Source organism: Trinickia sp. Z7 (assembly GCF_056498045.1).
On the sequence record NZ_JAUEQW010000013.1, the window covers coordinates 1 to 57,671 of the forward strand.

General features: G+C 63.5%; 43 protein-coding genes and 3 pseudogenes (1 of these 46 running past the window's edge). 15 read left to right on the forward strand and 31 right to left on the reverse strand.

Translation table 11 applies throughout. The annotated features are described in order from the left end of the window. Positions 1-1,058: 1,058 nt before the first annotated feature. The 4 genes from QQS38_RS19915 to QQS38_RS19930 form a co-directional block, all read right to left on the reverse strand. Positions 1,059-1,400, reverse strand: a complete 342-nt coding sequence (locus QQS38_RS19915; protein WP_479647076.1) for a helix-turn-helix domain-containing protein — start codon at positions 1,398-1,400, stop codon at positions 1,059-1,061. Next, complete coding sequence (locus QQS38_RS19920; protein WP_479647077.1) at positions 1,397-1,759, reverse strand: type II toxin-antitoxin system RelE/ParE family toxin; 363 nt, start codon at positions 1,757-1,759, stop codon at positions 1,397-1,399. Before QQS38_RS19920 ends, QQS38_RS19915 begins: the two co-directional genes overlap by 4 nt. 70 nt (positions 1,760-1,829) lie before the next feature. Next, the gene (gene xerC, locus QQS38_RS19925; RefSeq protein ID WP_479647078.1) at positions 1,830-2,888 is read right to left on the reverse strand and encodes a site-specific tyrosine recombinase XerC; all 1,059 of its coding nucleotides are present in this window, start codon (positions 2,886-2,888) and stop codon (positions 1,830-1,832) included. 9 nt (positions 2,889-2,897) lie between these two features. Next, a complete protein-coding gene (locus tag QQS38_RS19930) occupies positions 2,898-3,590 on the reverse strand; it encodes a hypothetical protein (protein WP_479647079.1) in 693 nt (230 codons plus the stop codon). A gap of 42 nt (positions 3,591-3,632) precedes the next feature. Here QQS38_RS19930 and QQS38_RS19935 point away from each other — a divergent pair, with 42 nt between their 5' ends. Next, positions 3,633-3,809 carry a SymE family type I addiction module toxin gene (locus QQS38_RS19935; RefSeq protein WP_479647080.1) on the forward strand — a complete coding sequence of 59 codons (177 nt, stop codon included), beginning with the start codon at positions 3,633-3,635 and terminating at the stop codon, positions 3,807-3,809. Between the two features lie 603 nt (positions 3,810-4,412). On the opposite strand, the gene QQS38_RS19940 is transcribed toward QQS38_RS19935, so the two are convergent. The 7 genes and pseudogenes from QQS38_RS19940 to QQS38_RS19970 all read right to left on the reverse strand — a co-directional run bounded on the left by QQS38_RS19940 (position 4,413) and on the right by QQS38_RS19970 (position 15,008). After that, on the reverse strand, positions 4,413-7,610 hold the full coding sequence (locus QQS38_RS19940) for a hemagglutinin repeat-containing protein (RefSeq protein WP_479647081.1): 3,198 nt from the start codon (positions 7,608-7,610) through the stop codon (positions 4,413-4,415). Further along, positions 7,564-11,745 (reverse strand): two-partner secretion domain-containing protein, encoded by a 4,182-nt coding sequence (locus QQS38_RS19945; RefSeq protein WP_479647202.1) that lies wholly within the window; start codon positions 11,743-11,745, stop codon positions 7,564-7,566. The genes QQS38_RS19940 and QQS38_RS19945 overlap by 47 nt, the downstream gene beginning before the upstream one ends. A 69-nt stretch (positions 11,746-11,814) precedes the next feature. After that, a pseudogene (locus QQS38_RS19950) lies at positions 11,815-11,895 on the reverse strand (ESPR-type extended signal peptide-containing protein); the annotation flags it as partial. Further along, positions 11,892-12,899 (reverse strand): annotated as a pseudogene (locus QQS38_RS19955) (ShlB/FhaC/HecB family hemolysin secretion/activation protein). The pseudogenes QQS38_RS19950 and QQS38_RS19955, both read right to left, overlap by 4 nt. A gap of 1,027 nt (positions 12,900-13,926) precedes the next feature. Further along, complete coding sequence (locus QQS38_RS19960) at positions 13,927-14,214, reverse strand: DUF1330 domain-containing protein (protein WP_479647082.1); 288 nt, start codon at positions 14,212-14,214, stop codon at positions 13,927-13,929. Between the two features lie 78 nt (positions 14,215-14,292). Continuing rightward, positions 14,293-14,430: pseudogene (locus QQS38_RS19965) on the reverse strand (DUF1330 domain-containing protein); the annotation flags it as partial. A gap of 104 nt (positions 14,431-14,534) precedes the next feature. Next, positions 14,535-15,008 carry a VOC family protein gene (locus QQS38_RS19970; protein ID WP_479647083.1) on the reverse strand — a complete coding sequence of 158 codons (474 nt, stop codon included), beginning with the start codon at positions 15,006-15,008 and terminating at the stop codon, positions 14,535-14,537. A 444-nt stretch (positions 15,009-15,452) separates the two neighbouring features. On the opposite strand from QQS38_RS19970, the gene QQS38_RS19975 reads away from it, so the two are divergent. After that, positions 15,453-16,778: an MFS transporter gene (locus tag QQS38_RS19975; RefSeq protein ID WP_479647203.1), complete on the forward strand. Its 1,326-nt coding sequence runs from the start codon at positions 15,453-15,455 to the stop codon at positions 16,776-16,778. Positions 16,779-16,877: 99 nt separating this feature from the next. After that, positions 16,878-17,126, forward strand: coding sequence for a hypothetical protein (locus QQS38_RS19980; RefSeq protein WP_325339853.1), 249 nt, complete (start codon positions 16,878-16,880; stop codon positions 17,124-17,126). A gap of 28 nt (positions 17,127-17,154) precedes the next feature. Here QQS38_RS19980 and pcaD read toward each other — a convergent pair whose 3' ends face one another. Beyond that, positions 17,155-17,946 (reverse strand): 3-oxoadipate enol-lactonase, encoded by a 792-nt coding sequence (gene pcaD / locus QQS38_RS19985; protein WP_479647084.1) that lies wholly within the window; start codon positions 17,944-17,946, stop codon positions 17,155-17,157. A 157-nt stretch (positions 17,947-18,103) separates the two neighbouring features. Here pcaD and folE point away from each other — a divergent pair, with 157 nt between their 5' ends. Continuing rightward, a complete protein-coding gene (gene folE / locus QQS38_RS19990) occupies positions 18,104-18,787 on the forward strand; it encodes a GTP cyclohydrolase I FolE (RefSeq protein WP_479647085.1) in 684 nt (227 codons plus the stop codon). Between the two features lie 7 nt (positions 18,788-18,794). Here the strand turns inward: folE and QQS38_RS19995 are convergent, their stop codons facing one another. The 6 genes from QQS38_RS19995 to QQS38_RS20020 all read right to left on the reverse strand — a co-directional run bounded on the left by QQS38_RS19995 (position 18,795) and on the right by QQS38_RS20020 (position 23,265). After that, positions 18,795-18,986 carry a hypothetical protein gene (locus QQS38_RS19995; RefSeq protein WP_479647086.1) on the reverse strand — a complete coding sequence of 64 codons (192 nt, stop codon included), beginning with the start codon at positions 18,984-18,986 and terminating at the stop codon, positions 18,795-18,797. A 25-nt stretch (positions 18,987-19,011) separates the two neighbouring features. Further along, on the reverse strand, positions 19,012-19,746 hold the full coding sequence (locus QQS38_RS20000) for a phosphatase PAP2 family protein (protein WP_479647087.1): 735 nt from the start codon (positions 19,744-19,746) through the stop codon (positions 19,012-19,014). A 339-nt stretch (positions 19,747-20,085) separates the two neighbouring features. Beyond that, positions 20,086-21,009 (reverse strand): DMT family transporter, encoded by a 924-nt coding sequence (locus QQS38_RS20005; protein WP_479647088.1) that lies wholly within the window; start codon positions 21,007-21,009, stop codon positions 20,086-20,088. A gap of 106 nt (positions 21,010-21,115) precedes the next feature. Next, entirely contained in the window at positions 21,116-21,964 is an 849-nt protein-coding gene (locus tag QQS38_RS20010) for an AraC family transcriptional regulator (RefSeq protein ID WP_479647089.1), read from the reverse strand. After that, positions 21,961-22,905, reverse strand: coding sequence for a serine O-acetyltransferase EpsC (gene epsC, locus QQS38_RS20015; protein ID WP_479647090.1), 945 nt, complete (start codon positions 22,903-22,905; stop codon positions 21,961-21,963). The genes QQS38_RS20010 and epsC overlap by 4 nt, the downstream gene beginning before the upstream one ends. Before the next feature lie 123 nt (positions 22,906-23,028). Then, complete coding sequence (locus QQS38_RS20020) at positions 23,029-23,265, reverse strand: hypothetical protein (RefSeq protein ID WP_479647091.1); 237 nt, start codon at positions 23,263-23,265, stop codon at positions 23,029-23,031. A gap of 396 nt (positions 23,266-23,661) precedes the next feature. On the opposite strand from QQS38_RS20020, the gene QQS38_RS20025 reads away from it, so the two are divergent. Both QQS38_RS20025 and QQS38_RS20030 read left to right on the forward strand, forming a co-directional pair. Beyond that, entirely contained in the window at positions 23,662-24,129 is a 468-nt protein-coding gene (locus QQS38_RS20025; protein WP_479647092.1) for a hypothetical protein, read from the forward strand. A 117-nt stretch (positions 24,130-24,246) separates the two neighbouring features. Then, positions 24,247-24,849 carry a short chain dehydrogenase gene (locus tag QQS38_RS20030; protein WP_479647093.1) on the forward strand — a complete coding sequence of 201 codons (603 nt, stop codon included), beginning with the start codon at positions 24,247-24,249 and terminating at the stop codon, positions 24,847-24,849. A 110-nt stretch (positions 24,850-24,959) separates the two neighbouring features. Here QQS38_RS20030 and QQS38_RS20035 read toward each other — a convergent pair whose 3' ends face one another. Both QQS38_RS20035 and QQS38_RS20040 read right to left on the reverse strand, forming a co-directional pair. Beyond that, positions 24,960-26,540: an aldehyde dehydrogenase (NADP(+)) gene (locus QQS38_RS20035; RefSeq protein ID WP_479647094.1), complete on the reverse strand. Its 1,581-nt coding sequence runs from the start codon at positions 26,538-26,540 to the stop codon at positions 24,960-24,962. Between the two features lie 451 nt (positions 26,541-26,991). Further along, the gene (locus tag QQS38_RS20040; protein ID WP_479647095.1) at positions 26,992-28,287 is read right to left on the reverse strand and encodes an Nramp family divalent metal transporter; all 1,296 of its coding nucleotides are present in this window, start codon (positions 28,285-28,287) and stop codon (positions 26,992-26,994) included. A gap of 538 nt (positions 28,288-28,825) precedes the next feature. On the opposite strand from QQS38_RS20040, the gene QQS38_RS20045 reads away from it, so the two are divergent. Both QQS38_RS20045 and bluB read left to right on the forward strand, forming a co-directional pair. Next, positions 28,826-30,124: a cobyrinate a,c-diamide synthase gene (locus QQS38_RS20045; protein ID WP_479647096.1), complete on the forward strand. Its 1,299-nt coding sequence runs from the start codon at positions 28,826-28,828 to the stop codon at positions 30,122-30,124. Next, positions 30,108-30,782, forward strand: coding sequence for a 5,6-dimethylbenzimidazole synthase (gene bluB / locus QQS38_RS20050; RefSeq protein WP_479647097.1), 675 nt, complete (start codon positions 30,108-30,110; stop codon positions 30,780-30,782). The genes QQS38_RS20045 and bluB overlap by 17 nt, the downstream gene beginning before the upstream one ends. Before the next feature lie 13 nt (positions 30,783-30,795). Here the strand turns inward: bluB and QQS38_RS20055 are convergent, their stop codons facing one another. The 3 genes from QQS38_RS20055 to QQS38_RS20065 all read right to left on the reverse strand — a co-directional run bounded on the left by QQS38_RS20055 (position 30,796) and on the right by QQS38_RS20065 (position 37,498). After that, on the reverse strand, positions 30,796-31,041 hold the full coding sequence (locus tag QQS38_RS20055) for an H-NS family nucleoid-associated regulatory protein (RefSeq protein WP_479647098.1): 246 nt from the start codon (positions 31,039-31,041) through the stop codon (positions 30,796-30,798). 881 nt (positions 31,042-31,922) lie between these two features. Next, positions 31,923-36,389 carry a response regulator gene (locus QQS38_RS20060; protein ID WP_479647099.1) on the reverse strand — a complete coding sequence of 1,489 codons (4,467 nt, stop codon included), beginning with the start codon at positions 36,387-36,389 and terminating at the stop codon, positions 31,923-31,925. 536 nt (positions 36,390-36,925) lie between these two features. Beyond that, entirely contained in the window at positions 36,926-37,498 is a 573-nt protein-coding gene (locus QQS38_RS20065; RefSeq protein ID WP_479647100.1) for a flavodoxin family protein, read from the reverse strand. A gap of 632 nt (positions 37,499-38,130) precedes the next feature. On the opposite strand from QQS38_RS20065, the gene QQS38_RS20070 reads away from it, so the two are divergent. Further along, positions 38,131-38,655, forward strand: coding sequence for a peptidase associated/transthyretin-like domain-containing protein (locus QQS38_RS20070; protein WP_479647101.1), 525 nt, complete (start codon positions 38,131-38,133; stop codon positions 38,653-38,655). A gap of 15 nt (positions 38,656-38,670) precedes the next feature. On the opposite strand, the gene ppsA is transcribed toward QQS38_RS20070, so the two are convergent. Then, positions 38,671-41,109 carry a phosphoenolpyruvate synthase gene (gene ppsA / locus QQS38_RS20075; RefSeq protein ID WP_479647102.1) on the reverse strand — a complete coding sequence of 813 codons (2,439 nt, stop codon included), beginning with the start codon at positions 41,107-41,109 and terminating at the stop codon, positions 38,671-38,673. 421 nt (positions 41,110-41,530) lie between these two features. On the opposite strand from ppsA, the gene QQS38_RS20080 reads away from it, so the two are divergent. Next, entirely contained in the window at positions 41,531-42,187 is a 657-nt protein-coding gene (locus tag QQS38_RS20080) for a nitroreductase family protein (RefSeq protein WP_479647103.1), read from the forward strand. Next, positions 42,184-45,066, forward strand: a complete 2,883-nt coding sequence (locus QQS38_RS20085; protein ID WP_479647104.1) for an AMP-binding protein — start codon at positions 42,184-42,186, stop codon at positions 45,064-45,066. The genes QQS38_RS20080 and QQS38_RS20085 overlap by 4 nt, the downstream gene beginning before the upstream one ends. A 70-nt stretch (positions 45,067-45,136) precedes the next feature. Here the strand turns inward: QQS38_RS20085 and QQS38_RS20090 are convergent, their stop codons facing one another. After that, the gene (locus QQS38_RS20090; protein ID WP_479647105.1) at positions 45,137-45,631 is read right to left on the reverse strand and encodes a BCAM0308 family protein; all 495 of its coding nucleotides are present in this window, start codon (positions 45,629-45,631) and stop codon (positions 45,137-45,139) included. Between the two features lie 329 nt (positions 45,632-45,960). On the opposite strand from QQS38_RS20090, the gene QQS38_RS20095 reads away from it, so the two are divergent. From QQS38_RS20095 to QQS38_RS20105, 3 genes are read left to right on the forward strand one after another with little or no spacing between them, the layout of a single operon-like run. Beyond that, entirely contained in the window at positions 45,961-46,761 is an 801-nt protein-coding gene (locus tag QQS38_RS20095; protein WP_479647106.1) for a polysaccharide deacetylase family protein, read from the forward strand. Continuing rightward, entirely contained in the window at positions 46,758-48,017 is a 1,260-nt protein-coding gene (locus QQS38_RS20100) for a putative glycoside hydrolase (RefSeq protein WP_479647107.1), read from the forward strand. Before QQS38_RS20095 ends, QQS38_RS20100 begins: the two co-directional genes overlap by 4 nt. Next, positions 47,972-50,347, forward strand: coding sequence for a serine hydrolase (locus tag QQS38_RS20105; protein ID WP_479647108.1), 2,376 nt, complete (start codon positions 47,972-47,974; stop codon positions 50,345-50,347). Before QQS38_RS20100 ends, QQS38_RS20105 begins: the two co-directional genes overlap by 46 nt. A gap of 36 nt (positions 50,348-50,383) precedes the next feature. Here QQS38_RS20105 and QQS38_RS20110 read toward each other — a convergent pair whose 3' ends face one another. From QQS38_RS20110 to QQS38_RS20130, 5 genes are all read right to left on the reverse strand, one after another. Further along, positions 50,384-51,331 carry a 1-phosphofructokinase family hexose kinase gene (locus QQS38_RS20110; RefSeq protein WP_479647109.1) on the reverse strand — a complete coding sequence of 316 codons (948 nt, stop codon included), beginning with the start codon at positions 51,329-51,331 and terminating at the stop codon, positions 50,384-50,386. Between the two features lie 30 nt (positions 51,332-51,361). Beyond that, positions 51,362-53,281: an ATP-dependent zinc metalloprotease FtsH gene (gene ftsH / locus QQS38_RS20115; RefSeq protein ID WP_479647110.1), complete on the reverse strand. Its 1,920-nt coding sequence runs from the start codon at positions 53,279-53,281 to the stop codon at positions 51,362-51,364. A gap of 52 nt (positions 53,282-53,333) precedes the next feature. Then, complete coding sequence (locus QQS38_RS20120) at positions 53,334-53,984, reverse strand: BON domain-containing protein (protein ID WP_479647111.1); 651 nt, start codon at positions 53,982-53,984, stop codon at positions 53,334-53,336. Positions 53,985-54,139: 155 nt separating this feature from the next. Beyond that, positions 54,140-54,790 (reverse strand): BON domain-containing protein, encoded by a 651-nt coding sequence (locus QQS38_RS20125; RefSeq protein ID WP_479647112.1) that lies wholly within the window; start codon positions 54,788-54,790, stop codon positions 54,140-54,142. Positions 54,791-55,007: 217 nt separating this feature from the next. After that, positions 55,008-55,652, reverse strand: coding sequence for a dienelactone hydrolase family protein (locus QQS38_RS20130; RefSeq protein ID WP_479647113.1), 645 nt, complete (start codon positions 55,650-55,652; stop codon positions 55,008-55,010). Positions 55,653-55,973: 321 nt separating this feature from the next. On the opposite strand from QQS38_RS20130, the gene QQS38_RS20135 reads away from it, so the two are divergent. Continuing rightward, positions 55,974-57,101, forward strand: a complete 1,128-nt coding sequence (locus QQS38_RS20135) for an aminotransferase class V-fold PLP-dependent enzyme (RefSeq protein WP_479647114.1) — start codon at positions 55,974-55,976, stop codon at positions 57,099-57,101. A 178-nt stretch (positions 57,102-57,279) separates the two neighbouring features. Here QQS38_RS20135 and QQS38_RS20140 read toward each other — a convergent pair whose 3' ends face one another. Continuing rightward, positions 57,280-57,671 carry the 3' portion of a hypothetical protein gene (locus QQS38_RS20140; RefSeq protein WP_479647115.1) on the reverse strand. 148 nt of this gene lie beyond the right edge of the window, so 392 of the gene's 540 nt are visible here — the last part of the coding sequence; its start codon lies beyond the right edge, outside the window; its stop codon occupies positions 57,280-57,282.

Here is a 57,671-nt window from a genome sequence, read left to right on the forward strand (position 1 = left end):
CGCTACACCCGCCGCGTCCCCAGGCAACTTCTGCGTTTCCTGCATGAATATCCTCCCGTCGTCGCAATGGGAGAATCGTCAGCGATCAGCGACGTTCATTCAATAACGGGGATTCTCGGGCGGATACAGTGTGATTTCCATCTCGCAGCTCCTGTTCGCCCGGCGCGACACTCGCGCTGTTGGCCCCTCCCAACCAACGCCGCGCGCAGGCGCGTCAAGGGCGGGCGCAGCCCGGCGCAGCGAACCCTTGACGCGTCGAGCACGGCGTTACACTCGGCAGGCCAGCAGCGTGAGTCCCCACCCACCTGCGCAGAACGTTCGGCATCAACCCCGTCAAGGCCGCGCGCCAGCGCGCCCGTAGGGCTTGGCCTTGACTGCGATCGGTTATCCACGCTCGGACACTGCGGTGCAAGACGACTCGGCGGCTTGCATCGCATGCCGAACCGCGCTTTTTCGTGGGGGTGCTTTTCCGCCAAGGCGGCTAGGTAGGGAGCCCCTTGGGGGCGTACGGTGGATGGGCGGGGCGCATTTCATTTCTCGGCCGCAACGCGGCCCCTAGCTTCGTTCTTGCGCGCCAGCGCCATACTTCGATTTACTTCGTATTCCTAATTATGGCCGCACAGCGGCCCCTGACATCGCCCCTTGCGCAGCACATACATCAGGGCCGGGGGCGCAAGACATAACGCTGCGTTATCCACGGCCGGGCACCGGCTGTCAACGCCTGTCAACGCCTGTCAACGCCTGTCAACGCCAGATTCAAATGTCCGCGTTATGTTCAATCGGCTGACGGATGACGGCGGCCCGCCCCTGGCGGGACGGCGGCAGCCGGCAGCCGATTTACCCCCGGCCCTTCGTGACCCTCGGCCCAGCGGGCCGCACGAACCCTCTTCGTCACACCCTCGGGCCGCATGGCCCGCTTGAACCCTTCGTGTCCAATCCTGGCCCACCGGCCAGGATTTCCGGGCCGCTCCGGACCGGCACTTCTTCCTTCGTTGCAGTCTCAGGCCGCATGGCCTGCACTTACTAAATGCGTGCCTATTGCCTCGGGCACGCTCGTATTAGGCCACCACCACATGCGTATGCCCAAGCGTGCGCCGTTTGGCTTTCTTCACCACGATGTCCACGTCACGCCCCAGCCGGTTCAGGCATTCGATCATCTTGGCTTGACTGATGCCTCGGAACTTGCCGCGCAGCATTTCCGAGAGCTTCGGTTGCGGCATCCCTAGCAATTCGGCCGCCCGCTGCTGCGTCAGATGCCGACTCTTAATGATTTCGCCGATCTCATGTGCGAGTCCCGCTTTGACAAGCATCTCGTCGGCCCCTGGATAGCCTAGGTCCGCATACGGATTGTCGCTGCCTTGCTCAATGACGACGCCCTCGATGGTCGCTATCCTGCTCATGTCCGTGACTCCCTTTCCAATGCATCCACCGCTTTCAAACGCCGCTCGATCAACTCCATATCCGGCTTCGGCGTCGCAATACCGCTCGTCGACTTCTTTTGGAAGCAATGCACCACATACACCGCTTGCGCATACCGCACCGTGTACACCGCACGATACGTATCGCCCTGGTGGTCTTCCACCACTTCCAGCACGCCTGCTCCGCCAAAGCCCTTCAACGGCTTGGCTTGACTGTGCTTGCCGCCCACTTGAGCCAAGTGCAGCGCGTAGCCGAAGGTGTCTTGCACATCTTCAGGCATGGCACTCAAGTCCTTCTTCGCTGAGCCTACCCAGCGTAGTGGTTTGATCTTCATCAGCATCGTCGAATTATACCTAAATATAGATAATTCACAGCAGTTGCAGCGCTCCACAGCAAGTCCCTTCGAGGCTTCACACGTCCTTCCGCTCATAGACCCGCTTGAGCAACCGATTCGGCCGCGCCTGCTCGATCCGCTCGGCTTCCTCCCTTCGCTCCAGTCGCGCCGGGTGCGTCGCCGTGTGGATCTCCTTCAATGCCCGGATCGCCACTTGCGTATAGACCTGCGTGCTCGTGAGCTGCGCGTGCCCCAGCATCACCTGCACAAACCTCACGTCGGCGCCGTTTTCCAGCATCAACGTCGCCATCGTGTGCCGGAACAAGTGGCACGAGCCGCGCTTGTTCACCCCCGAGCGCTTGATGTAGTCCGACACCAACAGCCCCAAGCTGCGCGTGCCGAGCGAGTCGCCTGTCAACGCCAAGAACAGCGTGCCGTCGTCGTTGCCCAGCGCAATCTGCGGCCGCACCTCATCGAGGTACTTCCTGATCCACGCCAGCGCCCGATCGCCGATCGGAATCAGCCGATCTCGCTTGCCCTTGCCCTCGCGCACCATCACCGCCCCGCGCTCGTGGTCGACGTCGTGTACATGCAGGTTCACGAGTTCGGCTCGTCGTATCCCCGTGCTGTAGAACGTCTCCAAGATCGCGCGATCACGGATGCCTAAGCTGCTCGTCACGTCCGGTACGTTCAGAATCCGCTCGGCCTCGTCGGCACTGAGCACGTGTTTCGGCAGGCGCTTCTCCACCCGCGGCATATCCAGGTCGGCGGCCGGGTTCGACAGGATGCGGTGGTTACGCACCAGCCAGCGGAACCACACCCTCACCGGCACGAGCCGCATATGTTGGCTGCGCCCCGACAGCGCTTCGCCGTTTTGCTTGCGATATAGGAACAAGTAACGCTGATAGCGCTCCAGCACCGGGCGCGTCACTTCTTGCGGACGCGTCACGCCTCGCTCGTCGCACCATGTGATGAACGATCGCAGATGCGTCTCGCGGTGCTCGACGGTTCCTTCGCTGTAGTTGCGCACTCGCATCCACTCCAGAAACGGCCGCATCTGGTGATACAAGCTGTACGGATCGTCCGCCGGGCCGATCACCGGCAACGGGGCGCGCGGCGTTGAGCGCTTTCTCATTTCGCACTCCTAAACAACGCGGGCTAAAGAAGGGGCGCTTGGCTTTTGCGTGCTATAGGCTCTGGCATCCGCCCCAACCCCTTTACGCTCTTCGCCTTGCTCCACTTGGCTTTGCGGCCCGTTTTCCCGGTCCAACTTGGCCCCAACTTCGGGGCAACTTTGCGCCAACTTGCTCTCGGCAAGGTCCAACTTGCGTCCGTCGTTGTCCAACTCGCTCGCGTCAATGAGCCCAGCAAGCCTGGGCTCGCTCTCGGCCGCACCGTCGTACATCAACTCGTAACGCAGCAAGTGCCCGCGGCTGCCGCCGTGAACCACCAAGTATTCGAGCTCGGCCAACCGCATGCAATGCACCTTCAGTTGGTTGTCGCTCCAACTCGTGTAGTCGCGCACGTCACGGCGCGTGAAGCGCACCTCGCTTCGTCTAACATGCTCGCGCTCGCTGATTTCGGTCACCATCGCGTGAATCAGTTTCAGCAAGCGGCGCGTCTGTGGCGGCAACTCATCGAGCGTGCGCCCCAGCACTTCATGTGCGATCCGGTTCGCCAGAGCGATATCGCTTTTCGTGACCTCAATGTACGTGAGCGTTTCGCGCCGGTGCGTGACCGTCTGGTGCTGCCGCTGGTACTGGTGCAGCAGCGCAATCGAGCGGATCAGCGTCAGGTATTTCATGTGGTCCCGGCGCGTACGCGTCTTGTCGTCCATGAACGTCAGCTCGTTCGCGTACGGGTTCGCGACAGCATCAGCGTGACGCTGCGCGATTCGCCCGAGCACGAGATACCAGCCTTGCAACCGCCGTTCATGCCCTGGATGCAGGTCGCCGACCTCTGGCTCCACCGCGCCGGATTTGCTCCGGGCCAACGCATGCGCATCGCCTTCGACTATCGCAACGCCCGTCTCACGATTTCACCTGACTTCGAATAGACCGTTGGCCTCTCGGCATCGACGCGCAACGTGAGGACTTGTCCGCATCACGCTTAAATAACTTCACAAGCAACGAGCCCGGGCGAAGCCGGGCTCGTTGCTTAGAAGAAGAACTTCTTTATTGCGAGACTCGTCAGTATCCCGAAGACGACGGCAACGGAAACCCAGTAGGCAATTTTCTGCCCTCGGCTCATCTTTTCCCATTGCTCAGGAGTTGGACCTCCGCCTACAGCCATAGTCATACCTCACTTCATCAGTCGCGTGACTTGCACCCCGTGCCCCCAGAGCGCCACGCCAACCGTGCCATACCCGTCGACTATTCGTCATCCTCCCAGTTGTGGCGCCGGCGAAGGCTCGGATCCACACCAAACATCGTGCAAAGGTGAATGTAAGCACCAAAGCAGACGAACGGAATCCCCAACAGGAACAATGCAATACCTAGCCCGTGGAATCCGATTGCAAATACCACTGCACCAGCAATCGCCAATGGATATGCCCATGTGGCGATCTTTATACCCCTAAATCGAGCACTCAATCTGAATTGAGCGACATAAAAAAATATAGAGAAGACAACGACTACAATCGAGAAGAGAGGCCAAAACATCATTGCCCCCCCTTCACCAGGCAACCCATAGCTTGTTTACACTGTTGCGCTCCAGCGGCCCCACCGATACCCACCCCGAGTACGCCTTTTCCAGCAGCCAAGTTTCCATCGCCATCTCGCGTTACGTTTGTGTCTGCAAATATCCCATCACCGCCAGCGATGAAGGCGCCCTTACTACCCGTTACGCCGGTAGAAGCAGCGCCCTGACCCACAGTGACGGCAACGCCCGTGGAAGCCGTAAAGCCGAGGCCCATTGTCGCGCACCCTTGTGCGTAAGCGCAGAAATTCGGATGCGCACCCAACGACACGGCAAGTCCTACCTCACCTGTCCCACCCAAGTCAAAGACGTGAAGGCCAGCGTTGCCACCTAACTGAATCGTGAACGAGCCAGACGGACCGACCTTGTAAGTAAGTGCGCTTTGCTCCGGTGTCGGCGAACCGTTGGGGTTCGCCCCGTCAAATGGATTAGCCCTCTCCGCTGGCGTTGCGTAGAACAAGGAGTGGGGTGCATTTGCCGAAATAAATGCTGTTGCGACCGGATCCCCACCCGGCACGTTGGCAGCGCTACTGTCTACGATCCGTAATCCGCTCCCCAACAAAAGTTCAAGAGCCTGATCCGGCGTGATCGATTGCCCAGTCTTGTCTGCATAGAACTTTGCGAACGCGGCCGCGTTGTCCTTCGCCCACTGCCGCTCATCCGGATGCAACTGCCGATTGTAAAGATCAGCATTCGACGCGGCAAACGCACCCGACGCCCCACCAATCACCACCCCCGCCGCGCCGGCCAGCACATTCGACAACACATTTCCCAGCGCCCCCGATCCGGTCTCGTCCCCGATAGCCTCCGCAATACTGTTCAACTTCGGCGCGAGCGCCGACGAGACTGCGGCACCCGCCGCGCCGCCCACTACGTTACCGCCTCCCAACCCCGCAAGCAACGCGCCGCCTACCGAGTGCAGCAGCACGCGGTTCGCTCCCCCTTCGGCCCACGAGTTCGCCTCCGCCTGATACTGGGCTGCCGCCGATGTATCGCCCGCTGCCTTCGCCTCATCCGCTTTGGACTGCGCCTCCCTTTGCTTTGCGCTGGCATAGTCGCCGACCGCTCGGGCAATCGTCTGCCCCGCCGCCTGTGCCGCCTGCATCGTATCAGCCTGCTGCGACAGGATGTTCTGCACATCCGGCGTTTTCGAGACTATGCCATTGGTATTGGTCGCATCACGGCTCAGGCCAGCGATATCCTGCGTCTGATTCGCGCCGTTTGTCACGTTGATCGCGTCCGCGCTGACCGCACTGCGCGTCGTCGAACTTTCGTCGCCGTTCGCATGCTGAGACAGCATCGGCGTAACGCCCCCCGGCTTACTTCCAGACGCGGGACCCACAGCATTCTGACTCAGTCCCACCGAAGCGCCAGCGCTAAAGCCATTACTCGATGCACTGTAATGCGATTGATTCTGGATATCGCTATACGTCAGCGTCCCGGTCGTCAGGCTGTTCTTCGACGCATCCGCCGTGCTGGCAATCACCGCACCCTTCAGATCGGTGTTGCCCTTGACGTTGATGTCGAAGCCCCCAGACCCAGCCTGAATACCCGCCTGCTCGCTTACGCCCGCGTAGTTCGCATCGGCGTGACCGTTCTGCGCACTGAAGCTCGCGCTCGCACCGCCCATCGTGCTAACGCTGAACCCGCCGCCCGCGCTCGACTGATGCGACGCACTCACCGTTTTATCCTGAACGCTCGCAATATTCAGGTTGCCACCGATGTCGGCTACGACCTGATTGGCGTTGACATTCGCGCCGACGATATTGGTGTCGCCCCCGCTGACGACCGTCACCGAGTTGCTCCCGTTGATATGCGTGTTGTTCTGCATCGCGGCGTCTGAGTTACCGTCGCCGTGCGCGTTCTGCATCGATGCCGAAATTCCCCACCCGTTCGTCCCGAACGACACCCCCACGCTTGCGCTCGACGACGAATTCGAACTGCGCGTCGAATCCGTGTCCGTCGTATTGAGCAGATTCACCTGATTCTTGGCGATCAGCGCGACATCGCTCGCATTCACGTCTGAGCCGGCGATCGTCACGTTTCCGCTGCCCGGCGTGCCGTTCCCCGTTGCCACGAACGTGGCCGCCCCACCCGCTTGGACCGACGAGCCGCGCTGCGTCGTCTGATCCTCCGACGACTGCCTCGAACTATGGCTCGAACCCACGCTAACCTGAATCGCGATACTAGGCGCCGAACCCGTCCCACCGGCCACCGCCGAAGCCACCGCCGCCACATTGCCCGCCGCGGCAATTGCGTGAAGCGCTGCAGCCCGCTCATTTCCATGTGCGGAATTGCGTGCCGCCTGCGCCTCGCTGATCGCGTTGTTGATCGCATCCCCCACCGTGCCCGACAGACCGAGCGTCACACCGCTCTTGCTCGTTTGCTGCGTTTGCGCCCGATGCGACGTGTCCGTTGCCGAATCGATGATGATGTTCGCAGCCGTCCCCGTTAGGTTCTCCGCTGCAATCAGGTCGCTGCCCGTCACGTGCAGGTTATTGCCCGCCCGGACACTCAAGTTGCCATTGAGCGAGCCGATCGTACTCGCGTTATTCGTCACGCTCGACTCGTGGTCTGTCTCAGCGAGCTTGCTGCTGCCCACCGAGACGGCGATTCCACCACCCGCCATCAGCCCAGAGTGACGCTCCTCGTAGCTGCCCGACGACTGCATTGTGTCCTGCGATGTCGTGATATTCACGTCGTGCGCCGCACTGAGCGACACGTCGTTCGTCCCGACGAGGGTGCTGCCTTTGACGTTGATGTCCTTACCGCTGGCGATCGACACGCCGTCCGCGGAGATCGTACTGCCCTCCGATAGGGTGGTCGTTGTATTACGCGCGCTCGCCACACTCGTCCCACTCAACACCCCGCTATGACTGTGCGTCTCATGCGAATTCAGCTCGTGCGTTTCCGTCACGGCGCCGATCTCGATATTGCCCGCAGCCGCCAGCGTCGCATTGCCCTTGTCGAGACTGATTTCGCTGCCCTTAACCGCGATATCCTTCCCCGCCACGATCGCAAGGCTATCCCCGCCCTGCAGAGTCGTCGCCGTTAGCTCGTCGTCGGACTTGTGCAGCGCCTCTGCATAGCTGCCGTGATGATCGCTACCGGAGCTAGTGCTGTCGACCGTCGACGTAGCCTTGGCTGCCTGCAGCGTCACGTTGCCCCCGGGCTACGACGGTCCCTCCGCCCCCAAGGCTGATGTTGGCCCCGCTCGCCGTGAGATCGTTGCCGACGGCAATCGCCGATACCCCGCCAACCTTCACGCTACTCCCCGTTACACCCATGATGCTGGTATCGGACACGCCGTTTGCGCGATCGACGACCTTCTTCTCCCCCGTCGTCTGCGTGCCGAGCGTCCAATCCCCACCAACGTTCATCGCCAGCCCACCACCCACGTTCAGGCTCCCAGCGTTCTGCACGAAGTTCCCGCCCGTCACGATCGCCGCATTGCCCTCCACGCTGATGCTCGCCAACGGCCCGAGAGTCGCGTTGATTCGCGTCGCCCCGTTATCGTTAACCTGATTCGTCGTCTTCACCGCCGTTCTGAGAACAAGGTCGCCCCCTGTCTGCAGCGCCAGGCTCCTCGCCTTCACCGTCGCCGACGTCAAGTTCACGTCGCCCGCCGTCACGAGCGTCATCTGTCCGCCCGCCTGCAGCGCGCCGAAAGAGCTGTCGATGCTCTGCCCGCTGATCGAGAAATCGTTCGCCGCCTTGATCGTGCCGCTGTTCGTCACCGACTGCGCGTTTTGCAGATCGATATTCGTCGCCGCTATGACCGGGCCATTGCCCATGTTCTCCTGGCTCGCCTTGGCTAGATACACCACCGGCTCCAATACCGACTGGCCGTCCACGATCTGGGTCTGCATGATCACGACGTTGCTCGTCAGGTGCGCCACCTGCTCTGGCGACAGCCCCGTGCCCGGTGCAAGATCGAGCGACTTGGCCAGTTCGGCGCCCGATGTCATCAGCGACTTGAACTCATCCTGTGTGCTCGCATAGTTCGTGAGCACCGACTTCCCCGTCATCGACATGAGTTGGTCCTGCACGAGCTTCTGCTCGTAGAACCCATCGCCCAGGCGCAGTTGAACCTTGCCCGGGTCCATACCCATTTGCTGGAAGTAGTAGTCGCTCGACAGCCACTGCTGCTGATTCGCGAAGGCTGGATTCGTTTCGATCAAATAGGTCGCGCCTGGAGCCGTATCGCGCTTGAACAAGCCGCCTTGCGGCACCGTAATGTTGTTCAGCACCGTCACCGCCGTCGCGCTCGCGATGGTGGGATTGCTGAAGTTCGCAAGGCCGCTGTTCGCCAAATGCCCGCCCCGAATCGATGCCGTCGACGCCGGCAGCCCGCCCGTCGACGCGATCACGCCGCTCGCCGCGCTCGCACCGACCGCTCTGACGCCCACGCTCATCGTGTCCGAACCGAGCTGTGTCAGCGATCCATGCTCGTTCGTCAGGTTCGTCGCGCTCAAGCTGAGCTGATTGGCGATGATCCGCCCATTGCCGTTGTCGAGCTGCGGGACCGTGAACGACAACGTGTTCCCGCTGACGGTACCGCCTGCGTTCTCGAACGATGCCGCCGTGGTCGTCGCGGACTGCGCACTGAGCATGCCCCCACTGTTATCGAAGGCGCCCGCGACGGCCGTGTTGAGCGTGCGCCCCGCCGTGATGCTGCCGCTGTTCGTCAGCGTGGCAGCCTGCACCGCGCCGTTGCCGGTGGCGGCAATCGTGCCGCTCGCGTTGGTCAACATGCCTCCGCTCGATACGGCCAGATCGGCATTCGATGCCAGTTGGCCATGCGTGTTGTTCAGCGCACCGAATACCGTTGCGGTCAATCCGGCCTGACCATCAATGGTGCCGCCGGTGTTCTCGATGCTCGCCGCGGATAGTTGTGTCGACCCATTGCTGACGATCGATCCGCCGACGTTCGTGACCGTACCGGTGCCACCGCTCGCATCGAGCGTCAGCGTGCCCATGCCGGCATGCGTGATCGTCCCGCCGTTATTGTCGAGCGAGGCCGGCGCGAGCGACAAATCGGTGCTGTTCGTCTGAATGACGCCGCCGCTCGAATTGTCGAGCGCTCCGGTCACGCCCATGCCCATTGCACCCGAGCCAAGCTGCGAGACGGATCCGTGTTCGTTCGTCAGATTCGTAGCGCTCAAGCTCAACTGGTTCGCGCTGATCGTCCCGCTGGTATTGTCGAGTTGCGGCACCGTCAGCGATACGCTATTGCCGCTGATGGTCCCGTTGCCGTTCTTGAGCGAAGCCGCGTCAACGGCGACCGTCGCGCCGCTCAGCGTTCCGCCGCTGTTGTCGAGCGCCCCTTGCGTCGCGACGCCCAGCTTCTGCGCAGCCGTGAAGAGCCCGCTGTTCGTCACCGACGCCGCTTGAATCGTCGAATTGCCGTTGCCGCCGATCACGCCGCCCGTCTGGCCTTGCGCGGTCGTTCCCGATGCGTTCGTGATCTGGCCGCTGGCCGTGAGCGAGAGGCCATCGCCGTTCTCCGACACGATGCGTCCAGCCGCATTCAGCACATTGGCGGCCGACACGCGCACCGCGCCGCTGGCCTCTAGCCGGCCCGCCGTATTGTCGATGTTGCCCGCCGACGTCACATCGAGCGCACGCGCCGACGTAATCGACCCAGCCCCGTTAGCGAGGCTCGTCGCTGCGACGGTCGCCAGACCATTCGTGGCGATACTGCCGTGGCTGTTGTCGAGTGCCCCGGTTCGGACATTCAATGCACGCAGGCCCGCCTGGGTGATCTGCCCGCTCGCATTGGTTAGACTGGCCGATTGAATCGTGGCGTTTTGCGCATTCGTAGTGAGCGTACCGCCCGAATTGTCGAAATTGCCCGACGCGACGAGCGTCGCATCGCCTGTGCCCGTTTGCAACAGTTTTCCGGTCCGGTTCGACAGGCTCCCCGCCGTCACGCTCAACTGGCCAGCGCCGATTTGCCCCCGATCGTTCGAGAACGCGCCCACTGCGCTGGCGCTCAGACTTCCGCCGGCTTGCAGCGTCGCCCCGGCATGCACGATGTCGCCGGTATCGCCCCCGACGCCGGTTGCCGTCAACGCCGCATTGCCTTTGACCGAGGTTTGAGCGCCGGTCAGATTCAGGCTGCTGCCAGAGACCGCTAGATTGCCCCCGGTCATCTGCTGCCCCGTCGCGCTCACGGCGCCTGAACTCGTTATCGTGAGACTGCCCGTCCCCGTGACGCTTCCGCCCGAATCGATGCCCGCGCCAAGCGCACCGCTCGAACTGACACCCGCCCCGGTCACACTCGTGTCACCGAGCGCGGCGAGCGTACCCGTATTGTCGACATGGGTCAGACTGCTCACGGTCATGTTTTGCGACGCATAGACTGAACCGCTGTTCGAGACATCGCTCGCGCCGGAAATCGTCACGTTGCCGCTCGCGCTCGTCGTGCCCGACAACGTCACCTTCCCTTGACTGCTCAATTGGAGATCGCCCGACTGCGACGCGATCGTGCCAGCGCTATTGACGCCCACCCCCGCCTCGGTGCCGACGAGTCGGATTTTTCCGGCGTACATTCCGCCCAACTGCGCCACATCGATAGCAACGCTCGGGCTGTTGCCATCCGCGCCGAGCGGTTGAGCGCTCAGATCGTTGTGATTCACGTCGTTGTTGCCCGCCACCACGTTCAGCGACTGACCGGCCCACACCTTGCCATTGATCGCCACGCTGCGTGCGATCAGATCGACCTGATCGACGTTGCTTGCGTTAAGCCCGCCCGAACCGATCAGGATTTGGCCGCCCGTCACGTGAAACGAATCGAGGCTGCCCGCGCCGCCGAACACCGGCGTGCCCGTCGTCAAAATCCCGCGGCTCGTATTGATGAAGCCGCAACCATCACAGACGATGCCCGACGGATTGGCGATCACCACCTCGGCCCGAGCGCCTGCCACCTCGGTGTATCCGAGTAGCTGGCTGGGGCTACCGCCGATCACCTGGTTCAGGATGACGCGCGCGTTGCCTGAACCGAGATTCGGGTTGCCACCGACGTAGCCACCCTGTTGCGTGAGCACGTTGCCTTGCGAATTGTTGAGGATGAGGCCTTGCGTGCCGACGTTGTACTGCGTGTACATATTGTTCGACACGCCGGCACCGTTCGGAGTCGCGATTTGCACCACCGGCACGCCGTTGCCCGCCACCCCTACGAGCGGTTTGCTGCCCGACGACGAGGGCGCTGCAACGACCTGCGCGGCAACGAGTATGGGCTGCATGCCGAGCGCACACAGCGCCGCGAAAGCGACATGGCGTATCGACAACATGTCGACGAATCCTACGCGGGCACGCGAAAGCGGTGCACGGCGCAACGTCCCTGCGGACCGCTTCCGGCCGTTCCCCATTGCCGTTTCCTGCACGACTGTCCACAGGCCACGGACTGCACTGAAAATGACGCGATAGATATTCTTGTTCATAGCAGGAAACTCACGCTGAAGCCCGCAACCGGCCAATGGTTGGGGAAACCGGCGGGCTGGTACAACGGGCCGCCCACGAAGACGTCGTAACTGACATGCTTGAATGCGCCGCCACGGACACCGATCACGGCGCCGACGAGACGGCGGCCGAGCAGGTTATGGGCTTCGGGGCCGAACACCTCGCCGCCGTCGAGCCCGAGATAGAACGCCTGCCCGAAGCGCTGCAGCGGGACCTCGAGATCGTTGCGCACGTACACCCCTTTTTCGGCAGCCAGCATTGTGTTGCCGTCGAACCCGCGAACCGTGTAGCGGCTGCCGATCGAAACGTACTCAGTGGGGTAAAGCACGTTGGGCGTGTTCTGCGCATGCACCGTACTCGTGTAGCGCAAGGGGAAACCGGCGATCGCGAACGGCACGCTCAACGTCGCATCGAGCGTTTCCATGTGGTAGTAGTACGTCGGCGTGCCGCTCGCCACACCCGGCAGATCGGGCTGTGCACCGAACCATGGCACCCCCCAGCGATAAGCGAGCGTGCCGTCGAACTGCGCGGCTCCGAGGTAATGCTTGTGCTCCCAGCCGATCTCCGCGTAGCTGTTATCGCGGTGTTGGACGTCGATTTCCGTGCCGTCGATGAACGCTTCGCTGAAGCGCTTGCCGACACGGAACTCGAGCATGTTCTTCTGCACCTGATTGCGGTAGAACTGGTACTCTGTCTTGACGTCGAAGGTCTTCGACTTGCCGCTCGATACCAGCGTCGAAAACGCGCCTGCAATCTCCTGGTGATAGTCGTACTGGCTCGCCGTAGCCGTGAGCGTCCAGTTTCCTCACGGAATCGAGTAATAAGCGCTGCTGCCATGCGTGCCGTATTTGCTCGCGTGGCCGTTGATGTCGTGGTTGTAACTAATGTTCAGGAGATCCGACAGGCCGAGCGGATTGTCGATCGTGAGGCTCGCACGGCAGCGCCGCACAATCCGCTCAGCAATTGCAGACCTGCGAATAGGCACACATAGGCGCGAACCACCCTGTGCCCACAGGCCCCCGTGTTTGCCGCCCCGCGCCGCGCAGGACGGTCCTGATCGATATGCATCGTGTCCAACTTGGATTCTTATCGCCCGCGCAACCCGCTTCGAGTGCGCGCCAATACCTTGCCGCCATGCGCCAACATGTCGCTGCGACCGTTCGTTCGCTTCGCGTTACGTGTTCTCGTTTTGCCCCGGGCGAGTGATCACCGGTCTCGAGCGACGGCCCGCACCGGTCAACCGAGTGGGCCAACGATGCAAACGCGTGTTAGTGGAATAGCGACTCGTAGAGGCCATGGGAGTGCGGAAGCACCCCGGGCTCGAACCGAACAGAACAAGAGCCGTCTGGGACGAATGAGATCCGGCGCGCAGCAGTGGCGCAGGCCCATATTCGACGGCCTCGACCGTGAACCCCGCACGGTATATTTGCAGTTGCATGGTCTATTTCGCCAGCGCTTATGCGCCGCCTCGACGGCAGCCTTGCGCTCGGCACTCTCAATGTTTTTGTCGATTTCGCGGCCATACATTGGAACGATGGCGCACGACCTTCGGAACAGCGAGCGCATCGTATCAAACTTTTTACGAATTGTTACATTCTTCGAATCAGGGACGACTCACCCCCGCCGGAGTCGGCGGGGATGGATGCGTCGATATGCCGTATTCGGTGAAAGGAAGCGTGTCGAACGAGAGACTTGCCCCCAAGAACCGCCAGCATTGGCGCAGCAGGCCGTCGCTTGATTAAAGAAATGAATGGACGGCTTTCTATCGTCTATTGAATTATTACTATTTGCTTTCTTAACTCAGAGACCAATACCGTCAAGCGGTGTTGTAAACGACCACCAGCCTTTCTGTCCCTATTACGCACATGTTTGCGTTGTTCCGCCGGCGGCTCGCCTCGTCCTCTGACATGCCTGCAGGTTTCCCCGCCCCGCGGATGCAGATAACCCGCCCCTACGGGACAGGCAACGGACAACAACCTCCGCCCCCCCAAATGCCGAGCGCACAAGCAGCGCTAAGCGCCTTCGACGATGATCGCCTTGCTCGTTGCCGTACGCTCGCGAATCGCTTTAGCCGGCGCGTATTCCGCCGATTCGTACCAAGCTAGCGCTTGCTCGCGGCTATCGAACTGCAGCACGACCACGCGCTTGGGGTCCCAATCGCCTTCGAGCGCCTGCGCCTCTCCCCCGCGCACGATGTAACGGCCGCCGAACTGCGCGACCGTGGGGGTCGCGAGCTTTCGATACTCGCCGTACTGCTCAGGGTCGTGCACTTCGATGTCGAAAATCATGTACGCGGCCATGCTTCCTCCCAAACCAGCAGGTTTCACGATGCGGCCGGTCGTGGCCGCAAGACGGGCGCCCGCCCGTCTGCCGTAACGCTACGCGATCAATGCGTCCCGCGCCACACTGCGCGTCGTTCCGGCTCCCAAGCGAAGCTGCCTGGCCGCGCGATACTCGTAGAATGCACGCCAGCAATGCGCTACCCGGGCGCCTTCGAACTCGATGACGACGGTGCGCGGCGGCCGCCATTACCGCGCGCACCGCCGGCTGCGCATCTGCTCGCGGCGCGTCCGCAGCGATGCGCCCGAGGCACCCGTACCTCCGTAGTGCGCGTGCGCCCTCAGGCGTGAGGCGCCGGCATCTCGGCCATGGCCTTCTGCATTTGCTCCATGGTCGGCTCGCTCTTGCGCGTCGCGATGTGCCAGCAGTGGCCGTAAGGGTCTTCGAGAAGGCCCCAGCGGTCGCCCCAGAACATGTCGGCGAGCGGCATGATGACCGTCGCGCCCGCGGACACCGCGCGATCGAACGCCTTGTCGGCATCCTCGACATAGACGTAGAGACTGACCGGCGTGCCTTTGAGCGTCTTCGGGCCGGACGAACCGCATTCCGGACTTTCGTCGGTCAACATCAGCACCGAGTCGCCGATCTTGATCTGCGCGTGCGCGAGCTTGCCGGAGGGCCCCGGCATGCGGAACAGTTCGATCGCGCCGAACGCCTTGGCATAGAACTCGATCGCCTGCGCAGCGTTGTCGCATACGAGTTGCGGCGTAATCGTGTGCATGCCTTCGGGAATGGGTTTGACGGATGAGGTCATGGTTTGCACTCCGTTGTCAGAGGTTTGTAAACGAATAACGAATGGACTAGGCGGGCCTCGTAGGGGGCTTGGCGCAAGTACGCCGCCCCTTGTGTTCGCATTGCGGAAGGCTCCATCGATACGACGAGCGAAGAACGACCAATTCGACATCGGCCGCGGATTTTTTTCACTTCCATGCGAGCCGGACGACGCGCCTCCGTGAAAGTCCTAATTCGGAGCCCTTGTTAAGTAGTTGACGACATGAGACAGTCGTGCGGCCGGGTATTCCCCACCCGATTGCCGCATCGATGCTCACGCCTTCGGGCCAGTACGCGCAGCAAGGTCTTCGAAGGCTTTCGACGGCAAAACATAAAAGAATCGAAAGAGGCGCAGATGACCAATCAGCAATCCCTAGCAATCGCAGCGCGTTTCGACCGGCTACCGCCATCACGCACCGTCTGGACCATGGTGATGCTCATTTCGCTTGGCGGCGTGTTCGAGTTCTATGACCTGTTCTTCACCGGCTACGTCGCGCCGGGCATGGTGCAATCGGGGCTGTTCAAGCCCGAATCGCTCGGCTTTTTCGCGGCGCTCGCTCCGATCTCCGTTGCGGGCTTCGGCACGTTCGTGTTTTCCACCTTCGCCGGCTTGTGGCTCGGCACGCTCGTTTTCGGCTTCGTCGCGGATCGCTTCGGGCGGCGCTTCGTCTTCACGTGGTCGCTGATTTGGTACGTCGTGTGCACGGCCATCATGGCCTTTCAGCATTCGGGCCAAGCCATCAACATCTGGCGGCTCATCGCAGGCATCGGGATCGGAGTCGAACTCGTGACCATCGATTCGTACATCTCCGAACTCATCCCCAGCGCCGAGCGCGGCCGCGCCTACGCGATCAATCAGTTCATCACCTTTTGCGTCGTGCCGCTCGTCGCGTTCCTCGCGTTCATTCTCAAGGATACGCATCCGTTCGGGCTCGACTATTGGCGCGTCGTCATCTTGATCGGCACGCTCGGCGCCGGGTTCGTCTGGATCATTCGCCGCAATGTCCCCGAAAGCCCGCGCTGGCTCGCGCGGCACGGCCGCATGGACGAAGCCGAGCGCATCGTCTCCGACATCGAGCAACGCGTCGAAGCCGAGAAAGGCGTGAAGCTGCCGCCACCCCAGCCCGTGGGCAATGAAACGGACGGCAGCGGCACTTTCAGCGAAATCTTCGGCCCGCTCTACCGCAAGCGCACGGTCTTGCTCTCGATCTTCAACATGGCGCAGGCCATCGGCTTTTACGGCTTCGCCGCCTGGGTGCCGACCTTGCTGATCAGCCGCGGCGTCCATGTGACGACGAGCCTGCAGTACGCCTTCATCATCGCCATCGCGAACCCGTTCGGACCGCTGCTCGGCACGTTGTTCGCCGATAAGATCGAGCGCAAGACGCAAATCTGCTGCGGCTTGCTGATCATGGGCATCGTGATCGCGCTGTTCTCCCAAGCGTCCGCGCCGGGTCTGCTGATCGTGCTCGGCGTGCTCTTCACACTCGCCTCGAACGTCATGTCCTATGCCTACCATGGCTACCAAGCCGAGCTGTTTCCGACGCGCGTGCGCGCCCGCGCGGTCGGCTTCGTCTATTCGTGGAGCCGCCTGGCCGTCGCCTTCGCGGGCCTCGCGATCGGTGTGCTGCTGCACAAGTACGGCGTGCCGGGCGTAGCCGTCTTCATCGGCGCGTCGATGGTCGTCGGCATCTGCATGATCTTGCTCGGGCCGTCCACGAAGGGCCGCTCGCTCGAATCGATCAGCCACTGATCGCGGCGGCGTGGCGCACCGGACACGCGCCGCGTGCGCCAGGCGCGAGACTGGCGTACCCTGCTTTCATTGACGCTGACGCTGCTACGGGAGGCTCGAATGACGGCATCGGTTCGCACAGGCGCGCACATCGAAGGCATTCACTGGGTCGCAGAGTATCTCGAAGCCACGCACGAAATCCGCGTGCTGCGCGAAGGGTTCGAGGTCGGCATGTACGATGCCCCGCCGAGCCTATTCGGCGAAGAAGCCGATGCCGGTTCGAAGAGCGTCGCCGATCATCGCGCGCTCGAAGCCGCGCTGCGCGCTTATCTGTTGCGCTTCGTCGCGGAGCACGACGCCGAAGAATAGGCACACGGCGTTGCAGCCGGCGCGTGCATCAAGATGGGCCGGTCAAGAACTCGAGCACCGTCCTAGTGAAATCGTCGGCTCGCTCGATGTTCGACAAATGCTGCGCGTCGAACTCGACGAATCGCGCGCCCGCAATGCCTTCGGCCAGCATTCGGGTGTGCTCGGGCGCGACGGACGGATCGCCGCGCCCGGTCAGAACGAGCGTAGGCGCCCGTATCGCTCCCACTTCGGCACGCAGGTCCGCGGCGCCGATCGCCTCGCAATTGCTCGCGTACCCTTCTGCGTCCATATGGGCGAATGCATCGCGAATCGCAGCCAAGACGAGCGGCTCGCGCGCCGCGAACTCGCTCGTGAACCAGCGCGCGAGCGTGGCGTCGGCGAGCGAGCGCACGCCTTGCTCGCGAGCTTGGCGCGCACGCCCGTGCCAAACGTCGGGTGTGCCGAGCCGGGCCGCCGTGTGGGCCAGTACCACGCGCTCCAACCGCTCGCCGTGCCGCGCAGCGAGCGCTACGCCGATGAGCCCGCCCATCGACAGCCCGCAAAAGTGCGCACGCTCGATCGCGAGGGCATCGAGCAAGCCGAGCACATCCAGGGTCAATTGCTCGATCGTATAGGGGCCGGGCGGAGCGTCGGAGCACCCCAGGCCGCGCGTGTCGAAACGCAAGACGCGGAATCGGGACGCGAAGGCCGCAATCTGCGGCGACCACATCGTCAGATCGGCCCCCAACGCGTTGGCAAGCACGAGCCACGGGGCATCGCTGCGCTCGGCGCCATCGAGGCGGTAATGAAGGCGAAGGCCATCGACGTAAGCGAAAGACATAGCGAAATTCCTCGACGTTCGGTAGCGCGGCAAAGATGCTTCGTATTGTGCTACGGGGCGGCGTTGCGTGCAGCGGCCGCTACGCAATACGCCTGAATCGTGGAACAATGGCCCCATTTCGAAGCCGCGCGCAGGCGAAGCAAACTAGGAGCGAACGATGAAGGAAGGATCCCGGGCCAAGAAACCGGAAAAAGCCGAGCAAGCCCGCAAGCGCGGCAAGCCGGCAGGCGCATCGAGCGCCGCGCCGGCACGCCCGAGCCGCAGCGAAGCGGAAGATGCGGTGCGCGTACTGCTGCGCTGGGCCGGCGACGATCCCGCGCGCGAGGGTCTGCTCGATACGCCGGCACGCGTCGTGCGCGCCTACGAGGAATTTTTCGAGGGGTACTCGCACGATCCGAAAGAGATTCTCGCGCGCACCTTCTCCGAAGTCGACGGCTACGACGAAATGGTCGTGCTCAAGGACATTCGCTTCGAGAGCTACTGCGAGCATCACATGGTGCCGATCATCGGGCGCGCTCATGTGGCCTACTTGCCCGATCGTCGTGTGGTCGGCATCTCCAAGCTAGCGCGGCTCGTCGATGCGTTTGCGAAGCGGCTGCAGATTCAAGAAAAAATGACCGTGCAGATTGCCGACACACTGAACGAGATATTGCAGCCCAAGGGCGTCGGCGTGATCCTAGAAGCCGCGCATCAATGCATCACGACGCGCGGCGTCCATAAGCCCGGGGTACAGATGGTCACCTCGCGCATGCTCGGTTCGTTCCGCGACGATGCTTCGACGCGGCGCGAATTCTTGGCCATCGTCGGCAATTCCGGCGCGTTCAACGTTCCCAATACTTGATCGACGCTCAGAACCGGTAGTCGAATCTCGCATAAGCGGACTGCGCCGACGCATGCCCCACGTTCAAGAGCGCGTCCACGCCAACGGCCACCGCAATGGCCTTCGTCGGGTGGAAGCCGACGCTTGCCCCCGTCGTCAGCAAAGCGCGCGGCAAGTCGGCGCCCGGCGCCGAGAAGGTCGTCCCATCCCGCGACGTCACTGCCAAAGCGGGGGGACGAGTCGCGCTACTGCGCGTATTGGCCGATGTGGGTCAAACCAAATGCCAATAATCGCAATTCGTCGAATTGCGTGGCCAATTCGAAACTGAGTAGGAATGCCGCGCCAAAAAAGAGCCCCGGATAGCGCTCGGCGAATGCTAAAACCGGCTTGCTCACGAACGCGCGAACCCGCGGCAAGTTGGCGAGACAGGCGATGCCCGCACCGAGCGCCAAGCCCACCAGCAAATCCGTCGGATAGTGCAGGCCGAGATAGAGGCGGGGCAAGCAGATCAGGACGATCACATGCAGCAGCGCGTAGATGCCGGCAGGCCGCGACGCGAACAAAATGGCGGTCGCCACTGCGCCCCACAACATGGCATGGTCGCTCGGAAAGGAACTCCAGGTTCGCGGCAGCAGCACCTTCGCGTTTGGCGGCGGATATAGCGCGTGCAACTGCGGCTCGAAGATCGGCCTCAAGCGAAACGGCAATTCATGCGCGAGCAAGCGGCCGATCGCCAGCGCAATGAGGCCGCCGACGATCGCGGCAATCACGAGTTCGCGCGCATGGCGCCGCGCGGCTTCGCCCTGGGCACCGATCTGGCGCTCCGGGCGGAACCATATCCACCAAAGCAACGTGACGAGCGGCAGGCCCCGAGTCAAATCGAATTCCGCAAGCGTTACGGCGGCGCGCACGAATAAGGGCGAGTGAATATCGACACGGCTCATGGCATGAATGAGCCATTCATCGAAAGAAATCATCATTGCGTTGTGCCCATTCCGTTGGGTTCTTGAAAATCCATACCGGATCAGCAGAGAACGCTACCATGCGTATTTTTTTACCCCCATCGAAGTTACATTTTTCAACACACGATTACTGCGCGGAAAATTTGTTCGACGCATGCGTTCGGGCCGGAAAAAAATGACCGGCTAAGCTGACGAAAGGCCAGCGCGCTTTGTTTTCACGCACATAATTCACGCATTGGGTATTAGTTAGGATATCGAACCAACATCGCGAGCTGCCCGATCTTCGCGATCTACCCGATTTTCCTTTACCTGCACGCAAGCATTGAGTACGCGCTGGCGCGCAAGTCCGCGACGCGGCTAGGCACGCGCGAGTCGGCCGCTCCGATATCGCCCCTCCAACGCGATCAGCGCCACGCCGGCCAATACGCAGGCGAGGGCCCACCAATGCGCAAGACTCATATGCTCGTGCAGAAAGACGGCGGCAAACACCGCCGCGGAAATTGGCACGAAGGCGGTCAAGGCGCTCGCTTGCGCGCCTGCAATGCGAGAGGCGCCGGCAAACCAAAGGAAGAACCCGACGACCGTAGGCACGAGCGCGTAGTAAACCACCCCGAGCATCGCGGTAGGGTCGAAGGTGGCAGTCCATGGCCGTTCCAGCAGCGCGGGGAGGAGCGAAAGCAAGAGGCCGATGCCGGTCATCAGCGTCGACATCTGCAACGGAGAAACGGGTGTCCGCAGGCGCTTGTTCAAGAGGATGAATACCGCTTCACACAATACGGCGCCCAATACGCAGAGATTTCCGACCCATAAGGCAGGCGCCTGCCCGCGGCCGCTCAGCGGCGGCGCATCGGCAGCGCCGACCGTGCAAACCAGCACGCCGGCCGTCGCCAGAGCGATCGCCGCTATCGTCATCGCGCCCGGGCGCTCGCGCAGCGCAACGACGGCGAAGAGCGCCGCCACCGCAGGCAAGGTCCCCGCGATCAGGCCGGCATCCGTCGCGGTCGCGAGCCTCACGCCGCTGAGAAGCAGCACCGTGTAGCCCACGCTGCCCGAGCCCGATTGCAAAATCAACAACGACGCTTCGCGCCAGCCGACGCGCGGCCAACGTTCGCCTGTCAACGCCATCGCGAATAGGAATACGGGCAGCGCGATGCCGAAGCGCAGCGCCGTTGCCGTGAACGGCGGCAGCCCATGGACGATGAGCTTGCTCGCCACCACCGTGCTGCCCACGCCGACCATCGCCAGCGCGCAATAAAGATAGCCTGTGAAGCGCCGCCCCATCTGCATTGCATCGCCCCTTTCGTCAAAAGATGAGGCGAGATTAGGCGCAGGGCGCTACCGGGTCTTGAACGAAATTGCAGGGCGGGCTGCCAAGGGCAACCCGGCATCAACGGACGGCGCTTGCGTACTGCGCCGGCGTCACCCCTAGCGTGCGAGCGAAGGCGCGCGTCATATGGCTTTGATCGGCGAATCCGGCGCCGACGGCCGCATCGGCGAGCGATGCTCCTCGTTCGATCAGATGTCGTGCGAGCGCAATTCGACGTTGGATCAAATACGCGTGGGGCGGCAGGCCCGTATCGCGCGCGAAGCCGCGCAGAAGTTGAAAGCGGCTCAAGCCCGCTTCGTCGGCAAGCGTAGCCAATGTAACGGGGGCGCACGGATCGTCGTCGATGCGCGCCTTCGCCCGCCTTATCGACGCACTCGCGGCCGCGACCGATTCCGCTTCCGGCATGCGCTGCCGCACGCTCGCATGAGTGCGTACGAATCTCGCCATCAATACGAACAGCGACGTTTCGCGCCCAAGCGCTTCGTCGTGCATGCTCATCGCGCCGGTCCCGATCTTCGCCGCAGCGGCGAAAGCCTGCTCGAAACAAGCGGCAAAAGCGTCGTCGCGCAATACGGGGCGCTCGAATTCGACCGAGGTCGGTGTGGCCGAGCCGAGGTCGCGCGCCACCTCATACACCTGCGCCGGATCGAAATAAAGCATGCGCCAGGCACGGCCGCGCTCGTCGAACGGGCGGCCGTCGTGCACTTCTCCAGGGTTTGCGGTGATCACGTCGCCCGCGCGCGCTTCGACCGGCCCACGACCGCTTGCGGAGCGCTGCGCACCGCGCCATACGCGTCCCACGCCGAACATGTCATGCGAATGGCGGCCGAACGATTGCGCCGTATCGGCGGTCGTCGCCTGCACGCCTGCTACGACGCAACGATGCATGACGACGCGCCCGCGCTTCATCGCCGCACGCGTCCTCGCGCATCGGCCTCGCTCCCGCGATCGCCCTCGCGTATGCTGCCCTGCGATACGCTCGCGCCCGGCGCCACGCTATGCGTCAACCAGACGTTGCCGCCGATGACAGCGCCGCGCCCGATCGTCACTCGGCCTAGAATCGTCGCCCCGGCGTAAATGACCACGTCGTCCTCGACGATCGGATGCCGCGCGTGCCCCTTCACGAGTGCGCCGTCGGCATCGGCCGGAAAACTCTTCGCGCCGAGCGTGACGGCCTGGTAGAGGCGCACGCGCTCGCCGATGACGGCGGTCTCGCCAATGACGACGCCGGTGCCGTGATCGATGAAGAAACTGGGACCGATTTGCGCGCCCGGGTGGATGTCGATCCCTGTTGCGGAATGCGCGATCTCGTTGATGAAGCGCGCAAGCAGCGGCACGCCGAGCCGATGCAGCGCATGCGCGAGCCGGTGGTGCATGATCGCGAGCACGCCGGGGTAGCACAGCAAAATTTCCGTGATGTGCTGGGCCGCCGGGTCGCCCGCGTGCGCCGCCCGGATGTCGCTCACGAGCATGGCGCGAATGCCTGGCAACTGCGCCGCGAAAGAGCGCGTGATCTCGAAGGCCAACGTTTCGAGCTCGGGCGCGGGCGTATCGGCGTGCTCGGGCAAAAACCGCAGTGCGCGTTTCACTTGTTCCCAAAGCAGCCGCAACGTGCTTTCGAGCGTATGTCCGACGTAATAGTCGACGCTTTCATCGGTCAGATCCGGCGCGCCGTAGTGAGTGGGAAACATGACCGCGCGCAGGCACTCGACGACGCCCACGATCGCGTGGCGCGAGGGCAGCTCGCGAATACCCTGCGGATGGCGTGTGCGATGCAGCGCTTCGCGCGAAGCGCGCAAATCGGCAACGATCTGATCAAGGCCCCAATGGTGCGAAAGCGGATTCGACATAGTGATAAAAACGGCGGCGTGGCCGCATCGAACGATGCGGATATCCGGAAAGATTACCGCGTTTTGCGCATGCTCGGGCAAAGCGCTGGTTTCAGGGCGCACATACCGCCCGCGATTCGCCCGCTAGACCGTGAGGCTGCTTGCGTCGATCCAACGCACGGCCCAGTCGCGGGCATGGGCAATCGCGGCGGCTTCGTCCTCGAAGCGCAGCTCGTTGGGGAAGAAGCGATTCGCGACGAGTTCGCCGTCGCTCGAGCGAGAAATCACGACGTACGGGTGATAAGAGCCGTCGCCCGCCCGCGCGGGCGCGCAATTGAGCAAGTATCCGCGATGCGTGAATGCGGCGTCGGGGTGATGCATGGTCGTCACCTGCCTCCCTTGATACGCTTGCTGCCTCGTCGTGCGATGCGCCGAGCAGCCGCGAAAGCCAAGCGCTTGACTGCGTTTTCCCCACGGGCGCCGGCTTGCAGGATTCGAATCATACTCTGTCGGAAACGCCGGTTCTACGGAAAATAATTGGGGTTTAACAGCGCAGATGGGTAAAAGAGCGCGCGCGCCATAGCCCACCGGAGCCGGAACAGCTCTTGCATCGATCCACGACGCAATGCCGAGCGCCGACGCTCGACACGAGCGTACGCTGGCGCACCCGAAACGCTTGAAGTTGTTCGTGGCTGCGCTACGATTGTCGAACGACTGCGCACGCTCGGCGCATCCGCGCGGCGGGTGCAAGGGCGCGGTCAACCTTGCGAGCGAATCATGAACGCGAGCCACCCGTTACCCGGCGCACCGACGCCGCATGCGCGCCGTGCGCCCACGCCGCGCGGGGCACCGTTCGAACCCGGCTCGGCCAGGCGTTTTTCGATTGCGCTCGCTTGCCTCGGCGTGAGCTACGCGCTCGCCTGGCTCGAAATGCCGCTCGGGCAAATCGCACCGGCCCCGGCGGACAGCCCCGCTCCGGCTGCCGCCGCGCTCGCAGCCGCGCTCGTGGCGCGCGTCCTGCTCGGTTTGCTCTATGCGTTCGTCGCTCTGCGGCACGCGTGGGCACGATGGACGACCGTTGCGCTCTGTCTCGTCTCGGCGGCGTTCGTCGCGCCCATGCTTCCGCTCGAATGGCGCGCATTTCCGCTCGGCGCACTCGTGACCGGGGCCGGCCTCGCAGCCAAGCTCGTCGCCGGCGCGCTCTTGATGTTGCCGCTGCGCAGGCAAGGCGATACGCGCTCATAATGCGCGCTGGTGCGGCGCGCTGCGCCACACATTGCCTGTTTCCACCTCCCTTGCCCTGCGAGCGATTTCAGGCATTCGCCTGCGCGTTCCACGCGTAACCAGACCCTAGGAGCCGAAATGAAAGTTGTCGTGATTGGAGCGAGCGGCACGCTCGGCCGCGCCGTCTGCGCAGAACTGAAGCAACGTCATGAAGTGATCGAAGTGGGCGCCACGCGCGGCGATTATCACGTCGATGCGACCAATCTGCCGAGTGTCGAGCGTTTATTTCACGAAATCGGCCGTGTCGATGCAGTCGTCGCCACCATCGGGAAGGTTCATTTCGGGCCATTTCACGAAATGACCGCCGATCAGTTCTGGATCGGCCTGCGCGATAAGCTCATGGGCCAAATCAACGTCGTGCTGGCAGCGCAACATCACGTCAACGACGGCGGGTCGTTCACGCTGACGGGCGGCATTCTCGCCGACGAACCGATCCGCGAAGGAATCAACGCCACCACCGTCAATTTCGCGTTGGAGGGCTTCGTGCGCGGCGCGGCGATCGAATTGCCGAGAGGGTTGCGCATCAATCTCGTGAGCCCGACGATCCTCGAAGAATCGGCCCAAGCGTACGGCTCGTACTTTCGCGGGTTCGAGCCGGTCAGTGCGCAGCGCGCCTCCTTGGCGTTCAGTCGCAGCGTAGAAGGCGCCCAAACAGGGCGCGTCTATCGGGTCGGAAGCTGAAGGCCGCAATGCGGGCCGTCACGCGCGCCGTTTAAGCGGCGCGGCGCGCACGGCAAACCCACCTGCAACGCGGGCGGCGATTCGGCGAAATGCACCGCCCCGCGTGTTGCTCAGCGACGCTCGAATGCGCCGTCGCGCAAGCGCCAGAGGTTCAACGGATTGTCGTCCTGCACGGCTTGCGGCAACAGCTCGGCCGGCAAGTCTTGGTAGCAGACGGGCCGCAAGAACCGCTCGATCGCGAGCGTGCCAACCGAGGTCGAGCGCGGATCGGACGTGGCCGGGAACGGCCCGCCATGCACCATCGCGTGCGATACCTCGACGCCCGTTGGAAAGCCGTTCGCCAAAATGCGGCCGGCCTTGCGTTCGAGCGTGGGCAGCAACTTGCGCGCGAGCTCCACGTCGTCGCGCTCCATCTGCAAGGTCGCCGTCAACTGCCCTTCCAAATGCTCGGCCAGTTCGATCATTTCATCGATGTTGGCGCACGTCACGATGAGCGAAGTCGGCCCGAAAATCTCGTCTTCGAGCGGCGGCGCAGCGAGAAATTGCGATTTCGTCGTCGCGAACAACTCCGGCAGCGCCGCGTGGTGCGCATCGGTGCTCGCACCCTGTGCGACGCGCGTCACGCCCTCCACGCCTGCGCGCTTGCTCACGCCGTCGCGGTAAGCGCTCGCAATGCCGGCCGTGAGCATCGTTTGCGCGCCCTTCTTCTCGAGCGCCTTTGCGGCGGCGTCGACGAACGCCTGGCGCTGCGGCCCGTCGAGCACAACGACGAGCCCCGGGTTCGTGCAGAATTGGCCCACGCCGAGCGTCAGGGATTCGACGAAGCCGTTCGCCACCGCTTCGGCCCGTGCCGCCAAGGCGCCGGGGAGCACGAAGCAAGGGTTGATGCTGCTCATTTCCGCGTAGACGGGGATCGGTTCGCGGCGCCGCGCGGCGATGTTCATCAGGGCGATGCCACCGCCGCGCGAACCCGTGAAGCCGACGGCCTTGATGGCCGGATGTGCGACGAGCGCTTCGCCCACGGCATTGCCCGCGCCGAGCACCAGCGCAAACACGCCCGCGGGCAACCCGCACTCGGCGACGGCTTCTTGAATCGCGCGCCCCACGAGTTCCGAAGTGCCGAGGTGGGCCGGATGCGCTTTGACGACCACCGGACAGCCTGCCGCCAGTGCCGACGCCGTATCGCCGCCCGCTACCGAAAACGCGAGCGGAAAGTTGCTCGCACCGAACACGGCCACGGGACCGATCGCAATCTTCTGCTGCCGCAAATCGGAGCGCGGCAGCGGTTTGCGCTCGGGCATCGCCGAGTCGAGCGTTGCGCCGAGCCAGCGGCCATCGCGCACGAGTTGCGCAAACAGCTTGAGCTGGCCGACGGTACGCCCGCGCTCGCCTTCGAGGCGCGCCTTGGGCAGCGCCGACTCCGCATGACCGCGCTCGATGAGCGCATCGCCCAGCGCCATGATGCGGTCGGCAATCGTTTCGAGAAGACGCGCGCGCGTTTCTAGCGGCGCCTGGCGAAACGGATCGAAGGCTGCTTGCGCCAAGCGGCAAGCGCGGTCGACGTCGTTCGCATCGCCGGCGCCGAATGCCGGTTCGATCTCGCTGTTGCGGGCCGGGTCGAACGCGCGCAGCGTTCCGGCAGTGCCACGCACCGAGGCGCCGCCGATCAGCATATCTCCCGTGATCTGCATCGTGAGGTTCTCCAATTTGCGCCGGCTCGCGGTCCGGCAGTAGTCGCAATAGCGGTGACGGGCCAGGCCGCGTCGGAACCCTTGATCTTCGCATGAATCCGCATTTCGCGAGCAGGATGGCAAGCGTGCCCAAATCCTGGGACGGTGAGCTCCCGAAAACCCTCACCTGTTGTTAGGTGCTCCGGTTCTGGGTGAAGATCGGGGTGGGCATACGGCTCACCTGCGAAGTCCAAGGATGCTGCCGCGCCATGCCGGATAGCCCTTTTTGCCGTCCCGACGGCCCACTTGGCGTGTCTGGAGGAAGGATGCGTGAGGGCAAACCACCTATCGGGCCTCACCGAATCGTGCTCCCGAAAACCCTCACCTCGGGCACCGACTGCCGACTGCCGACCACCGCCGTCCAAGTCCCGTCGCACTCGCGCGTCGCGCCGCAGTTCGGCCGGCCTTCGATTCAGAACGGCCACAGCTGCACGATCAATATTGCATTCATGGCCATGATGCCCAGCAACGCCACGATCGCAAGGAACAGCATGGCGCGCCCCAATCGATGTTCGCCCATGATCCGCCGACTGCTCGCAAAGCCGATGAGAGCAAGCATGGGCACCGGCACCGCTAGGCTGAGCACCACCTGGCTCAGCACGAGTGCGCGCACCAGCCCAACCCCTAGCGCGACCACCACGAAGCTAGGCGCCATGGTCACGATGCGGCGCAGCCATAACGGCAGCGATATACCGAGGAAATCTTGCATGATCGCCTGGCCCGCCATGGTACCGACCACCGAGCTCGATATGCCCGACGCCATCAGCGAGGTCAGAAACAGCGCAGCCGCCATCGAACCGAACAACGGCGTCAACGTGTGGTACGCGACTCCGATATCCGTCACCTCTTTATGCCCACTGTGAAAAGCGCCGGATGCCATGATGACCATGGCCATATTGACGAGCCCGGCCACCGTCAAAGCGATGGCGACTTCCGCATTCGAGTAGCGAACGAGTTTTGCGCGCTCTTCTTCAGTGCGCGGCCTGATGCGTTCGCCCGTCAACCCCGAGTGCAAGAACAGCGCATGCGGCATCACGGTCGCGCCGACGATGCCGGCCGAGACGATAAGGGCCTCTCGATCTGGCACCGCCGGCACCAGTACGCCATGTAGGACGGCGCCCCATGGGACGGTGACGAACAGCAACTGAGCCACGTAAGCGATGGCGATCAGGCCGACGAGCGCGCCGATCGCGACTTCGAGCGGCCGAAAGCCCTGCCTTTGAAGCAACAGCAACGCCCAAGTGAAAGCGGCCGTCACCGCCATGCCGAACAACAACGGAACGTGGGCGAGCAGCGAGAAGCCGATCGCGCCGCCCAGGAACTCGGCGAGATCGGTCGCCATCGCCGCGATCTCGCTCACCGCCCACATCGCCAACACGACCGGTAGCGGCAGACGGCGCGCACAGAGCGTCGCCAGACTCGACCCGCTCACGATGCCGAGCCTGGCCGACACGGCTTGGAACAACATCGCCACGAGGTTCGCGAACAGCACGGCCCATAGCAACGTGTAGCCATACGCGGCGCCGGCCTGCAGGTTCGTCGCCAGGTTGCCGGGGTCCATGTAGGCCACCGACACGACGACGGCCGGGCCCGCGAACGGCAACAGCAGGTGCACGCCGCGCCGCCGGCCCTCGAGCGCCTCGCGTGCTTGCGACGCGGTGCGCTCGCTCCAGGTGCGTTCACGTTCGGACAGCGGCGTGTCGTTCATGTGCCAGTCCCCGTTCGAAGCCGAACGATCAGCGCGGCGCACGGCCATGCAGGCGCCTTCGTGTCTGCGTCTCGTCCGAACTTTCCCTCTCAGGCGCTCAGTTTGGCAGGGTTTGTCCATTTCGGCAGCGCCCGCCGGAGCCGACGCGCCGCTCGAAGCGGGAATGGAACCTGCTATTTGCAACGCGATCCGTCGGATCGATCGACGATCCGCATGAAAACGTCGCCGCGCAGTCGGTTTCCGGCAACGACGTGGCGTCGGTGCGCGAGATCTCGCACAAGTAATCCGTTGCCATTGCTTAGGACAACTAAGTTTCGATGGCCATGAGGTAGATGGCTACCTCATCGGTTCGCAACGATCATTCCCACTGCGGCCGAAATGCAATGCGCCGACATGCGCTTGTCGTGCGGCCGTAAGGCAGGCGCTTTACACTGCGCGTATCGCTCATCCGCCGCGCAAGCGCCTGCGTCATGCCGATCTCATCGCCGTTCGTTCGCTCCCCCGCCGCTCCCGGCAATCGCTTTGGGCAGGGCTGACCATGCCCTCGTGTCCCGCATTGTTCATTGGCGCCGTCGCATCCGGCCAAGGCAAAACGACCATCGCAGCCGCGCTGGCGCGCGCTCATCGCCGCCGCGGGCTGCGAGTGCGCGTCTTCAAAACGGGGCCCGACTTTCTCGATCCGACGATCCTAGAGCGCGCTAGCGGCGCCCCCGTCGATTCGCTCGACCTGTGGATGGTCGGTGAAAGCGCCTGCCGGCAACGATTGGCAGAGGCGGCAGGCGAGGCCGATTTGATCATCGTCGAAGGCATGATGGGCCTGTTCGACGGCACGCCGAGCGGCGCCGATTTGGCATTGCGCTTCGGGTTGCCGGTTGCCGCCGTCGTCGACGCCCAAGCAATGGCCCAGACCTTCGGTGCGATCGCGCTCGGACTCGCTCGCTTTGAACCGTCGCTCGATTTTCACGGCGTCTTCGCCAATCGCGTCGGTTCCGAATACCACGCGCAACTCCTGAAGGACGCATTGCCCAGCGACGTACGATGGCTCGGCCATGTGCCGGGTTCCGAACACATTTCGCTCCCCGAACGGCATCTTGGCCTTCACGCGGCGATCGAGATCGACGATATCGATGCGCGCATCGATCGCGCCGCCGACGCGCTGGCGACAACGGCGCTCGCGCAATTGCCGCCGCCGGTGGACTTCGACGCGCCGCCCGAGCCGCCGCTGCCCCGGCTGCTCGATGGCCTGCATATCGCCGTGGCGCGCGATGCGGCATTCTCGTTCGTGTATCCGGCCAATTTGCGATTGCTGTCCAAGCTCGGCGCGCGGGTCACCGAGTTCTCGCCGCTTGCCGGGGACGCGTTGCCGGCAGCGACCGACGCCGTTTACCTACCCGGCGGCTATCCCGAACTTCATGCTCCGGCGCTCGCGCGCAACACGCGTACGTCGAGCGCGATCGGAGCGCATGCAGCGGCAGGTAAGCCTCTGTTCGCGGAATGCGGCGGCATGCTCTACCTGCTCGAAACGCTGACCGACAGCGCGGGGCTGACCACTCCGATGCTCGGCCTGCTGCCCGGCCGCGCTACCTTGAGCCGGCAACTCGTCGCGCTCGGCATGCAGTCGATTGCCGGCGTGCACGGCGAGATGCGCGGTCATACGTTTCATTATTCGCAGGTCGAGACCACCCTCGCGCCGGCCCTCATCGCGCGCTATGTGCAATCGGACGCGCCCGGCGAGGCAATGTACCGCTCCGGCGCGGTCGTCGCCTCGTACCTGCACGGATATTGGCCCTCCAATCCGGCTTTCATTGCCGCACTCTTTCATGGCCACGCAATTTGACGATGACGAACGCGCGGCTGTCTACCGCGCCATTTACGAACGCCGCGACATGCGTCACTTCGTACGCAAGCCGGTCGACGCTGGGGTGCTGGCGCGATTGATCGACGCGGCCCATCACGCGCCGAGCGTAGGCTTCATGCAGCCGTGGCGCATCGCGCGCATTACGGACACGGCGTTGCGCGCCGCTCTGCACGCCGCCGTCGAACGCGAGCGCGTGCGCACGGCCGAGGCGCTCGGCGAGCGACAGGATGAATTCATGCGCCTGAAAGTGGAAGGCATGCTCGATTGCGGCGAATTACTCGTGATGTCGCTGATGGACGGCCGCGACAAACACGTCTTTGGCCGTCGCACGATGCCCGAGATGGATCTCGCATCGGTTGCCTGCGCAATCCAGAACATGTGGCTCGCGGCTCGCGCCGAGGGGCTCGGCATGGGATGGGTATCGCTGTTCGATGCCGACGAAGTGCGCGCGCTCATGCGCATGCCGCCCGGCGCAAAACCCGTTGCGATTTTATGTCTTGGCCATGTCGAAGCGTTCTATCCGCGGCCGATGCTCGAACTCGAAAAATGGGCGCAGAGGATGCCGATCGACGAATGCGTATTCGAGAATTATTGGCCTTCGGGTCGGACGGCCACCGAGACATCCAGGGACGAATGACCCCAGGGGCGATCTAGGTTTCGCAACGGTAGAAGTCCATGTTCTGGCCGGCGGCCACGGCGCGGCGCAGCCAATCGGGGGGATCCCCGTATCCATCCCATGTGTTGCCCATTGCGTCGCGATAAAGAATGGGCCGCTCCGCCTGCTTATCGGCGGAAATCGATTCGGCAACGGCTTCCACGGTAATGCCGTATTCGTCCATGCGGCGTCGCAGCCAGCGAATCAACCGTTCGCGAGCTTCGCCTTCAAGCTGTTCCATCGATGATTCCGGTTATGGTTGATGCGGGGGCGCGTGAATGCCCCTGTGACCCGAGCCGAATCATACTCGACTCGCGGCCGAAAGGTTGCAGCCGCGCGACGGCGCTTGGCCGTGAGGCAGCGCGCGATTGTCTTCAAGCGGTGTCGACTCGAATTATCGATACAAAATCGCTAAAAGGCAAAACCACAAAAAGCTTGTGTCTCTTTTCACCTGCACGGAACGTTCCCGGCGCCGGTTCCCCATGCCAGGCGCATGACCGGCGCCGGCGCGCATAAATTCGTCACACGTTTACCGGACGGGACACGGCCAATGCTTCGGCAAACGCGCCGCGCCCGCGCGCAATAGCGTAGGGGCGCGGACCGATACAAGCCGAGCGATCCCCGCAATGTACATGCTTTCATGCACGGTCGAAGTGGGATCGACGGCATACCGTTATTTCTCTCATTATCCGTTTCGCCCATGGCATTGGGTATTCGGACGCCATTGCATCGATTAACGGCGGATTTCACGCTTTCGCCACCGATGCGACTCGCGCATCCAAGCCTCGAGTCCTCTCCCGAAAACACTCACCTTTCGGACAATACGAAGCTTGCCGGGCGTCGAAATCGCGCCGTCGGCGAGCCCGTTGCAACCTCGCCTTCGTCGGCCGACCTTCCGTGGCACCCAAGGGCGAATCCCTTGATGCATCACGCGGAGACGCCGAAAACGGCGCGCGCCGACGGCCCGTTGCACGGTGAGGGTTTTCGGGAGTTGCGGGGACGAAATCACGCGTCGCCGCAGCACTCCCGAAATGGCTCACCTTTGGCCTGCAGGGCAATCCCAACCGAATCGTTGGCCTCGCGCCATCCGCACCCCCGCGCCTCGACGACGCGCATTCCGCTTCAAATCGACGGCATGCGTCTCGCCTCATTCGTCGCGCCTGGGGCACCCGCGCGCTCTTGAACCACTGCAGCACGCGGCGCGCCGGAGGCCAAGCGCGCCTGCATCGCCGCGTTCATCGCTTCCTCGATGCGTTCCTTGTTGTACGGCTTGCGCAACAGCATTGCACCCGCGAGCGCCTGGTGATTGCTGTCGTCGGGCAGCGCATCGTAGCCCGTTGCGAAAATCACGCGCAGGCCGGGCTGCAACGCCAAAGCCCGCATCGCAAGCTCGTCGCCCGACAAATCGGGCAGCGAGATGTCGGTGACGAGCACGTCGAACGCTTGCTCGCTGAGTAGCCGCAACGCATCGGACGCATCGCCCGCCTCGGTGACGGCATGCCCAAGGTAACTCAGCATGTCGGCCGTCGTGAAGCGCACCATCGCGTCGTCGTCGACGAGCAGCACGCGCGCGCTCAGCCGCGAGGGCTCCGGCGCCGCTTCGGGTGGGCAAGGCTCCGGCAAGCTCGGCGCCTGAGGGGGCACGCCCGAGCTGCGCGGCTGATTGCGCAGGACGCTGCGAATCTTGCGCGCCATGGCTTCCCGGCTGTACGGCTTGCTGAGCAAATCGACGCCCTCGTCGAGCCGGCCGCCGTGCACGATCGCGTTATCGGTATAACCCGACGTAAACAGCACGGCGATGTTGGGCAAACGCTCTCGCGCCTTGCGGGCGAGTTCGGGACTACTGAGCGGCCCCGGCATGACCACGTCGGTGAACAGCAAGTCGATGGGCACGCCGCTTTCGACGATCGCCAGCGCACTTTGCGCCTCTTTCGCACGTAGCACGCGATAGCCGAGCTCCGACAGCAAATCGACGACCGTCCCGCGAACGTCCTCATCGTCTTCCACGACGAGAATCGTCTCGCTGCCGCCCGTGATCGGACCCGTATCCACGTCGGTTTCCACGTCTTCGGGCTGCCGGGCGCGCGGCAGATAAATCCGAACCGTCGTGCCGTGCCCGACTTCGCTGTAGATCTTGATGTGCCCGCCCGATTGCTTGACGAAACCGTACACCATGCTCAACCCGAGTCCCGTTCCCTGCCCCTCGGGCTTGGTCGTGTAGAACGGCTCGAAGACACGTTCCAGCAATTCGCCGGGTATCCCGCAGCCCGTATCGGTGACGGCCACCATCACGTATTGCCCGGCCGCCACGTCGCCGTGACGGGCGACGTACGTGTCGTCCAAAAACGCATTGCCCGCTTCGATCGTCAGCTTGCCCTGCCCTTGCATCGCATCGCGCGCGTTGATGGCGAGGTTCAACAGGGCGTTTTCGACCTGCACGGTATCGACGAAGGTGTTCCACAAACCGCCGGCGATGATCGTTTCGATCTCCACGCCCTCGCCCAGCGAACGACGCAGCATATCGTCGATGCCACGCACGAGCCGGCCCAGGTTCACCGTTTTCGGCGACAGCGGTTGCCGCCGGCCGAACGCGAGCAGTTGCGAAGCGAGACGCGAACCGCGGGAGGTGGCGGCGATCGCCGTCTGCAAGCGCTGCTCGGCGCGCACGTTGCCCGCCACATCGCGCCCCAGCAACTGCAAATTGCCGGCGATGACTTGCAGCACGTTGTTGAAATCGTGCGCGACGCCTCCGGTCAGTTTGCCGATGGCTTCCATCTTCTGCGCTTGCCGCAATTGGGCCTCCGTATGCGCGCGCTCGGCGATCGCCGCGGCCACGCGCCGCTCGAGCACGAGATTCGCCTCCTGCAAGACCCGCTCGGACTCCTTGCGATGAGTGATGTCGATAATGGAGCCGATGTAGCCGAGGAAGGCGCCATCGTCGCTGAATCGAGGTGCCGCCGCCGCCAAGGCCCAGCGATAAACACCGTCCGCGCGGCGCACGCGGCACTCGGCGCGAAACGGCTCCCCGTTGCTCGATGCCGATAAGAGCGAGGTTTCGTAGTGCTCGCGATCTTCGGGGTGCAACGCGTTCCATGCGCCATCGCCCACGGCCTCGTCCAACGATTGCCCCGTGAATTCGCACCATAGGCGATTCAAATAGGTGAGCGAGCCGGTGGGATCGCTCACCCACATCATCACCGGCGCATGATTGGCCATGTTCCGAAAGCGCGCCTCGCTCTCCAGCAGTTCGCGCGTGGCGTCTCTGCGCAAGCGCGCCATCTCGAGGTTGGCATTGACGCGCGCCAACAACTCGCGCGCCGAAAATGGTTTGACCAGGTAATCGTCGGCCCCGGATTCGAAGCCTTCGACTTGGGCCTCCTCCCCCGCCCGCGCCGACAACATGACCACGGGGAGATACTTCAACTGCTCATCGCTGCGGATCTCGCGCAAGAGACCAAAGCCGTCGAGACTGGGCATCATCACGTCGGTCAACACGAGGTCGGGCTTCTCGCGTCGAATGGCTTCCAGCGCGGAGCGGCCGTCGGCGACCGTCTCCACGTTCCATCGCTGACGCAGCAAGCGGCCGATGTAATCGCGCATATCGCGGTTGTCGTCCGCCACCAGCACGCGCGCTCCGATCGTGCCGCGGCCGAACGACCATTGCCCCATGTCCGCGGCAAACGCGCCGGGCGCATCGGCATCGCCGTCCGCATCGTCTTCGTCTTCCGCCCGCTCGTCTTCGTTTTGCGGCAGCCAGCGCAACGCCTCTTCGACATAGGCATCGGCGCGCCCGGATTTGCCCTCGGAAACCGGCTTGGCGCCGATGCGTTCAGGCGGCAAATGCCCGGTTCCGAACGGAACGCGCAGCGTAAACGTTGCGCCTTGGCCCACCTCGCTGTCGACGGCGATGGCGCCACCGTGCAGCTCGACGAGCTCCCGCACGAGCGCAAGCCCGATTCCAGTTCCTTCGAACGAGCGGCTACGCTGCCCTTCGACCCGATGAAAGCGCTCGTACAACCGAGGCAACTCGTGCGCCGGAATGCCGACTCCCGTATCGCGCACGATGACTTCGGCCGCCGCGCCGTCGGCCGACACCCGTGTGGCGACGCCGATCTCGCCTTCGAACGTGAATTTGAACGCGTTCGATACGAGGTTCAAAACGATCTTCTCCCACATGTCGCGATCGACATAGACAGGCTGCGGCAGCGGCGGGCAATCGATCGACAATTTCAGATTGGCGCGATCCGTCGCCGATTCGAAGTTCGACGCAAGCTCGGCCGTCAGCTTCGCCAAATCGGTCGGCTCGAACGCCGCGGCGGCACGGCCCGCCTCGATGCGCGAGAAATCCAGCAACGAATTGACGAGCTTGAGCAGCCGCAAACCATTGCGATGCGCGGTCACGAGCCGCTTGCGCTGCGACGGCGGTAGCGTTGCCGCCGTCGCGTAGTCGAGCACGTCTTCGAGCGGTCCCAGCATCAACGTGAGCGGTGTGCGAAATTCGTGGCTCACGTTGGAATAAAACGCGGTCTTTGCACGGTCGATTTCGGCCAGCGCCTCGGCGCGCCGCCGTTCGGCTTCGTATGCCTGCGCCTGGGCAATAGCCGCGCTGATTTGGCCCGCGACGAGCCCCAAGAAGGCGCGATAGTTCGCATCGAACAGACGAAACGGATTCAAGCCGACGACGAGCGCCCCGGCAAGCCCCGTCTCGCCTGAAGACGAGAGCGGCATCACCACGGCCTGCGACGGCGCTTCGGGCCATGGCCCCTTGGGCAACGGCGACGCCAAGGATCGTTGAAAATCCGACACGACGACAGGCGCATGCGTTCGAACCGCTTCATGCACGGGCCACAAGGCCGGTCGATCCGACGAAAGGCACGCCGGTGCGGCTTCATGTGCCGCATCGATTCCCCACGAACCGATCAGCCGCATTGGTGCATCGCCAGGCTCGGCCATATAGAGCAATGCGAACGGCAGATCGCGATCGTCGGCGCCCAATGCGTGGATGCAGCAATCGCTCGCCTCCTGCCAGCTACGCGTGTTCGTCGCGCCCGCGGCAAGGTCGCGCAACAGGGCGAGTTGTCGTTCCCCGATCACGCGCTGGGTGTCGTCGGTATTGGCGCAGATGATGCCGCCGACGCTGCCGTCGTCGTTCGGAATCGGGCTGAACGAGAAGGTATAAAAGGTTTCCTCGCGATAGCCGTTGCGCTCCATGATCAGCGGTTGCGCTTCGACGTAGATGGCGTCGCGCCCGCTCATGGCAAGCTCGAGCATCTCGCTGATGTCGTCCCAAATTTCCGTCCATACTTCGGACATCGCACGCCCGAGCGCCCCGGGGTGCTTGCCGCCGACGATAGAACGATACGCGTCGTTGTAAAAATAGACCAACGAAGGGCCCCAGCCGATCCACATCGGCTGCCGCGAATTAAGGATGATGCGCAGCGCCAGCTTCAGGTTCTGGGGCCATGTTTCCGGCTCACCGAGGGGCGTCGAGCGCCAGTCGTAGGCGCGAATGAGCTGCCCAAGCTCGCCCCCGCCGGACAGGAAATGAGTGTGATCTCGGTTGGGCAACAGATCGGATGCGTCGCTCATTGAGGATTCCTGTTTCGAATTGATCGCAAAGATAAGCTCATGGCGCGCAATAACCAATACGGCTGCTTCGGCATCGGATGGCGAGTCGCAACAGAGTTGGAAAGCCACGCCGCAACGTCTCACGTGCAGCAAAAATTGCAGCAAGGGCGTGGCACCGGGAAATTGAACCGATCGTCGGCGAAGAGGCTGCCGGAGCAGGTTTGGAATGGTCCTGCGGTCGCGCCCCAGCCGTCCGCGATCTAGCGGCGATGCAAATGCCCAACCGTTTCGTCTAGCATGGCGCGTGCCCGAGCCGGGAAGCCGGCCGCATGTCGTGACGAGCGTGCCCACCCTGCTCGTTTAGGAATCCTAATGAACCGATTGGACGGCGGCGCGCCGTCGCTAGATACACGGACGGGCCTGCGCACAGCGGTCTCCACGCCGGTGTGGCGACCGGCTCCGGCAAAGCGCCGTCCTGCAGATAGAGCGCTTCGCTCGTACTCGCGCGGCGCCGCCGCGGCGATCGGAGCGAAGCGCGTCAAGCGCTCAGCCGGCGATCAACGCAAGCGCGTGGCGAATTGCGCAACGCGCTGGCCGAGCAAGCGCGCCGTTTCGAGATCGCCCGATCGCGGCGCTTCTTCAGGCGATGCGTCGGAGGGTGAAATCGCCAACGCACCGGCAAAGCCCGCCGTCCAATTGACGTCGGATGGCCCGTGTTCTTTTTTGTTGGCGGGCATCAAGCCCGTGCCGATCCAGACTTGGCCATGCTGCTGCGATAGCGTCCAGAAATATTCCATCGTCGAGAATTTATCGCCGTTCGTCGAAGCCGATGTCGTGAATCCGGCCGCAAGCTTATTCTTCCAACCTTGCGTGAACCACACCTTCGAACTGGCGTCGGCAAACTTCTTGAACTGCCAGGCGGGGCCGCCCATGTACGTCGGGCTGCCGTATATCAGCGCATCCGCTTTCGCGATCTCTTCCCACGCGCCCTCCGGCAAGTCGCCGTTGGCGTCGATACGGTAGAGCGTGGCCTTCGCGCCGGTCTCGGACGCAGCGCCGGCTTGCACGGCCTCCGCGAGTTTGACGGTGTGGCCGTAGCCGCTGAAATAAACGATTGCAACGGTTGTCATGAACGAGAACCTCGATCGATAAGAAAACGCCAAGGAAATAGAGCGACCGATGCCGCCGCCATGAAAGATTCGCGCGAACGGACCGGCGAAGTGTATCGCCCAAATGCGAAACGCGTCGGCGAACACCCCTCACGCCCTACCGTTGAGCAAGGCAGCGCGTTGGAAGCGGCGCGCCGAGCTCCCGATAAAGCTCACCGTTGGCGCTGGCGGCCGCAGCGATGCCGTTCGAGCGTCCCGAAAGAGCTCATCGACTGGCCGTCCAACCAGTGGAATGGCCTACCGGATCCGACATCCGAGCGACCGAGTTTTCGGGATCGGCCCAAGCGGGGCGCGGCGCGGCGGCGCTCGCACGCGCGCCCCAAGGGTGCGCAGGAAGCGAGGCCGCGCACGCCGCTAAAGGTGAGGGTTTACGGGAGGGGGCTGGGCGCTGTCTGCGCGCTCCAAACGGCGGTCCGACTCGACGGCATTCGTGCGACGCCGGGGATACCGGTCCCTGTGCGCTCAGCCCGTGAGGTGAGCGTTTTCGGGAGAGCGAACGCGTCATTTGACCTGCGTCAACAGCGTCACGCGGCGCACGCGTACGGTATCCAGCAAGCATGCTACCCCCGCTCCGAGAGCGATAGGAGTTCAAAATGCACAACGGTTTTAGTCGAATGATATCGGGGCTCGTGATCGGTGCAGCCATCGCGAGCGGCATCGGCCTGGCGAGTCCGAGCACGTTTGCGCAAGCGGCTAGCGCGCCTGTAGCGATGCAAGGCGTCACATACCTGACCGGCGGCATCGGCGAAGACGACGTGCAGCAATTGCGCGCCGCTGCCGCAAAGTACAACTTGCGCGTGACGTTTGCGTCCAAAACCGGCGCCTACCTTTCCGATGTCGACGTGTCGGTCTCCACCGAGTCGAAGCGCGATGTGCTTTCGATTCGAACGGACGGACCGCTTCTGTTCGTTCAAGTCCCGCCGGGCCGATATATCCTCGCGGCCAACTATGCGGGCAAAGCGCAAACCAAGCATGTCACCGTTCCCCCAAAGGGTGCCGTGGATATCGTTTTGCGCTGGGACGACGCCGACACGGGGAGCGCGCAGGGCGCAGCGGTCCAACGTTGCCCGGGCTGCGCGCGGCGGGCGGGCCGGCCCATGCCGAGCTCGGCTCCTTAGGCCGGATCCGCGGGGTTAGCCCCGCTTTACCGCTTCCGCTTCCGCTTCCCCGTCCGCACGCGCTTGCGTCTCCGCTTGCGCCTCCGCCTCCGCAATGCGTCGCTTCACCGCCACGAAGCTATCCGGCGTAACCGACACGGAATCGATGCCGCACTCCACCAGAAAGCGTGCGAAGTCCGGGCGGTCGCTGGGAGCTTGACCGCATAGCCCGACTTTGACGCCGCATCGATGCGCTGCCCCGATGACGTGCCCGATCATCCACTTCACCGCGTCATCCTCTTCGTCGAAGAGCGAAGCGAGATCGGCCGAATCGCGATCGACGCCGAGGGTCAATTGCGTCAGGTCGTTGCTGCCGATCGAGAACCCGTCGAAGCGAGCCGCGAAGGCTTCCGCGAGGATCACGTTCGACGGAATTTCGCACATGACGTAGACCTCGAGCCCGTCTTGGCCGCGCGCCAGCCCCTGCTCGGCCATGACTGCGAGTACGCGGTCCGCTTCTTTCGGCGAGCGGCAAAAAGGGATCATGACCACGACGTTCTTGAAGCCGAGTTCGCGGCGCAACCGGTCGATGGCCCGGCATTCGAGCGCGAACCCTTCGCGATACCGCGGCGAATCGTAACGCGATGCGCCACGAAAGCCGAGCATCGGATTCTCTTCCTTGGACTCGAATTGCATCCCGCCGATCAGGTTCGCGTACTCGTTGGTTTTGAAGTCGCTCATGCGAACGATCACGGGGCGCGGATAATGCGCGGCGGCAATGCGCGCGAGACCGCGCGCAAGGCGCTCGACGAAATACGCGGTTTTGTCTTCATACCCCGCCGTGAGTTCGTCGATCGTTCGCTTCGCGACGGCATCGGTCAACGCCTCATAACGTGCGAGCGCCATCGGATGAATCTTGATGTGATTGCCGATCACGAACTCCATGCGCGCGAGTCCGACGCCATCTGCAGGCAGCCGCCACCAGCGCAGCGCCGCTGCCGGATTGGCGAGATTGAGCATTACCTGCGTGCGCGTGATGGGCAGATGAGCAAAATCGATGTCTTCCACCGTGAACTCGGCGCGTCCCTCATAGACGAATCCCTCGTTGCCTTGAGCGCACGATACGGTGATCTCTTGCTCGTCGTGCAACATATGCGTCGCATTGCCGGTGCCCACGATGGCCGGCAATCCGAGTTCGCGGCTAACGATCGCGGCATGCGAGGTTCTTCCGCCATGATCGGTGACGATCGCGGCAGCACGGCGCATGAGCGGCACCCAATCGGGATCGGTCGTGTGCGTGACTAAAATAGCGCCGTCGACGAAATGCGCGGCGCGATGCGGGTTGTCGATCACACACACCGTGCCGGCCGCAATGGCTTCGCCCACTGCCACGCCGGTCAACAGGCGCGGCCCCGCATGAACGAGACGATAGGTTTTGATTGCGCTCGCTTCACGTCTGGACTGCACCGTTTCCGGACGCGCCTGCACGATGTAGAGCGCGCCGTTCGCACCGTCCTTGGCCCATTCGATATCCATCGGCTGGCCATAATGGCGCTCGATCGCGCACGCCCAACGCGCCAGCTCGAGGATCTCCGGATCGGTCAATACGAATGCGGCGCGCTCGGCTTTCGAAGTGGGGACGTTCTTCGTCGGCGTGCGCGCATCGCTCGCGTAGATCACTTTCAGTTGCTTCTCGCCGAGCTTCTTGCCGATGATCGGGGCGAGCTTCGCATTGCCCAGCAGCGGCTTGAAAACTTCATACTCGTCCGGATCGACGGTTCCTTGAACCACGTTTTCCCCGAGGCCCCACGCCGCGTTGATGACGACGAGCTTGTCGAACCCCGTTTCCGTATCGATCGAGAACATCACGCCGGCGCCCGCGAGGTCTGAGCGAACCATGCGCTGCACACCGATCGATAACGCCACCTTCATATGGTCGAAGCCTTTCGCTTCGCGATAGCTGATCGCGCGATTGGTGAAGAGAGACGCATAGCACCGCCGGCATGCCACGAGCAACGCTTGTTCGCCGCGCACATTCAAAAAGCTTTCCTGCTGTCCGGCAAAGCTTGCGTCGGGCAAGTCCTCGGCGGTCGCGCTCGACCGCACCGCGACGTCAGCCGCGCCCTCTCCCGCGCGTTCGCTCAAGCGCCGATATGCCGCGCAGATCGCCTCGCCGATCGCGGCAGGCCATTCGCCATGCACTATTGCGCGGCGTATGGCCGTACCCGCTTCGGCCAGCGTGAGTTTTCCGGCAGCCAAATCCGCGAGCAGCGATGCGATCGTCTCGCGCAATCCATTGGCATCGATAAAGCGCCAATACGCGTGCGCGGTGGTCGCAAAGCCCGGCGGCACGCTAATGCCGGCGCCTGCCAGGGCAGAGGTCAACTCGCCGAGCGAGGCGTTCTTTCCGCCGACGCGCGCCACATCGGTGCGGCGCACATCCTCCAACCACATGATCGACGTATCGTCAGACATCGCGAGGCTCCTATCGGTGCTGCGGGACGGTGTCGGATGCGCGCGTCGCAGCGAAATGCCCGCGGCCGCCGTATTGACGGCCTGCCGCCGCACGCCCCCGGAGGCATATGCGCGACGCCGTCCGTCTGCCGATCTGCCTACCGTTGCGGCTCGTATGCATCGCTCGTTTCGATTCTGAGCAGTGCGCCGCGAACCGCTTTGACGTGAGTCAACCGTTGTCGCCGGTACGGCGAACGAGAAGCCGATGGCGGGGCGCATCGCCGGTGCGGCATCCATTCGCGGCCGGCGCGGGGCGCTTTACGCGGTTCGAGGAACGACGTCGTCGACTCCCATTGACCGAAATCAACCGCGAATTCGCCTGCGCGCTTATCGTGGGATATGTGATGGACCATTCGATCGTGACCCGAGGAGGAGCGCACAAATGAGTCAAATGCCCACGCTGACCTACCAGACGCTCCCCGACGCCGCAGTCAAGCCTGTTCCCGAGGGCGCTCCCCCAGTCATCGAGTTGCCTCCCCCGGATTTGCTTTCGGGGATATCGCTGCTCGCAGCCTTGTCGTTTCGTTCGAGCACGCGCGAGTTCTCGCCCGCGCCGTTGTCCAAGCGCACGCTCGGCGCGCTGTTATGGGCCGCCGATGGCATCAACCGGCCGCTTAGCGGCGGACGCACCGCGCCATCCCCCCACGGGCGCCAAGAAATCGACATCTATGTGGCGCTGCCGCAGGGCGTCTACCGCTACGACCCAGCGAAGCATAGCCTCGTGCTAAAGCGCGCCATCGATGCGCGCGGCATGACCGGCTATCAAGATTTCGTCGGCGCTGCGCCGCTCGACCTCGTCTACGTCGTGAGCACGTCGAAGCTGCTGACATTGCCGCCCGCTCAACGCGACACATTCTCTGCGATCACGGCGGGCGCGATTTCGCAAAACGTATCGTTGTATTGCGCGTCCGCAGGACTAGCGACGGTCGTACGCGGCTGGATCAATCATCGCTTGCTCGCCGATGCGCTCAGCTTGAACGAGGATGAGGTGCCGATCCTCGCGCAAACCGTGGGCATGAATGTCGTTTCTCCAACGTGACGAGCCAAGCACCATACGAACAGAAACCGCCAGCCGGGCAGACCGGCGACGCCGAATCGAAACTTCTGACACTCGTGCGTGCGCTGGCCCAGGAGTTGCACGGTGAGGGTCCCGCCTATCCCAAAGTCACACTCGACGCACAGTTCGAGCGCGATCTCGGCTTCGATAGCCTCGCGCGCGCCGAATTGCTCGCGCGCATCGAAGCGGCGTTCCACGTGCAGTTGTCGGTCGAGACCTTCGCCTTGGCCGCGACGGCTGCCGACGTTCTGGCAATACTGACGGATACGAGCGCACGGCAATCGACAGCCGCCGAGCGATCTGCGTCGGCGCCACCGTCGCCAACTCAGCCTGAAGCTGGCGACGCCGGCACGCTGGCATGCCCAACGCAAGCGAACACGCTCATCGACGCGCTGCATTGGCACGCCGACCGTCACCCCGAGCACACACACATCGTGCTGATCGACACCGATGGCGTGACCGAATCGCGCATGAGCTACGGCGAACTTCGCGACCGTGCCATGCAAGTTGCGAGCGGCATGCGTCAACTCGGCATCGACCCCGGCGATACGGTCGCGCTCATGTTGCCCACGACGAGCGACTATTTCGTCGTGTTCATCGCGACGCTGCTGTGCGGGGCAGTTCCGGCACCGATCTACCCACCGCTGCGCATCGATCAGGTTGCCGAGCACGTGGCGCGTCATGCCGCCTTGCTAACGAACGCGCAGGTCAAAGCGGTCGTGACCTTCGATCAGGCCGCGACCATCGGGCATTTGCTCAAGGCGCGCGTGCCGACCATTCGGCACGTGCTGACCCCCGACGAAATCGAGCACTTGCCGCCCGACAAAACCGTGCTTGCGCAGCCCGGCGATCTTGCCTTGCTTCAATACACCTCCGGAAGCACCGGTGCGCCCAAAGGCGTCAGGCTCACGCATGCGAACTTGCTGGCCAACATTCGAGCGATGGGAGCGCGTATCGACGTGCGGTCCGGCGATGTATTCGTCAGTTGGCTGCCGCTCAGTCACAACATGGGCTTGGTCGGCGCTTGGATGGGGCCGCTTTATTTCGGCGTACCGCTCGTCGTCACCTCGACGCTGACGTTTCTCGCCCGCCCTGAAAGCTGGCTGCAGATGATCACGCGCTATCGCGGCACCATCACGGCCGCGCCCAACTTTGCATACGATCGATGCGCGCGTCTTTCGGATGCCCAGTTGAAAGACCTCGATCTGTCGTCGCTGCGATTCGCGTGCTGCGGCGCGGAGCCAGTGAGCGTGAAGACGATGCGCGCCTTTTGCGAGCGCACGCGTGCCATACATTTCGATCCTCATGCACTCGCACCGGTCTATGGTCTCGCCGAGAACGGGCTCGCGCTCACGCTACCTCGGCCTGGACGGGGCTTGTCGGTGGACACCGTGATGCGAAACTCCCTACTCGTCGACAGCGTCGCCGTACCGGCCATCGGCGCTGGGGAGCCTGCGAAGACCGTCGAAGTGGTCGGCTGCGGATCCGTACTCGACAACTCCGACATACGCATCGTCGACGAGCACGGGCAAACGCTCACCGACCGGCGCGTGGGCCGTATCGAATTCCGAGGGTTGTCGGCCACGCAAGGGTATTACCGCAATCCCGCGCAGACGGCGGCACTCATGGACGGCGATTGGCTGGACAGCGGCGATCTGGGCTACCTGGCCGATGGCACGCTTTACGTCACCGGACGAACGAAGGATATGATCATTCGCGGCGGCCGGCACTTCTTTCCTTACGAACTCGAAGAAGCCATAGGTCGCCTGCCTGGCGTCATTGCGGGCGGCGTTGCGGTGTGCGGAAGCGTCGACACCGCGCGAGGAACCGAACGCGTCATCGTCTTTGCGGAAACATCCGACGAAGGCGCTCAGGCGCGCGCGCAACTGATCGAGCGCATCGGCGCGGCGACCGTTGAGTCTTTTGGCTCGCCCGCCGAACGCATCGTCCTCGTGCCGCCGGGCAGCGTTCCGAAAACGGCTGCCGGCAAGATCCGCCACGCCGCCATGCTCGACCGATTCGAGCGTGCCGAACGTGCTGATCGCGAGGTCCAAACGCTGGGCGCCCCGCATGCCGGATGGCGCCAAGTTTCGGAAGCCGTGGCGGGCAGCGTTCCAGCGCTTGCGCGCCGGGTGTTGCAGCAAATGCGAGCGATCACGTATGGCTTATGGTGCTGGACGGTCGGGATTGCGATCGCGTTCGTGCTCTGGGTTCGCGTCACGGCACACGCCGACGCGCGACGAAACTGGGAAAGCGCGGCGCGTAGCGCACGCTTGTTCTTGCGCGCCACCGGCTTGCGCGTGCAGTTCAATGCCGATGCCGCCCCGTTGCCGCCGTCCCCCTGCATCCTTGCCGTCAACCATACGAGTTATCTCGATAGCGTCGTGCTGTTCGCGTACCTGCCGCGGCCGGTGCGCATCGTCGCCAAGCGTGAACTGGAGAGCACGCCCTTCATAGGGCGCTTTCTGAAGGCGCTTGGCGCCTACTTCGTCGAGCGAGCCGACTTTCGCGGGAGTCTCGAAGACGAACACAATCTCGTGCTCGCCGCAAGGGACGAAACGCTGTTGTTGTTTCCCGAAGGGACGTTCGTACGCGCCGCAGGCCTGCGCCCATTTCATTTAGGGGCCTTTCGCGCCGCATGCCTCGCGGGGCGTCCCATCGTGCCCATTGCGCTGCGCGGCGTACGCAACGTGCTGCGCGACGGAGATCGCTTGCCTCGACGCGCGCCAATCGAGATGACGTTGCTACCGGGCATCGCACCCGCTGGGATCGATCTTCGATCGATGGCGAAGCTGCGCGCCGCAGTGCGCGCGGCGATCCTCGCTCACTGTGGCGAACCGGAACTCGTCGCGCGCGAGTAGCCGAGTCATCGTGGTCGATTCCTCGGGATTGCGCGGGTAGTCGCGTAGAGAACCGGATCGCCCGATCGAGCTAACGCCGCCAATAGGCGCGCACGAGTTGCTCACCGGGGCCGTATTTCAAATCCAGTGTGCCCTGGAACGCCGATTTCAACGCCGATCCGAGATCGCGCGCCAAATGTACGCCGGTCGTCGTGACCACGGTGGCATCGCCCTCCGTCTCGATCGCGATGATGCGCTCCATCGGGTGCTCCGCTCGAGCGCGAGCCGCGTGATGGTTCACGAGATCCAACACCTCACTGCGATGATCGACAGCGAATGCCCCGTCGATATAGACGTAGCCCGCCGGCACGCCGTCGGCGGTGCGGTGACAGGCCGTGCAAACGACCTCTTGCGCATGTTCCGGGCGCGTCAGCCATTGCCATCGCCCGTCATGGTAGACCGCACCGCAGGTCGGGCAAACAGAAGGCTCCGAAAGCTTGCTGCGCAAGGCATACGGATCGTCCTCGAGCCCGGGATAGACGGGCTTGTGTTCGCCAGGTTTAAACGGTCTCGTATGATCATTCATGGCATTCCTCGCTGAAGTCTGAACATCGCCGCGCCAACGTCGGCCATTCACGCTCAGCGTAGCCCTGATGTCGGCGCGCATGTTGACGTGAGTCAACCGGCGGCAGCCGCATCGGCGCGCGGCCCTGCGGCCTTTTCGTCACTCGTTGTGGCCCCGTGCGTCACCCACGCATTCGTCTGCTTGACGCACATCATGATCGAGCGCGCATAGAACGGGCACGATGGTTTCTGTCTGACACACCGCTCGCGTGCCGCCCGCTCCACCCTACAAATATGCGCAAAACAATCTGCTTACCGCGTGCGTTGCGCCACCTGGTTCGCGACGTTCTCATGCTTGTGCTTGGCTGCTCCACCTGGCTTGTCGGCGCGCAGGCCGCCTCGATCGGGAGCGACCCGCCGCGCGTCGCGATTCTCGCTTATCACCGCTTCGACAACACCCGGGCCGTCGATTCGATGACCGTGCGCGTGACGACGTTCGAAGCCCAACTGCGCTTCTTACGCGAGCACGGCTATCGCATCGTCGCCTTGCCCGAGATCGTGGATTGGCTCGCGACACCGGATGCGACGCTGCCCGACAAAGCAGTCGCGCTCACAGCCGACGACGGACATCGCAGCGTCTACGAGGTGCTCATGCCTATTGCCGTGCGCGAGCGCCTACCGTTCACGTTGTTCATTTATCCGTCGGCCATTTCGAACGCGTCGTATGCGCTCACATGGGAACAGTTGAAGGCATTGCAGCAAACCGGGCTGTTCGACGTTCAATCGCATACATATTGGCATCCGAATTTCAATCACGAGCGCGCGCGCCGCAGCCCAGACGATTTCCACCGTTTCGTCGAGAAACAGCTGGTCGAGTCTCGCAACCGTCTCCGTGCCGAGCTGGGCGTCGAACCGACGATGCTCGCTTGGCCATTCGGCATCGTCGATCCAGAGTTGACGTCGATCGCCGCTTCGACGGGTTATCGGGCCGCCTTTACGATCGCAGGCCACATGGTCGATAAGCACTCGTCGCCTCTTGCCGTATCGCGCTTGCTGATCACCGATGCGGACACCCCGGCCGTGCTTGCCCGACGGTTGGGAGAACCGCAAACGCGAGCGCAGGCTGAAGCCCCCAAGGGGCGCTTGCCATGATTCGACGCTTATTCGCGAGCGTGTCGCTCTTGCTCGCCGCGGTCGCGTTCGCATCCGCGAGCGCGTTCGCCGCTTCCGGGGTCATCGTCGATACGCGCAGCCACCTGCCTGTTGCGGGCGCGACCGTAACGATCGACAACCGTGTCGTGCTCGCCGACAGCGAAGGACGTTTCACGAGCGAAGCACCCGATGGCGCGACGGTCAAAGCGCGGGCACCCGGCTATCGACGCGCCGAGGCCACGCTGCCTCGCGGTGGCGCCGTCACGATTGCGTTGCCGCCACTGCGGCCGCACGCCGTATATCTCTCGGTATTTGGCGTGACGAGCGAGACCCTGCGTGAAGCCGCCGTTCGGCTCGTCGATACGACAACCGTGAACGCACTCGTCATCGACATGAAAGGCGATCGCGGCATGACGCCTTATCGCAGCCCCGCGCGCGAAGCGATCGGCGCAGCCGCTCACGTCGGCGAGCACGCGCCGGCCACCGACACGTTTCAGTCCATCGTCGACGATTTGCATCGGCACGGCCTCTATTTGATCGCGCGCATCGTCGTCTTCAAAGACGATCCTCTCGCGCAAGCGCATCCGGAATGGGCGGTGCGCGACCTGGAAGGAGAGCCCTGGCGCGACCGCGAAGGCCTGCTCTGGGTCGACCCGTTCTCGCGGGACGTCTGGCGGCACAACCTCGATTTGGCCGAAGAAGCCGCGCGCGCAGGCTTCGACGAGATCCAATTCGATTACGTCCGCTTTCCCGACGCAAGCGGCGTGAGCTTCGCGCTGCCCAATACGCGCGCCAACCGCACCGCCGCGATCGTCGGGTTCCTGCAGGCCGCGCGGGAGCGCCTCGTTCCCTATAACGTATTCGTCTCCGCGGACATCTTCGGATACGTACTCTGGAACCTCGACGACACGGCGATCGGTCAGCAGCTCGAGACACTAGGGTCGGCGCTCGATTACATCTCGCCAATGCTCTACCCTTCGGGCTTCACATGGGGGCTGCCCGGCTGCGCCGATCCGGTCGCAGATCCGGGACAGATCGTGCGACGCTCTCTCGCGGAAGCAAAGCGGCGCACGGGGTTGCCCGGCGTCCGATTCCGCCCGTGGCTGCAGGCGTTTCGAGATTATGCGTTCGATCGGCGCGCGTTCGATGCCGACGATATACGCGCACAGGTGGACGCGGCTCAAGCGGCCGATACGGATGGGTGGATGCTATGGAATCCCCGCAATCGCTACGACAGCGCGCAATTGCCGCATTAAGGGAAGCTTTGCTCATTGCGGTCCCTTTCGCGGCGTGCTCTTGGCCGCTAATCGCAAAGGGTGCTGAGATCGCCACGTCAGCGCGCGAGGCGATCGCCCACGTCGTGCAAGGCGAAGTTGCGGCCGGCCGGATCCCCGGCGCGGTGATCGTGGCCGGAGACGCCGACGGCGTGCGCTACCGCGAAGCATTCGGATACCGGTCGCTGACGCCGTCTCGCGAGCCGATGTCGCTCGACACCGAGTTCGATCTGGCCTCCCTCACCAAAGTAATCGCAACCACTACCGCGATCATGCAGCTTGCCGAAGCGGATCGACTCGAACTGGACGCGCCCGTCGCTCGCTATTGGCCGTCTTTTGGCGCAAACGGAAAAAGCGCCGTAACGATCCGGCAACTGCTCGCCCACACATCGGGCTTGGCCCCCGACCTGCCGCTCGGCCCCAAAGCCAGGAGCCCTTCGGGCGTGCTCGCCGAAGTGATCGCTCAACACCTGCATGCAGCGCCAGGCGAGCGAGTGATCTATAGCGACATCAATTTCCTCGTGCTGGGCGAACTCGTGCACCGCATCACGCACCGCTCGCTGGACGCGTATTGCCGTCGGCACATCTTCGCTCCGCTCGGCATGCGCGACACCACGTTCGATCCGCAATCGCCGCTCGTGCAACGAGCGGCGCCCACCACGGCCGATGCCGACGGCATGCGCGTCGGCCGGGTGCATGACCCCACGGCGGTGCGGATGGGCGGCGTGTCAGGAAACGCAGGGCTGTTCTCGTCAGCCGACGACCTCGCGCGCTTCGCACAGATGATGCTGCGCGGGGGCCGCTTCGGCGGAAAGCGCATTTTGCAGCCGGAAACCATCGCATCGATGGTTGCGACCGAATCGCCGCTCGCTTTGCCGCCTTGGCGCGGACTCGGCTGGGCGCTCGACGCGCCCCTGGTCTCGAATCGCAGCCGCCTACCGGCGACTGGGATGCTCTATCACACGGGATACACGGGCACGGCGATATGGATCGATCTCGTCTCCAAGCAGTTCCTGATCGTTCTCACCAATCGCGTTCACCCCGACGATCGCGGCGATGTCAGGCCGCTGCGCGATCAAGCCGTCTCATGGCTTGCAAGCGGGAGCCCTGCGTCGTCCGCCGACGCGATCTCATCGGCGTTACCTTCGACCGGGCCGTCCGTGGCCGACTTTCTACGCTTGCCCCCTTCGTCCGGCCCCGTGAAAACCGGGATCGATGTTCTCGAAGCGCTCGACTTTGCACCGCTCGCAGGCATGCGTGTCGGCCTCGTCACGAACCGTACCGGCTTCGACAGCGCAGGCAGGCGCACGATCGACGTGATCGCGCACGCGCCGCAGGTAACACTCGCGGCGATCTTCGCACCCGAGCATGGGCTCGACACGAGCCGCGACGAGCCGCTCGGCGATACGCGCGATGCAGCGACCGGCATCGTAGTGCATAGCCTGTACGGCGTGACGCGGCGTTTCGACGTGGATTCGCTACGGCGCATCGACGCGCTCGTATTCGATCTTCAAGACGCGGGCGTGCGCTTATTCACCTATGAAACGACACTCGGGTACGCGCTCGAAGCCGCGGCAGCGAATCACATTCCACTGTTCGTGCTCGATCGTCCCGATCCGCTCGGCGCCGATCGCTTCGGCGGCCCGGTGCTCGATGCCGGTAGAGAATCGTTCACGGGCTATTTCTCGTTACCGTTGCAGCCTGGCATGACGGTCGCCGAATTGGCCATGCTCTTCAATCGGGAGCGCGAGATAGGCGCAGATCTGCGTGTGATCAGGATGACGGGGTATGTGCGTTCGATGCGATACGGCGACACTGGCCTCGGTTGGACGCCGCCTTCGCCGAACTTGCGCACCCCGGCGCAACTCGACTTGTATCCCGATGTCGCGTTGATCGAAGGCGCCAACATCAGCGTGGGCAGGGGTACGGCCCATCCTTTCGAATGGATCGGCGCACCGTGGATCGACGGCGTTGCGCTCGCGGCCAACCTCAATGCGCAAGCGCTCGGCGCGCGCTTCGCACCCATCGATTTCGTGCCGACCGAATCGCGCTACCGCGGCGTGCAATGCCATGGCGTGCGGATCGTATGGGATGAGGATCGAGCGGTGGGAAGGCTCGGCATCGCGCTGCTCATCGCGCTGCATGCGCTTTATTCCGACGAATTCGATCTTGCGGCGACGCTCGATTCCGTGGGCTCCGTGCAAGTTTGGCAAGCAGTGCGCGACGGCGCCGGCATCGATGCAATCGAGGCGATCGAAGCGCGCCGCCTCATGACGATCGCTCCCTTGCGACAGCGCTACATGCTGTATTGAGCGGGGCCGATCTCGACCCCGCGGTCATGGGCCGAGTCAATCCTCCATAGGAGCGAGCGCTAGCGAGTCGCGATAGAAGCGAACGACGTCGGCCGGATCGCAAAGCGTCGTGCCTGGGTTGGTCACCGCGGCGCTGCCGGCCGCGATTGCGTAGCGCAATGCTTCCTCCGCGCTCGCTTCGTGATCGATCGCCCAAATCATCGCCGCAAGAAAGCTGTCGCCTGCGCCGACCGCGCTGACGACGTTCACCGGCACCGCGGGCAGTTGCACCACCCCGCCCTGCGTCGCCAATATAGCGCCGTGCCCGCCGACCGAGAGCGCCACCTTGTGCGCACAGCCGAGCTGCACCAAGCGCTGTGCCGCTTCGCGCCACTGTGCCCGCGTCGCGAGCGGTTCCTCGCTGAGCCCGCGCAGCTCGTCCAGGCTCGGCTTGATCATGAACACGCCTTCATCGAGCGCGGCGGCGAGGGCCTCGCCGGAAGCATCGAGCACCATGGCGACGCGCGCCTTATGAGCCCATCGGGCGACGCGCGCGTAAAAATCCGTGGGCACGCCGGGCGGCAGACTGCCGCTTGCGACGACATAGCGCGGCGGTGGGTCGATCGCTTCGAGTTCATCGAGACAGCGGCGCCATTCGGGCTCGGTCACCATCGGCCCCGGCATGACGAAGCGATATTCGCGAAGCGTCGACGTCTCTAGCACCGCGACGTTTTCGCGTGTCTCCGCCGCGATAGCGAGGCACTTGGTCTGCACCTGCTCCACGGCGAGCAACCCGCCTAGACAGTCGCCGGTCGGACCGCCGGCGAGATAGATCGCGAGGCAATCGCTTCCCAAGCGCTTCAGAACGCGCGCCACGTTGATGCCGCCCCCGCCGGGGTCCTTACGGGGCTGCGAGCACCTAAGCTTGACGGTATCGACCAGACGCTCCACCGACAGCGACAGGTCGACGCTGGGATTGAGGGTGAGGGTGACGATGTCGGCCATGTCCAGGTTCCGCTTGGCGCCGATGGAACACTAGGCCAGCGCGGACCGCGCCTTGTCTGCCTGCTCGGCCGGCGACACGCCGCCAACGGGTTCGGCGCCCGCGCCTGCTTGCTCCGGTACGGGTTCTTCGATCAGCCGAATCAGCGATTCGCGATCGAGCACCTCGTGCTCCAGCAGACGCTGCGCGATCCGCTCGAGTAGCGCACGACGTTCGGTCAACGTCTTCACGACGCGATCGTGCGCCTCCTTGAGCAGCCGCCGCACCTCTTCGTCGACGAGTTGGGCCGTGTTTTCGCTATACCGCACGCCTTCGGCGCCGAGCGGCATCGTGGCCGAGTTCACCGTGGCAAGGCCCAGCCGCTCGTTCATGCCGCACCGTTCGATCATATGGCGGGCCATGACCGTGGCGCGCTCGAGGTCGTTCTCGGCCCCGGTGGACACATCGTCGAAGACGATTTCTTCCGCCACTCGCCCGCCCAGCAGCGCGTCGAGCCGGTCGAGCAATTCGCTTTCGCGCAGCACATAGCGATCCTCGGTCGGCACTTGCTGCGTGTAGCCGAGCGCCGCAACGCCGCGAGGAATGATGGACACCTTCTTGACCGGATCGCAATGGGTGCGGCTTTGCGCGACAAGTGCGTGGCCGGCCTCGTGATAGGCGATGGTCACCTTCTCCTGCGCGTTCATCACGCGGCTCTTGCGCTCCATCCCCGCCATCGCGCGATCGATCGCCTCGTCGAAATCCGACATTTCGATCGCGTCTTTCTCGAGCTCCGCCGCATGCAGCGCCGCTTCGTTGACGACGTTGGCCAGATCCGCCCCGACGAATCCCGGCGTACGCGAAGCCAGTTCGGCGACGTCGACGTCCGCCGCGAGCTTCACGTGCTTCATATGGACGGCGAGGATTTGCCTGCGTCCGATCAGGTCGGGCCGGTCGATCGCGATGTGGCGATCGAACCGCCCGGGCCTGAGCAATGCCGGATCGAGAATTTCAGGCCGATTCGTCGCCGCCATGATGATGACGCCCGAGTTCGGCTCGAACCCGTCCATCTCCACCAGCAGTTGATTGAGCGTCTGTTCACGTTCGTCGTTGCCCGAGGTCACGCTTGCGCCGCGCACCTTGCCGAGCGCGTCGAGTTCGTCGATGAAGACGATGCAAGGGGCCGATTGCTGGGCCTGTTTGAACAGATCGCGCACGCGCGCAGCGCCCACGCCGACGAACATCTCGACGAATGCCGACCCGCTGATCGAGAAGAAAGGCACCGATGCCTCGCCGGCTACCGCCTTGGCCAGCAAGGTCTTGCCGGTGCCTGGCGCGCCGACGATCAACACGCCTTTGGGAATCTTGCCGCCGAGCCGCCTGTAACGTTCCGCGTTGCGTAGAAACTCGACGATCTGCTGCAACTCGGCCTTGGCTTCGTCGATGCCGGCGATATCGTCGAACGAAATGCCGGTCGCCTTCTGCATGTAGACCTGGGGCCGGCTCTTGCCGATCCCCATTAAGTCTTGCGCGGCCCCGCCGCGCTTCAAAAAGAAGTTCCATGCGACGACGAGGATCAGCACGGGCGCGATCCACGACAATAGCGAGCCCAGCCAGGTCGACTCGACCACGCCCCGGTAGCGAATGCCCGCGCTCGATAGACGCTCGACGAGCCGGTCGTCGGCCACGCGCGTCGTCGAAAAGCGCCACGGCGCACCGGCTTTATCGAGCGCCGCCGCATCCGACGCCCCCAAGACCTTCGATGCCGCGCTCATTTGCACGACGCCTGTGATTTCGGTCGAACCGATCTCGAGGTTGTCGACCGCATGCGCGGCCACGAGACGCTGAAAATCGCTGTACGCGATGGTGACCGCCGCGGTGCGCAGCGCCACCATCAGCACCTGCATCGCGATCAACGTAACCAGCACCATCGTGACGATGGTGCTGATCGAGTCGGACTTCTTCGGTTCCATCAGGGAGCTCGATGTGGAATTTGCCGGCGCCTACCCGCGTTGCGACGTCGTTTCATTGAACGTCGAGGTCGTCGATTACCGCATGCACGCCGCGCGCGGCCCACGCCGCACCGCGCGCAGCCGCGCGTTCGGCCAGCGAGCCCACGGTGCCCGTAAGCGTGACGGTACCGTCATGCACCTTGATCTCGATGTGCTTCGCCTCGCGTTCGGCATGACGTTGCAGGGCACGACTGATCTTTTCCGCGAGGTCTTGTTCCGTCTGTCCCGCGCTGACGTCGATCAGATTGGAGACGCCGGCCACGCCGCGCATATGGCCGACCGTGCGCTCGGCGAGGTGCGACAGGTGCGCGCTCGGCACGTTGCCGCGCAGCGTGACCCAACCCTTCTCGACCTGGACTTTGACGGCCTCTTCGGATAACCCCACCATCCAGCGCAGCATGGCGCGCACGGCGTTGGCCGTGTCTTCGTCCGTGTGCAGATCGGACCGAGGCAACCGCACTTCCATTTCCACGACGACGGCCTTCACGCCTGAGACCCGCTGCGCCGCTTGCTCGGCCGCGAGCTTCTCGGCATAGCTGGTTGGGTGCCCGGACAAGGTCACGATCCGGTCGTTCACCTCGACCCCGATGTCCGCGACGTCGACCGCGGGATCGTACTCGAGCTCTTCCTCGACTTCCTGCTTCAATTGCTTGTCTGTCTTCATCTCACACCTCGCGGGTCGTTTCGATCGCGCAGCTTCGCGCTGCATTCGGTTTATCTTCAAGTATTGCCCGCGAAACGCTCTGACCTGTATCAAGGAGTCGATGACTACCGCGCTTCATCCCGGCGCCAATACGCGGGCCCAGCAATTGGTCTGCTTTAAGCGACGATCAAGCGGTTGACTACGTCGCGCACGCCGTGCGTATGCCATGCCACGCCCTCGGCAGCGCGTCGCTCCGCCAGCGACCCGACGGTCCCATTGAGGGTGACGACGCCCTCGCGCACGGCGATATCGAGCTTTGCGGCCTCGGCATGGGCGCGGCGCTCGAGCGCCGCCTCGATCTTTGCGCGAATCTCACCCGGATCGGCTTCGGTGCGAACCCTGATCTTGTTGACGATACCCACGACACCGCGGGTGCGACCTGCCGCGATCTCGGCTGCGCGACGCTGGTAGCCGGAATCGAGTTCGCCCGTCAAGGTGACGCAGCCGCGCTGCACGGTTACGCCGATCGCATGCGGCGGCAAGCCCTCGGCTGCACCGAGGACGGCGAGAACGGAGTCCGCAACGAGCGAGTCGGAGCGCGGCTCGCCGACTGGCGCCTTCACGGCCAGTTCGATGACGAAGGCCTTGACGTCCTTCATTCGCTGAATCGCTTTCTCAACGGCGATCTTGTTGGCGTAGCTCGGCACGCTGCCGCTCAGTGTCACGATACGGTCACGCACGGCGACCTCGATGTGCGACGGGTCGACCGCCGGGTCCCAATGCAGTTCGTCGATCGCGTCCTGCTTCAATTGTTCGTCGGATTTCATCGGTTGCTCCGCTGTAAGCTCGATTGCTGCAAGCCGAAGACAGTTTCGGTACTTAAATCTTGCGAGATCGCGGAATTTGCGTATTGACGGCGATCAACCGATGGGGGCGGCGATCGCTTCGTGCTTACGGTTCGACTGGCGCAGGCGCGCCCCAGTCTGCAGACTTGCCTCGGGGAGATGAATGGCCGCTCGGGAGAACGAAGAGGCTTAAATCCTTCTAGAAGAGCCACCGCGAGAACCATCCGGCTGCGAGATGCGCAGCTTCATCGAGCTTGCCCGGCTCTTCGAACAGATGCGTGGCGCCGGGCACGATGACGACCTCGTGTTCGCAAGCGAGGTGAGCGGCGGCAAGCCGATTGAGCCGGATGACTTCCGTATCCAGTTCGCCCACGATCAATAACGTCGGCGCCTTGACGAGCTGCAGGGCCTCGCGCGCGAGGTCTGGCCGCCCGCCGCGCGATACGACGGCGTGCACCTGAGCCGCGCGCTCCGCTGCCGCGCACAATGCCGCCGCCGCGCCGGTACTCGCCCCGAACAGCCCGACGCTGAGCGCGGCCAAAGCAGGCTGCGTCAGCAGCCAGTCGAGGGCGCCCGATAGGCGGCGGCCAAGCAACGGGATATTGAATCGATATTCAGCCGAAACCGCGTCATGCGCGTGCTCGTCGACCGTCAGCAGATCGAAGAGCAACGTCGCGAGACCGGCGTGCTGCAAGATGCCTGCCACCTCCTGGTTACGGGGGCTTAAGCGGCTACTGCCACTGCCGTGGGCGAAGACGACGATGCCGCGCGCACCGTCCGGCACACAAACCAGGCCCTGAAGGGCGACGAAGTCACTCGAAATCGTCATCTCGGTGGTACGCATCGTTGCTCCTTGGCGCGTCGCGAGCATCGTTGCCTGCGCTTGTCGTGCGCCTAACGATGCCACCTCAGTCTAGGATGCGCGCGCCGTCGCGGCTTGACGAACGTCAAGGGAAGCCGCGCGAATGCGTGGCGCGCCACGACAGCGCACCGAACTGAAGGCGATCGAGCAACATTCGGCAAAGGGCCGAGCCGACGCGTCGAGCCGGACTCGCGGCGAGCGTCTATCGAGAACGCCTTTATGCATCGACGCAGCAGTCGGCGCCTCATCCCGGAGGAAGTAAGACATACTGCTCGTATTGTTCATCCTGTAACGGAGGCGGGCGTGCCTGGTTTACTTCCCGAAGTCGATCGCGAGGGACTCCTCGAATATTCAGTCGTTTACACCGACCGCTCGATCAATCATATGTCGCAACGCTTTCAAGGCGTCATGCGAGACATTTCCGCTGCACTAAAGAGGGTCTACAACGCGCAGTCGGCCTTCGTGGTTCCGGGCAGTGGAACCTTCGGCATGGAAGCCGTTGCCAGGCAGTTCGCGACGAACAAGAAATGTCTGGTCCTCCGCAATGGCTGGTTCAGTTTCCGCTGGTCGCAGATATTCGAGATGGGAGACATTCCTTCCGAATCGATCGTGATGAAGGCGCGTCCGGTCGCACAAGGGCGGCAAAGCGCCTATGCGCCGGCGCCGATCGAAGAAGTGGTCGCCGCGATCAAGGAGCACAAGCCGGATTTGGTCTTCGCGCCGCATGTCGAAACCGCTTCCGGCATGATGCTGCCCGATGCCTATTTGCGGGCCGTATCCGACGCGGTGCATGCCGTAGGCGGCATGTTAGTCCTCGACTGCATCGCCTCGGGTACGGTCTGGGTCGACATGCAAGCCACCGGCATCGACGTTCTAATTAGTGCGCCGCAAAAAGGGTGGAGCGCGTCGCCGTGCTGCGCGCTGGTCATGCTAGGCGCCCTCGCCCGCGAAAGAATCGACGCAACGACCAGCACGAGCTTCGCCTGCGATCTGCGCAAATGGCTGCAGATCATGGAAACGTACGAGAACGGCGGCCATGCTTATCACGCCACCATGCCTACGGACAGTCTCGTGACGCTGCGCGACGTGATCAAGGAAACCGAGGCATACGGCTTCGATAAAGTAATGGCGGAGCAACTCGAACTCGGCCGGCGCATTCGTTCGCTCTTGGTTGCCAAAGGTTTCAAAAGCGTGGCGGCCGCGGGTTTCGAGGCGCCGGGCGTCGTTGTCAGCTACACCGACGACGACGGCATACGGTCCGGGAAGAAATTCGCCGATGTCGGCTTGCAAGTCGCGGCCGGCGTGCCTTTGCAATGCGACGAACCCGACGATTTCAAGACCTTCCGCATCGGGTTGTTCGGCTTGGATAAGCTGCATGACGTCGAAGGCACGGTCGCTCGATTCGCCGATGCATTGGACCGCATTCTTTGACGTCGATGGAAGTCCGAGCGCTTCGGGACTTCCGGCACGCTAGGACCGAAAGGTGAGCGTTTGCGGGAGTGAGTATCGCCAAGCACCCACCCGCAAAACGCTCGACTTTACGGTGCTCCGTATCGTGCTATGCGCGCGATCGCTCGAAGGTCTCATCTTGTTCGTATCGCGACCCTGATCAGAACCCCACCTTCAACTGAAACCCAACCGTGAACGGTAAGTTGTCCGAAGGAATCGGCGGCACGAGAATGAAATTCATCCCCACGCGCTTATACGCGACCATGACGATCGGCGCGGCCACCGGCCCGATCGAATGGTCGTGGCCGAACCCATAGCGTCCGTAGTTGTATCCGGAAATGAGCCCGCCCATGACGGCCAATCTGACGAAGCCCCAATGCGCGAACTCGGGCGCCCACAGACCACCGCCATACCAAGAGGGATGCGAAAGCGAATTGCGGAAGCCTCCCGCCGTCACCGCCCACTGGCCGTTGAGCCAACATTCCACGCCCAGGCCCGGGTTGAAGTCCTCGAACGATTGTTTCGGGTGAATGTGATGCGACGCCAGCATCG

What these genes read in the sequence shown, in the direction of transcription:
- QQS38_RS20105 (WP_479647108.1), top strand. Translation starts at nt 47,972, where the DNA reads ATGGAATCCCCGCAATCGCTACGACAGCGCGCAATTGCCGCATTAAGG.
- epsC (WP_479647090.1), bottom strand. Translation starts at nt 22,905, where the DNA reads ATGTCGAATCCGCTTTCGCACCATTGGGGCCTTGATCAGATCGTTGCC.
- QQS38_RS19980 (WP_325339853.1), top strand. Translation starts at nt 16,878, where the DNA reads ATGACGGCATCGGTTCGCACAGGCGCGCACATCGAAGGCATTCACTGG.
- QQS38_RS19930 (WP_479647079.1), bottom strand. Translation starts at nt 3,590, where the DNA reads ATGGACGACAAGACGCGTACGCGCCGGGACCACATGAAATACCTGACG.
- QQS38_RS20130 (WP_479647113.1), bottom strand. Translation starts at nt 55,652, where the DNA reads ATGCGTACCACCGAGATGACGATTTCGAGTGACTTCGTCGCCCTTCAG.
- QQS38_RS20005 (WP_479647088.1), bottom strand. Translation starts at nt 21,009, where the DNA reads ATGGGGCGGCGCTTCACAGGCTATCTTTATTGCGCGCTGGCGATGGTC.
- QQS38_RS20090 (WP_479647105.1), bottom strand. Translation starts at nt 45,631, where the DNA reads ATGAATGATCATACGAGACCGTTTAAACCTGGCGAACACAAGCCCGTC.
- QQS38_RS20030 (WP_479647093.1), top strand. Translation starts at nt 24,247, where the DNA reads ATGAAAGTTGTCGTGATTGGAGCGAGCGGCACGCTCGGCCGCGCCGTC.
- QQS38_RS20120 (WP_479647111.1), bottom strand. Translation starts at nt 53,984, where the DNA reads ATGAAGACAGACAAGCAATTGAAGCAGGAAGTCGAGGAAGAGCTCGAG.
- QQS38_RS20045 (WP_479647096.1), top strand. Translation starts at nt 28,826, where the DNA reads ATGCCCTCGTGTCCCGCATTGTTCATTGGCGCCGTCGCATCCGGCCAA.
- QQS38_RS20110 (WP_479647109.1), bottom strand. Translation starts at nt 51,331, where the DNA reads ATGGCCGACATCGTCACCCTCACCCTCAATCCCAGCGTCGACCTGTCG.
- QQS38_RS20125 (WP_479647112.1), bottom strand. Translation starts at nt 54,790, where the DNA reads ATGAAATCCGACGAACAATTGAAGCAGGACGCGATCGACGAACTGCAT.
- ppsA (WP_479647102.1), bottom strand. Translation starts at nt 41,109, where the DNA reads ATGTCTGACGATACGTCGATCATGTGGTTGGAGGATGTGCGCCGCACC.
- ftsH (WP_479647110.1), bottom strand. Translation starts at nt 53,281, where the DNA reads ATGGAACCGAAGAAGTCCGACTCGATCAGCACCATCGTCACGATGGTG.
- QQS38_RS20095 (WP_479647106.1), top strand. Translation starts at nt 45,961, where the DNA reads ATGCTTGTGCTTGGCTGCTCCACCTGGCTTGTCGGCGCGCAGGCCGCC.
- QQS38_RS20065 (WP_479647100.1), bottom strand. Translation starts at nt 37,498, where the DNA reads ATGACAACCGTTGCAATCGTTTATTTCAGCGGCTACGGCCACACCGTC.
- QQS38_RS20035 (WP_479647094.1), bottom strand. Translation starts at nt 26,540, where the DNA reads ATGCAGATCACGGGAGATATGCTGATCGGCGGCGCCTCGGTGCGTGGC.
- pcaD (WP_479647084.1), bottom strand. Translation starts at nt 17,946, where the DNA reads ATGTCTTTCGCTTACGTCGATGGCCTTCGCCTTCATTACCGCCTCGAT.
- QQS38_RS19970 (WP_479647083.1), bottom strand. Translation starts at nt 15,008, where the DNA reads ATGACCTCATCCGTCAAACCCATTCCCGAAGGCATGCACACGATTACG.
- QQS38_RS19915 (WP_479647076.1), bottom strand. Translation starts at nt 1,400, where the DNA reads ATGAGCAGGATAGCGACCATCGAGGGCGTCGTCATTGAGCAAGGCAGC.
- folE (WP_479647085.1), top strand. Translation starts at nt 18,104, where the DNA reads ATGAAGGAAGGATCCCGGGCCAAGAAACCGGAAAAAGCCGAGCAAGCC.
- bluB (WP_479647097.1), top strand. Translation starts at nt 30,108, where the DNA reads ATGGCCACGCAATTTGACGATGACGAACGCGCGGCTGTCTACCGCGCC.
- QQS38_RS20070 (WP_479647101.1), top strand. Translation starts at nt 38,131, where the DNA reads ATGCACAACGGTTTTAGTCGAATGATATCGGGGCTCGTGATCGGTGCA.
- QQS38_RS20060 (WP_479647099.1), bottom strand. Translation starts at nt 36,389, where the DNA reads ATGAGCGACGCATCCGATCTGTTGCCCAACCGAGATCACACTCATTTC.
- QQS38_RS20020 (WP_479647091.1), bottom strand. Translation starts at nt 23,265, where the DNA reads ATGCATCACCCCGACGCCGCATTCACGCATCGCGGATACTTGCTCAAT.
- QQS38_RS19945 (WP_479647202.1), bottom strand. Translation starts at nt 11,745, where the DNA reads ATGTTGTCGATACGCCATGTCGCTTTCGCGGCGCTGTGTGCGCTCGGC.
- QQS38_RS20055 (WP_479647098.1), bottom strand. Translation starts at nt 31,041, where the DNA reads ATGGAACAGCTTGAAGGCGAAGCTCGCGAACGGTTGATTCGCTGGCTG.
- xerC (WP_479647078.1), bottom strand. Translation starts at nt 2,888, where the DNA reads ATGAGAAAGCGCTCAACGCCGCGCGCCCCGTTGCCGGTGATCGGCCCG.
- QQS38_RS20040 (WP_479647095.1), bottom strand. Translation starts at nt 28,287, where the DNA reads ATGAACGACACGCCGCTGTCCGAACGTGAACGCACCTGGAGCGAGCGC.
- QQS38_RS20100 (WP_479647107.1), top strand. Translation starts at nt 46,758, where the DNA reads ATGATTCGACGCTTATTCGCGAGCGTGTCGCTCTTGCTCGCCGCGGTC.
- QQS38_RS19975 (WP_479647203.1), top strand. Translation starts at nt 15,453, where the DNA reads ATGGTGATGCTCATTTCGCTTGGCGGCGTGTTCGAGTTCTATGACCTG.
- QQS38_RS20080 (WP_479647103.1), top strand. Translation starts at nt 41,531, where the DNA reads ATGAGTCAAATGCCCACGCTGACCTACCAGACGCTCCCCGACGCCGCA.
- QQS38_RS19920 (WP_479647077.1), bottom strand. Translation starts at nt 1,759, where the DNA reads ATGCTGATGAAGATCAAACCACTACGCTGGGTAGGCTCAGCGAAGAAG.
- QQS38_RS19960 (WP_479647082.1), bottom strand. Translation starts at nt 14,214, where the DNA reads ATGGCCGCGTACATGATTTTCGACATCGAAGTGCACGACCCTGAGCAG.
- QQS38_RS20000 (WP_479647087.1), bottom strand. Translation starts at nt 19,746, where the DNA reads ATGATGATTTCTTTCGATGAATGGCTCATTCATGCCATGAGCCGTGTC.
- QQS38_RS20025 (WP_479647092.1), top strand. Translation starts at nt 23,662, where the DNA reads ATGAACGCGAGCCACCCGTTACCCGGCGCACCGACGCCGCATGCGCGC.
- QQS38_RS20010 (WP_479647089.1), bottom strand. Translation starts at nt 21,964, where the DNA reads ATGAAGCGCGGGCGCGTCGTCATGCATCGTTGCGTCGTAGCAGGCGTG.